This is a genomic window from Nonomuraea sp. NPDC059007, from assembly GCF_042740555.1.
Classification (GTDB): domain Bacteria; phylum Actinomycetota; class Actinomycetes; order Streptosporangiales; family Streptosporangiaceae; genus Nonomuraea.
Genome location: NZ_JBHYJD010000004.1, coordinates 1 through 55,954, shown reverse-complemented (window position 1 = coordinate 55,954; position 55,954 = coordinate 1). Strand labels below are relative to the sequence as shown.

Annotated in this window: 50 protein-coding genes and 1 tRNA gene (1 of these 51 cut by a window edge); 19 read left to right on the top strand and 32 right to left on the bottom strand. The window is 71.7% G+C overall.

Annotation, left to right across the window (positions count from 1 at the left end):
- On the top strand, window positions 1-113 hold the end of the coding sequence (locus ACFWY5_RS07625) for a poly-gamma-glutamate hydrolase family protein (protein WP_379630848.1). Its footprint begins 574 nt before the window's first position; only the last 113 of its 687 coding nucleotides appear in the window; its start codon lies beyond the left edge, outside the window; its stop codon occupies window positions 111-113.
- A gap of 60 nt (window positions 114-173) precedes the next feature.
- Here ACFWY5_RS07625 and ACFWY5_RS07620 read toward each other — a convergent pair whose 3' ends face one another.
- Window positions 174-1,529, bottom strand: a complete 1,356-nt coding sequence (locus ACFWY5_RS07620) for a dipeptidase (RefSeq protein WP_379621914.1) — start codon at window positions 1,527-1,529, stop codon at window positions 174-176.
- Between the two features lie 221 nt (window positions 1,530-1,750).
- Here ACFWY5_RS07620 and ACFWY5_RS07615 point away from each other — a divergent pair, with 221 nt between their 5' ends.
- Both ACFWY5_RS07615 and ald read left to right on the top strand, forming a co-directional pair.
- Window positions 1,751-3,133, top strand: coding sequence for an aspartate aminotransferase family protein (locus ACFWY5_RS07615; protein ID WP_379621912.1), 1,383 nt, complete (start codon window positions 1,751-1,753; stop codon window positions 3,131-3,133).
- Window positions 3,134-3,182: 49 nt separating this feature from the next.
- Window positions 3,183-4,298 carry an alanine dehydrogenase gene (ald, locus tag ACFWY5_RS07610; protein WP_379621910.1) on the top strand — a complete coding sequence of 372 codons (1,116 nt, stop codon included), beginning with the start codon at window positions 3,183-3,185 and terminating at the stop codon, window positions 4,296-4,298.
- A gap of 228 nt (window positions 4,299-4,526) precedes the next feature.
- Here the strand turns inward: ald and ACFWY5_RS07605 are convergent, their stop codons facing one another.
- Both ACFWY5_RS07605 and ACFWY5_RS07600 read right to left on the bottom strand, forming a co-directional pair.
- Window positions 4,527-4,985 carry a VOC family protein gene (locus tag ACFWY5_RS07605; protein ID WP_379621956.1) on the bottom strand — a complete coding sequence of 153 codons (459 nt, stop codon included), beginning with the start codon at window positions 4,983-4,985 and terminating at the stop codon, window positions 4,527-4,529.
- 5 nt (window positions 4,986-4,990) lie between these two features.
- Complete coding sequence (locus tag ACFWY5_RS07600; RefSeq protein ID WP_379621908.1) at window positions 4,991-5,308, bottom strand: PadR family transcriptional regulator; 318 nt, start codon at window positions 5,306-5,308, stop codon at window positions 4,991-4,993.
- A gap of 60 nt (window positions 5,309-5,368) precedes the next feature.
- On the opposite strand from ACFWY5_RS07600, the gene ACFWY5_RS07595 reads away from it, so the two are divergent.
- Window positions 5,369-5,740 carry a VOC family protein gene (locus tag ACFWY5_RS07595; protein ID WP_379630847.1) on the top strand — a complete coding sequence of 124 codons (372 nt, stop codon included), beginning with the start codon at window positions 5,369-5,371 and terminating at the stop codon, window positions 5,738-5,740.
- A 174-nt stretch (window positions 5,741-5,914) separates the two neighbouring features.
- On the opposite strand, the gene ACFWY5_RS07590 is transcribed toward ACFWY5_RS07595, so the two are convergent.
- From ACFWY5_RS07590 to ACFWY5_RS07575, 4 genes are all read right to left on the bottom strand, one after another.
- The gene (locus ACFWY5_RS07590; RefSeq protein ID WP_379630846.1) at window positions 5,915-6,811 is read right to left on the bottom strand and encodes a hypothetical protein; all 897 of its coding nucleotides are present in this window, start codon (window positions 6,809-6,811) and stop codon (window positions 5,915-5,917) included.
- Between the two features lie 134 nt (window positions 6,812-6,945).
- A complete protein-coding gene (locus tag ACFWY5_RS07585) occupies window positions 6,946-8,334 on the bottom strand; it encodes a sel1 repeat family protein (protein ID WP_379630845.1) in 1,389 nt (462 codons plus the stop codon).
- Between the two features lie 57 nt (window positions 8,335-8,391).
- Window positions 8,392-9,297, bottom strand: a complete 906-nt coding sequence (locus ACFWY5_RS07580) for a sulfite exporter TauE/SafE family protein (RefSeq protein WP_379630844.1) — start codon at window positions 9,295-9,297, stop codon at window positions 8,392-8,394.
- 99 nt (window positions 9,298-9,396) lie between these two features.
- Entirely contained in the window at window positions 9,397-9,621 is a 225-nt protein-coding gene (locus tag ACFWY5_RS07575) for an SHOCT domain-containing protein (protein ID WP_379621898.1), read from the bottom strand.
- Window positions 9,622-9,754: 133 nt separating this feature from the next.
- Between ACFWY5_RS07575 and ACFWY5_RS07570 the strand changes: the two genes are divergently transcribed.
- Entirely contained in the window at window positions 9,755-10,138 is a 384-nt protein-coding gene (locus ACFWY5_RS07570) for a helix-turn-helix domain-containing protein (RefSeq protein WP_379621896.1), read from the top strand.
- A 9-nt stretch (window positions 10,139-10,147) separates the two neighbouring features.
- On the opposite strand, the gene ACFWY5_RS07565 is transcribed toward ACFWY5_RS07570, so the two are convergent.
- Together ACFWY5_RS07565 and ACFWY5_RS07560 are read right to left on the bottom strand one after the other, a co-directional pair.
- A complete protein-coding gene (locus ACFWY5_RS07565) occupies window positions 10,148-10,795 on the bottom strand; it encodes a response regulator (RefSeq protein ID WP_379621894.1) in 648 nt (215 codons plus the stop codon).
- The gene (locus tag ACFWY5_RS07560; protein ID WP_379621892.1) at window positions 10,792-11,892 is read right to left on the bottom strand and encodes a sensor histidine kinase; all 1,101 of its coding nucleotides are present in this window, start codon (window positions 11,890-11,892) and stop codon (window positions 10,792-10,794) included. Before ACFWY5_RS07560 ends, ACFWY5_RS07565 begins: the two co-directional genes overlap by 4 nt.
- Window positions 11,893-11,986: 94 nt before the next feature.
- On the opposite strand from ACFWY5_RS07560, the gene ggt reads away from it, so the two are divergent.
- Together ggt and ACFWY5_RS07550 are read left to right on the top strand one after the other, a co-directional pair.
- Window positions 11,987-13,714, top strand: a complete 1,728-nt coding sequence (gene ggt / locus ACFWY5_RS07555; protein ID WP_379621890.1) for a gamma-glutamyltransferase — start codon at window positions 11,987-11,989, stop codon at window positions 13,712-13,714.
- Entirely contained in the window at window positions 13,711-15,294 is a 1,584-nt protein-coding gene (locus tag ACFWY5_RS07550; RefSeq protein WP_379630843.1) for an alkaline phosphatase family protein, read from the top strand. The genes ggt and ACFWY5_RS07550 overlap by 4 nt, the downstream gene beginning before the upstream one ends.
- Before the next feature lie 461 nt (window positions 15,295-15,755).
- On the opposite strand, the gene ACFWY5_RS07545 is transcribed toward ACFWY5_RS07550, so the two are convergent.
- From ACFWY5_RS07545 to ACFWY5_RS07525, 5 genes are all read right to left on the bottom strand, one after another.
- Window positions 15,756-18,515 carry a DUF6493 family protein gene (locus tag ACFWY5_RS07545; protein ID WP_379630842.1) on the bottom strand — a complete coding sequence of 920 codons (2,760 nt, stop codon included), beginning with the start codon at window positions 18,513-18,515 and terminating at the stop codon, window positions 15,756-15,758.
- A gap of 59 nt (window positions 18,516-18,574) precedes the next feature.
- Window positions 18,575-20,029, bottom strand: a complete 1,455-nt coding sequence (locus tag ACFWY5_RS07540; RefSeq protein ID WP_379630841.1) for a flavin-containing monooxygenase — start codon at window positions 20,027-20,029, stop codon at window positions 18,575-18,577.
- A complete protein-coding gene (locus tag ACFWY5_RS07535; RefSeq protein ID WP_379630840.1) occupies window positions 20,026-20,913 on the bottom strand; it encodes a metal-dependent hydrolase in 888 nt (295 codons plus the stop codon). The genes ACFWY5_RS07540 and ACFWY5_RS07535 overlap by 4 nt, the downstream gene beginning before the upstream one ends.
- Window positions 20,910-21,728 (bottom strand): M24 family metallopeptidase, encoded by an 819-nt coding sequence (locus ACFWY5_RS07530; RefSeq protein WP_379630839.1) that lies wholly within the window; start codon window positions 21,726-21,728, stop codon window positions 20,910-20,912. Before ACFWY5_RS07530 ends, ACFWY5_RS07535 begins: the two co-directional genes overlap by 4 nt.
- 316 nt (window positions 21,729-22,044) lie before the next feature.
- Entirely contained in the window at window positions 22,045-22,212 is a 168-nt protein-coding gene (locus ACFWY5_RS07525; RefSeq protein WP_379621878.1) for a hypothetical protein, read from the bottom strand.
- 105 nt (window positions 22,213-22,317) lie between these two features.
- Between ACFWY5_RS07525 and ACFWY5_RS07520 the strand changes: the two genes are divergently transcribed.
- Together ACFWY5_RS07520 and ACFWY5_RS07515 are read left to right on the top strand one after the other, a co-directional pair.
- Entirely contained in the window at window positions 22,318-23,100 is a 783-nt protein-coding gene (locus ACFWY5_RS07520; protein WP_379621876.1) for an SURF1 family protein, read from the top strand.
- 8 nt (window positions 23,101-23,108) lie between these two features.
- Window positions 23,109-23,417, top strand: a complete 309-nt coding sequence (locus ACFWY5_RS07515; RefSeq protein WP_379621874.1) for a DUF3817 domain-containing protein — start codon at window positions 23,109-23,111, stop codon at window positions 23,415-23,417.
- A gap of 45 nt (window positions 23,418-23,462) precedes the next feature.
- Here the strand turns inward: ACFWY5_RS07515 and ACFWY5_RS07510 are convergent, their stop codons facing one another.
- Together ACFWY5_RS07510 and ACFWY5_RS07505 are read right to left on the bottom strand one after the other, a co-directional pair.
- A complete protein-coding gene (locus ACFWY5_RS07510; protein ID WP_379621872.1) occupies window positions 23,463-23,654 on the bottom strand; it encodes a hypothetical protein in 192 nt (63 codons plus the stop codon).
- A gap of 91 nt (window positions 23,655-23,745) precedes the next feature.
- Window positions 23,746-25,836, bottom strand: a complete 2,091-nt coding sequence (locus tag ACFWY5_RS07505) for a hypothetical protein (protein WP_379630838.1) — start codon at window positions 25,834-25,836, stop codon at window positions 23,746-23,748.
- A gap of 108 nt (window positions 25,837-25,944) precedes the next feature.
- On the opposite strand from ACFWY5_RS07505, the gene ACFWY5_RS07500 reads away from it, so the two are divergent.
- Window positions 25,945-27,414: an alpha/beta hydrolase gene (locus ACFWY5_RS07500; protein WP_379630837.1), complete on the top strand. Its 1,470-nt coding sequence runs from the start codon at window positions 25,945-25,947 to the stop codon at window positions 27,412-27,414.
- On the opposite strand, the gene ACFWY5_RS07495 is transcribed toward ACFWY5_RS07500, so the two are convergent.
- Window positions 27,374-28,234 carry an arylamine N-acetyltransferase gene (locus tag ACFWY5_RS07495; RefSeq protein ID WP_379630836.1) on the bottom strand — a complete coding sequence of 287 codons (861 nt, stop codon included), beginning with the start codon at window positions 28,232-28,234 and terminating at the stop codon, window positions 27,374-27,376. The genes ACFWY5_RS07500 and ACFWY5_RS07495 overlap by 41 nt on opposite strands.
- A gap of 73 nt (window positions 28,235-28,307) precedes the next feature.
- Here ACFWY5_RS07495 and ACFWY5_RS07490 point away from each other — a divergent pair, with 73 nt between their 5' ends.
- Both ACFWY5_RS07490 and ACFWY5_RS07485 read left to right on the top strand, forming a co-directional pair.
- A complete protein-coding gene (locus tag ACFWY5_RS07490; protein WP_379621864.1) occupies window positions 28,308-28,982 on the top strand; it encodes a response regulator in 675 nt (224 codons plus the stop codon).
- On the top strand, window positions 28,979-32,455 hold the full coding sequence (locus ACFWY5_RS07485) for a DUF4153 domain-containing protein (protein ID WP_379630835.1): 3,477 nt from the start codon (window positions 28,979-28,981) through the stop codon (window positions 32,453-32,455). The genes ACFWY5_RS07490 and ACFWY5_RS07485 overlap by 4 nt, the downstream gene beginning before the upstream one ends.
- Here the strand turns inward: ACFWY5_RS07485 and ACFWY5_RS07480 are convergent.
- On the bottom strand, window positions 32,452-33,633 hold the full coding sequence (locus ACFWY5_RS07480) for a glycosyl hydrolase family 8 (protein WP_379630834.1): 1,182 nt from the start codon (window positions 33,631-33,633) through the stop codon (window positions 32,452-32,454). The two genes, ACFWY5_RS07485 and ACFWY5_RS07480, sit on opposite strands and share 4 nt — an antisense overlap.
- A 74-nt stretch (window positions 33,634-33,707) precedes the next feature.
- On the opposite strand from ACFWY5_RS07480, the gene ACFWY5_RS07475 reads away from it, so the two are divergent.
- The 4 genes from ACFWY5_RS07475 to ACFWY5_RS07460 are packed head-to-tail and all read left to right on the top strand — an operon-like array spanning window position 33,708 to window position 37,923.
- A complete protein-coding gene (locus tag ACFWY5_RS07475) occupies window positions 33,708-35,240 on the top strand; it encodes an amidohydrolase family protein (protein WP_379630833.1) in 1,533 nt (510 codons plus the stop codon).
- 29 nt (window positions 35,241-35,269) lie between these two features.
- On the top strand, window positions 35,270-36,328 hold the full coding sequence (locus ACFWY5_RS07470) for an alanine racemase (protein WP_379630832.1): 1,059 nt from the start codon (window positions 35,270-35,272) through the stop codon (window positions 36,326-36,328).
- Window positions 36,329-36,336: 8 nt separating this feature from the next.
- A complete protein-coding gene (locus ACFWY5_RS07465; RefSeq protein WP_379621854.1) occupies window positions 36,337-36,717 on the top strand; it encodes a RidA family protein in 381 nt (126 codons plus the stop codon).
- A gap of 9 nt (window positions 36,718-36,726) precedes the next feature.
- Window positions 36,727-37,923 carry a hypothetical protein gene (locus tag ACFWY5_RS07460; protein ID WP_379621852.1) on the top strand — a complete coding sequence of 399 codons (1,197 nt, stop codon included), beginning with the start codon at window positions 36,727-36,729 and terminating at the stop codon, window positions 37,921-37,923.
- Here ACFWY5_RS07460 and ACFWY5_RS07455 read toward each other — a convergent pair.
- Genes ACFWY5_RS07455 through ACFWY5_RS07415 form a run of 9 tightly spaced genes read right to left on the bottom strand, consistent with a single transcriptional unit; the run spans window position 37,916 to window position 46,355 of the window.
- A complete protein-coding gene (locus ACFWY5_RS07455) occupies window positions 37,916-38,458 on the bottom strand; it encodes a TetR/AcrR family transcriptional regulator (protein WP_379621850.1) in 543 nt (180 codons plus the stop codon). The two genes, ACFWY5_RS07460 and ACFWY5_RS07455, sit on opposite strands and share 8 nt — an antisense overlap.
- Before the next feature lie 5 nt (window positions 38,459-38,463).
- Window positions 38,464-39,081 (bottom strand): LysE family translocator, encoded by a 618-nt coding sequence (locus tag ACFWY5_RS07450; RefSeq protein ID WP_379621848.1) that lies wholly within the window; start codon window positions 39,079-39,081, stop codon window positions 38,464-38,466.
- Between the two features lie 55 nt (window positions 39,082-39,136).
- The gene (locus ACFWY5_RS07445; RefSeq protein WP_379621846.1) at window positions 39,137-39,934 is read right to left on the bottom strand and encodes a class I SAM-dependent methyltransferase; all 798 of its coding nucleotides are present in this window, start codon (window positions 39,932-39,934) and stop codon (window positions 39,137-39,139) included.
- 21 nt (window positions 39,935-39,955) lie between these two features.
- Window positions 39,956-41,518, bottom strand: a complete 1,563-nt coding sequence (locus tag ACFWY5_RS07440) for an amidohydrolase (protein ID WP_379630831.1) — start codon at window positions 41,516-41,518, stop codon at window positions 39,956-39,958.
- Entirely contained in the window at window positions 41,515-42,201 is a 687-nt protein-coding gene (locus ACFWY5_RS07435) for an ABC transporter ATP-binding protein (RefSeq protein WP_379621842.1), read from the bottom strand. Before ACFWY5_RS07435 ends, ACFWY5_RS07440 begins: the two co-directional genes overlap by 4 nt.
- Entirely contained in the window at window positions 42,198-43,898 is a 1,701-nt protein-coding gene (locus ACFWY5_RS07430) for an ATP-binding cassette domain-containing protein (RefSeq protein ID WP_379630830.1), read from the bottom strand. Before ACFWY5_RS07430 ends, ACFWY5_RS07435 begins: the two co-directional genes overlap by 4 nt.
- A complete protein-coding gene (locus ACFWY5_RS07425) occupies window positions 43,885-44,742 on the bottom strand; it encodes a branched-chain amino acid ABC transporter permease (RefSeq protein ID WP_379630829.1) in 858 nt (285 codons plus the stop codon). The genes ACFWY5_RS07430 and ACFWY5_RS07425 overlap by 14 nt, the downstream gene beginning before the upstream one ends.
- A complete protein-coding gene (locus ACFWY5_RS07420; RefSeq protein WP_379630828.1) occupies window positions 44,742-45,929 on the bottom strand; it encodes an ABC transporter substrate-binding protein in 1,188 nt (395 codons plus the stop codon). Before ACFWY5_RS07420 ends, ACFWY5_RS07425 begins: the two co-directional genes overlap by 1 nt.
- 30 nt (window positions 45,930-45,959) lie before the next feature.
- Window positions 45,960-46,355 (bottom strand): nuclear transport factor 2 family protein, encoded by a 396-nt coding sequence (locus ACFWY5_RS07415; protein ID WP_379621834.1) that lies wholly within the window; start codon window positions 46,353-46,355, stop codon window positions 45,960-45,962.
- 73 nt (window positions 46,356-46,428) lie between these two features.
- Here ACFWY5_RS07415 and ACFWY5_RS07410 point away from each other — a divergent pair, with 73 nt between their 5' ends.
- A complete protein-coding gene (locus ACFWY5_RS07410; RefSeq protein ID WP_379630827.1) occupies window positions 46,429-47,862 on the top strand; it encodes a GMC family oxidoreductase in 1,434 nt (477 codons plus the stop codon).
- Here the strand turns inward: ACFWY5_RS07410 and ACFWY5_RS07405 are convergent.
- The 3 genes from ACFWY5_RS07405 to ACFWY5_RS07395 are packed head-to-tail and all read right to left on the bottom strand — an operon-like array spanning window position 47,851 to window position 51,642.
- A complete protein-coding gene (locus tag ACFWY5_RS07405; RefSeq protein WP_379630826.1) occupies window positions 47,851-50,076 on the bottom strand; it encodes a xanthine dehydrogenase family protein molybdopterin-binding subunit in 2,226 nt (741 codons plus the stop codon). The two genes, ACFWY5_RS07410 and ACFWY5_RS07405, sit on opposite strands and share 12 nt — an antisense overlap.
- Window positions 50,077-50,113: 37 nt before the next feature.
- A complete protein-coding gene (locus ACFWY5_RS07400) occupies window positions 50,114-51,094 on the bottom strand; it encodes an FAD binding domain-containing protein (RefSeq protein ID WP_379630825.1) in 981 nt (326 codons plus the stop codon).
- 53 nt (window positions 51,095-51,147) lie between these two features.
- Window positions 51,148-51,642, bottom strand: coding sequence for a (2Fe-2S)-binding protein (locus tag ACFWY5_RS07395; RefSeq protein ID WP_379630824.1), 495 nt, complete (start codon window positions 51,640-51,642; stop codon window positions 51,148-51,150).
- A 538-nt stretch (window positions 51,643-52,180) separates the two neighbouring features.
- On the opposite strand from ACFWY5_RS07395, the gene ACFWY5_RS07390 reads away from it, so the two are divergent.
- The gene (locus tag ACFWY5_RS07390) at window positions 52,181-54,928 is read left to right on the top strand and encodes an AAA family ATPase (protein WP_379621824.1); all 2,748 of its coding nucleotides are present in this window, start codon (window positions 52,181-52,183) and stop codon (window positions 54,926-54,928) included.
- An 8-nt stretch (window positions 54,929-54,936) separates the two neighbouring features.
- Here the strand turns inward: ACFWY5_RS07390 and ACFWY5_RS07385 are convergent, their stop codons facing one another.
- Entirely contained in the window at window positions 54,937-55,323 is a 387-nt protein-coding gene (locus ACFWY5_RS07385; RefSeq protein WP_379621822.1) for a response regulator transcription factor, read from the bottom strand.
- A gap of 117 nt (window positions 55,324-55,440) precedes the next feature.
- Here ACFWY5_RS07385 and ACFWY5_RS07380 point away from each other — a divergent pair.
- A tRNA-Arg gene (locus ACFWY5_RS07380) sits at window positions 55,441-55,512 on the top strand.
- Window positions 55,513-55,646: 134 nt separating this feature from the next.
- Here ACFWY5_RS07380 and ACFWY5_RS07375 read toward each other — a convergent pair.
- Complete coding sequence (locus ACFWY5_RS07375; RefSeq protein ID WP_379630823.1) at window positions 55,647-55,835, bottom strand: hypothetical protein; 189 nt, start codon at window positions 55,833-55,835, stop codon at window positions 55,647-55,649.
- Window positions 55,836-55,954 lie beyond the last annotated feature (119 nt).

Here is a 55,954-nt window from a genome sequence, read left to right as displayed (position 1 = left end):
GGAAGCTGTTCTTCGCGGACGGGAAGCTGGCCAGGGCCTGGGTCGAGGACCCCGCGCACCGGACCAAGGCCTTCTACTCCTACGTCGCGGCGGTCAACCGCGCGCTGCGCTGAGCCGAAGCGCTGCGTTTGAGCCGAAGGGCCCGCCCCCGGCCGGGAGCGGGCCCCTGACGGCTAGACGCCGAGAGCGGAGGGCAGGCTCAGCTCGTGGAGGAACAGGGCCTCCGTCGTGGCGATGCGGCGCAGCTCCTCCAGGTCCACCCGCTCGTTCGGGGCGTGGATGGCCGCGTCCTCGTCCTCCGCGCCGAACAGCAGGATCTCCGCCGCCGGGAACTGCTTGAGCAGCGTGTTGACCAGCGGGATCGAGCCGCCGGCGCCCACGTCGCGGGGCGGGCGGCCGAAGGCGCGGTCCATGGCCCGGTTGAGCGCGGAGCGGGCTTTGCCGCCCGAGTCGGCCTGGAAGCCGGAGCCCACCGTGAAGTCGGTGAAGCCGACCTGCGCGCCCCACGGAGTCGCCTGGCGCAGGAAGTCGACGACCGCGTCCACGGTCGTCTTGGGGTCGGCGGCCGGCGGGATCCGGACCGTGACGCGCGCCCTGGCCGCAGGCTGGACGGCGTTGACCGCGCCCGACACCGACGGGACGTCCAGGCCGGTGACGGTGATCGCGTACGACGACCAGAGGCGGTCGGCCAGGCTGCCAGAGCCGACCAGGCTCACGTGGTCCAGGACGCCGGCGGTCTGGCGGAACTCGTCCTCCGACGGGCCCTGGCCCAGGAACGTGCCACGCGGCAGGCCCGGGACGCGGATGTCGCCGTTGTCGTCGTGCAGGGTGGTCAGCATGCGCATCAGCGCCGACAGCGCGTCGGGTGCCGCGCCGCCGAACGAGCCGCTGTGGACGGCCTCCTTCAGCGTGCGCACCTCGATGGTGAAGGCGGCCATGCCGCGCAGCGACGTGGTCACCGACGGGTCGCCGATCTTCGGGTTGCCGGTGTCGGCCACCACGATGGCATCGGCGCGCAGCAGGTCGGGGTTGCGCTCGACGAAGGCCTCCAGGCGCTCGCCGGCGTACTCCTCCTGGCCCTCGATGATGACCTTGATGCCCACGGGGAACTGGCCCTGGAAGGCACGCAGTGCCAGGACATGGCTGATGATGCCGGACTTGTCGTCCGCGGTGCCCCGGCCGAACAACTGGCCGTTGATGAGCGTCGGCTCGAACGGCGGGGTCCGCCACGCCGCCGGGTCACCAGCGGGCTGCACGTCGTAGTGCGCGTACAGCAGGACGGTGGGGGCGCCGGGAGGCGCGGGGGCCTCGCCGTACACCGCGGGGAAGCTTCCCTCGACCGCGATCTGCTGGACGTGCGGGAGGCCGGCGGAGCGCAGCAGTTCCTCGGTTACGGCAGCCGCGGCGTGAACCGGCTCTGCGGGGTGCCCGGGAAAGGCCACGGAGGGGATGGCGGCGAGGCGCTTGAGTTCCTCGACGGCCTGCGGCATCGCGGCGGCGACGGCGCTCTCGATCTGGTCAGGAGTCACGGGACGGTCCCCCGGGTCGGTCTAACAGTACAACTCATTGGATCACAGAAGGTTCCACAGGGTGGAAACCGACCAAGCTAATCTACCTGCGGATTTCGTTGCCGTTACATATAGGTTCTACGGATCTCGGTTTTCTTGCATATTGGTGCGACGCTTTCACTTGGCAATACCCCAGGTGAAAGGGCAGACTGTTGGGAGCTCAGACACGAGGGAAGATAACCATGACGCAGCCGGAATCCGACATCCTCAAGGCCGCGCAAGACAACCTGTGGCTGCACTTCACCAGGCACAGCGCCTACGAGAAGAACGAGATCCCCACCATCGTGCGCGGTGAGGGCTCGTACATCTACGACATCCACGGCAAGCGCTACCTCGACGGTCTCGCGGGGCTCTTCGTCGTCCAGGCCGGGCACGGGCGCAGCGAACTGGCGGAGGCGGCCGCCAAGCAGGCCCAGGAGCTGGCCTTCTTCCCGCTGTGGTCCTACGCGCACCCCAAGGCGATCGAGCTGGCCGCGCGCCTGGCCGAGCACACGCCGGGCGAGCTCAACCGCGTCTTCTTCACCACCGGCGGCGGCGAGGCGGTCGAGACCGCGTGGAAGCTGGCCAAGCAGTACTACAAGCTCGTCGGCAAGCCGCTCAAGCACAAGGTCATCAGCCGCCAGATCGCCTACCACGGCACCCCGCAGGGCGCCCTGTCGATCACCGGCATCCCCGCGTTCAAGCAGATGTTCGAGCCGCTGGTACCCGGCTCCGTCCGGGTGCCCAACACGAACCACTACCGCGCCGAGGAGATCTCCGGCGTCGCCGGGATGACGGCGGAGGAGTACGGCCGCTGGGCCGCCGACCGCGTCGCCCAGGCCATCGAGATGGAGGGCCCGGACACCGTGGCCGCCGTCTTCGCCGAACCGGTGCAGAACGCGGGCGGCTGTTTCCCGCCCCCTCCCGGCTACTTCCAGCGCCTGCGCGAGATCTGCGACGAGTACGACGTGCTCCTCGTCTCCGACGAGGTCATCTGCGCCTTCGGCCGGCTCGGCACGATGTTCGGCGGCCAGAAGTTCGACTACGTGCCCGACATCATCACCTGCGCCAAGGGCATGACCAGCGGCTACTCACCGATCGGCGCCATGATCGCGCACGAGCGGCTGTTCGAGCCGTTCAAGAGCGGCGACACGATGTTCGCCCACGGCTACACCTTCGGCGGCCACCCGGTCAGCGCCGCCGTTGCCCTCGCCAACCTCGACATCTTCGAGCGCGAGGACCTGCTCGGCCACGTGACCCGCAACGAGCCCGTCTTCCGCGGCAAGCTCGAAAGCCTGAAGGACCTGCCGATCGTCGGCGACGTCCGCGGCGCCGGGTACTTCTGGGGCATCGAGCTGGTCAAGGACAAGGACACCAAGGAGACCTTCGACGCGGACGAGTCCGAGCGGCTGATCCGCGGCTACCTGTCCCACGCGCTCTACGACGCCGGCCTCTACTGCCGCGCCGACGACCGCGGCGACCCCGTGATCCAGCTCGCGCCGCCGCTGATCGCGGGTGAGAAGGAGTTCGACGAGATCGAGTCGATCCTGCGCTCCGTCCTCACCGAGGCGTGGAAACGCCTCTGACACCCTCCGTCCGGCACAGCGTGGTGCCGGAGAACGAAAGGAACGACCCATGAAGATCGGCGTGCCTGCCGAGGTCAAGAACCACGAGTATCGCGTCGCCGCCACCCCCGCAGGAGTTCACGAACTCACCCGCGGTGGCCACGAGGTCTTCGTCCAGCGTGGTGCCGGACTCGGCTCGTCCATCACCGACGAGGAGTTCCTCGGCGCGGGCGCGAAGATCCTCGACACGGCCGACGCCGTGTGGGGCGAGGCGGACATGGTGCTCAAGGTCAAGGAGCCCATCGCCCAGGAGTACCACCGCATGCGCGAGGGCCAGGTGCTGTTCACCTACCTCCACCTCGCCGCGGGCAGGGAGTGCGCCCAGGCCCTTCTGGACAACAAGGTCACCGGCATCGCGTACGAGACCGTCCAGGTGGGCAACGCCCTTCCGCTGCTCGCCCCGATGTCGGAGGTGGCCGGTCGGCTGGCTCCGCAGGTCGGCGCGTACAACCTGATGCGGTTCAACGGCGGGCGCGGCGTGCTGCCGGGCGGCGTGCCCGGCGTCTCGCCCGCCAAGATCGTCGTGATCGGCGGCGGCGTGTCCGGCCTCAACGCGGCGCAGATCGCCGTCGGCATGGGCGCCGACGTCACCGTTCTCGACACCAACGTCGACCGCCTGCGCTTCATCGACGCCATCTACCAGGGCCGCCTCAAGACCCTGGTCTCCACCTCCTACGCCATCGAGCGCGAGGTCCTGCAGGCCGACCTGGTGATCGGCGCGGTCCTCATCCCCGGCGCCAAGGCCCCGACGCTCATCTCCAACGAGCTCGTGTCGCGCATGAAGCCGGGCTCGGTGCTCGTCGACATCGCCATCGACCAGGGCGGCTGCTTCGAGGACTCCCGCCCGACCACCCACGCCGAGCCGACGTACATGGTGCACAACTCGGTGTTCTACTGCGTGGCGAACATGCCGGGCTCGGTGGCCAACACCTCCACGTACGCGCTGACCAACGCGACGCTGCCGTATGCGGTCAAACTGGCCAACCGAGGGTGGAAGGCAGCCCTCCAGAGCGACCCGGCCCTCGCCCTCGGCCTCAACACCCACAACGGCGCCCTCACCAACGCGCCCGTGGGGGTCGCGCTCGCCATCCCGTCGGTCCCTCTCTCCGAGGTTCTCGCCGCGTAGTTCTACCCCCCTTTTTTCTGTTACGGCCGGCCCGGTTGCCCCCACCCCCGCACGGGGCTGGGGGCATTCCAGGGGAACGGCAGGCAGGCCGCGCGTGGCGGGCCGCCGTAACGTGCGCCCCGCCGGCCGGGCCCTTCGGCATCCACCCCCGGGGCTCATCCGTCACGAGCCGTCCGCGTGTTCCCCGCTGGGGTTTGCCGGTAACCGGCGGCGGCGTTTGGTCTGTTGTCAGCCGGGGTCGTCTGTTGGGTGGGTGGGTTCTTCGGGGGTTTGGCGGAGGATGTCGTCCGGGGTGAGTTGTTCCCGGGCCGTGGTCACCGCCCACCGGTGGCCGAACGGGTCCCGGATGACCCCGTACTTCTCCCCCCAGAACGCCTCCTGCACCGGCATCTCCGAGACGGCGCCCGCGTCGAGGGCCCGCCGTTCGACCTCGTCGGGGTCGTCGATCTCCAGCAGGATCAGCACCGGACTGCCGCCCACCGTCGGCGGCGCCAGCGCGCCCAGTTCGGGCGTCTCCTCGCTCACCAGCAGCCGCCCGTCGCCGACCTGCAACTCGACGAAGAGGATCGCCCCGTTCGGCAGCGTGTTCCTGAACACCTCGACCGCCCCGAACGCGGCCTTGTAGAACGTGATCGCGCTCTCGGCGCCGAGCACGAACAGATGCGGGCTCAGCCCCTGCGGCCTCATCGTCGTCACGTGACCAGTCCAGCCTCTCGTGCGGCCGTCACCATGCGGGCCATGAGCTCGGCCTCGGCGCGCGCGGCCGCCTCGCCCGCCCGGGTCAGCCGGTAGTAGCGGCGCCGGGCGTCGTGGGGGGCTGCCGGATCGCCTTCTTCCGTCTCTTCCACCAGTCCGTCGGCCAGCAGTCTGCTGATGGTCCGGTAGAGGGTGCCCGGACCCAGTTTGACCGCTCCGCCGCTGACGTGCTCGACGAACCGCATGATCGCGTAGCCGTGGGCGGGTTCGCCGGCCAATGCCAGGAGCACGTGGAACCCGGCGGTGGTGAGCATGCTTGACACCATAACACCACAATGGTTATATCCGATCTGGATATAACCAAGGAGAACATAATGACGATCAACGTCAACAAGGTCACGCTCTACGTCCAGGACCAGGCCGCCGCCCTCGACTTCTGGACCCGGAAAGTCGGCTTCGAGGTCACCACCGACCAGCCCTACGGCCCCGACGCCCGCTGGATCGAGGTCTCCCCGCCCGGCGGCGGCGTCGGCCTCGTCCTGTTCAAGGCCGGCCCCGACTGGCCGGCGCTCAGCCAGGACCAGCCGAACTACGTCCTGTTCGACACCGAGGACATCGTCAAGACCCACGAGAACCTGGCCGCCCGAGGCGTGACGTTCGATGCCCCGCCCAAGCAGGAGCCCTGGGGCTGGTCCGCCGTCTTCCTCGACAGCGAAGGCCACCGCTTTCACCTCAGCCAGCGATGACGCCTTGTGTCCATCCGGTTTCGGGCCGACTTTCCGTTACGGCTCCGCCCCACCCACCCGCCCCGCCGACGTGGGCGCGCGGCTGTCGAGCGATGGTCGTGAGGGCTCACGGGGTCCTCGCCGTAACAACTCCGCCCTGGGCCGGCTACGCCGCGAAAGGTGCGCAAGGGTTGGCTACAAGGGGCCGTAGAACAGGCGGAGGCCGGTTCTGGCGTCGAGGACGGGGCGGTCACCCAGCGGGGTGCGTAGTTTGACCGGGCGCTTCTCGATCGACGCCCATCCGGAGCACGCCGCCCCGTACGGCTGGACGCGTGGCTCGACCACGACCGCGTCCGGTTCCTCGCGGACGTTCATCCCCAGCAGGCGGCCGCACTTCAGGTGGATGAGGTGGATCGTCAGCGTGCCGTCCGGCGCCTCCTCGAAGCTGCCGTCGAACGGGGTCGTCGGCCCGAGACCGGGCGGCATCGGGTCGACCGCCGCGTCGGTCACCGCCACCTGCCGGATCGGTCCCGGCAGCCCGTCCACGTCGAAACGCCAGGCCGGCGCCTCGGCCGGACCCCGGTGCGTGCGCACGGTGACCGTCTCCATGGTCACTCTTGTCACCTTCGCCTGCCGGCAGTTCGCCGGGTCCTTGCCGCTCTCCTCGCTGCGCCGTTCCCGCTCCTCCTCGGTGATCCCGCCCTGGCACACCGGGTTCACCGACGGCCTGCCGGGGATCTCACGGGGGTTGGCCACCTGGTAGGCGGCGAGGTCGGCCGGGATGAGGGGAACCTCCAGCGTGCGGCCGTCGGGCCAGCGGACCGTCCCCGTGGGCGGGTTCGTCACGGTGGGCTTGTCGTAGACGAGGCCGAGGTCCGGGTTGCCGAACCTGGCCGCCGCGACCTCGGGCGACATGATCGTCAGGTTCTGCCGGGGGTTGAAGCCGGACTGCCATATCGCTCCCGGGCCCGCTCGCCAGGTCATCAGTGCCCGTTCGGCCCGTCCCTCGAAGGACGCCGACGGCCCCGCCTCGTTCCGTGCGCCCGGCACCACCGCGGCCACGAGCACCAGGATCACGAGATATCTGATCATCAACCCCACCTAAGATCACACGCTCACCCTCCCTAAGACGCGCCACACCCGTCTCCGGGCTCACGGCTGGGGGTGATCGCCTGATGATCTGTGCGCCCGCCCAAGCGAGCTGTGCGCGCGCCCAGGCGGCGGGGTCAGCGCAGGCCGAGGCGGGTGCGGAGGTCGCGGGCCGTGGCCAGGACATGCGTGACCTCGCCGGGGCTCGGCCACGGGGCGGAGCCGGGGCGGATCAGGGTGGTGCGGATCGAGGCCAGGTGATCGATGGCGCCCGCGTGCAGGCCGCTGCGTTCGACCAGCCACACCACCACGTCGGCGTGGTCACGCAGCGGACGGGTGACGAGGTCCCAGGTGCCGAGGATCTCCGTCAGCTCGGGCACGCTCAGCGGGACGCCGCTGCGCCGGCCGGTGGCGGCGGCGGCGAGTTCGGCGCGGGCGTGGAGTTCGGGTTCGGCCAGGCGGTCCCAGGTGGGCTGGGGCGGGTCGGCGAGCCACTGCTCGGCCTCGTGGTTGTGGCCCGCCGCCGACAGCAGGCCGCCGAGCTCCATCGCCGCCCTGTGGTGGCCGGACAGCGCGGCCTGACGGAACCAGTGCTGGCCCCCGGCCAGGTCGCCGAACTCGGCGATCAGCAGCAGGCCGAAGTTGAAGGCCGACTCGGCGTCGCCGCTGGCCGCCGCGCGGCCGAACCAGTGGCTGGCGGCCGGCGAGTCGCTGAGCTCGACGCAGACGAACCCGGCCATCCGCTGGTCCTCCAGCCGCCCGGCGTTGGCGGCGCGCTCGAACCAGGCGCGGGCCGTGCGCAGGTCGCGCCGGGACAGGGCGATGCCGCCGAGCTGGGAGGCGGCGCCGGGGTGCTCGCTCTTGGCGGCCAGCCGGTAGTAGGCCTCGGCGCCCTCGGGGTCGCGGCTGGCCTGCAGGAACAGGCCGAGGTGGTAGGCGGCCTCGGCGTGGCCGCCGCGCGCGGAGAACTCCCACCACTGGACGGTCTCCTCGTCCTCGCCCGCCGAGTACGCGAGGAAGCCGAGGTCGTGGCCGGAGGCGACGTCGCCGTCCACGGCGGCTCTGCGGTGCCAGTCGCGGGCCGCGGCCTGCTCGCCGGCGTCCTCGCAGAGCAGCGCGAGCCGGCGGGCGGCGGTGCGGGAGCCGGCGCGGGCGGCCTTGTCGAACCAGGCCTTGGCGCCGGCCAGGTCACCGCGCTGCTCCAGCAGGAGCGTGGCGAGGTTGAGCGCGGCCTCGGCGTCGCCGGTGCCGGCGGCCAGCTCGTACCAGGACACGGCCTCCTCCAGGCTGCCGTGCTTCTCGTGCCAGACGCCCAGGTTGTAGGCGCTGTCGATGTTGCCGGCCGCCGCGGCGCGCTCCCACCAGTGCCGCGCCGCGGAGCGGTCGCCGCGCTGGGCGTAGAGCTTGCCCAGGCGATGGGCCGCCTGCGGGTCGCCTGACTGGGCTTCCGCGATCAGCTCGGGTTCGTCTCCGGTACGGGGCGCCGGAACGGCCGCCTCCGCCACCTCTCCTTGCCACCACGCCATCCACTCAGCGTGACATGTAATCAAGCGACTGCGGAATGTAATCGCGGAGCTGGTGCACTAGGAGAAGCGAATGAAACCGGTGTACATGCCCATGGAGCAGACGTATCGCAGGGTGCCGGGGGGCTGGGGCGGGAGCCGTACCGTGGCGGGGAGGGTGTGGTCGCGGCCGGCGAGCGTCACCGTGCGGGTGCATCCTTGGTCGGCCAGGTGGAAGGTGACCTCCACGGGTACGCCCGCGCGGGCCTCGACCATCGCGGGACGGTAGCCGTCGCGCATGGCCCAGATGTCCACCTTCTGCTCGCCGCGCGCGGTCATGGCCAGGGCGGGTGCGGGGGAGGTGGGCAGCCAGCCGCCCAGGCTGACGCCGGAGCCGATCGTCCAGAGGCCGACGGCGATCGCGGCGAACCCGGCGAAGGCGGCCAGGCGGGTCCGGGACAGCCGTCGCAGGATGTAGCCGAGCAGGGCGAACGCCGGTGAGGTGCCCACGACGAACCCGGCCATCACCGCCGCCCCCGACAGCGCCGAGCCGGTGGAGACGGCAACCATCTCGGTGCCGAGCGTGACGCCGCACGGCAGCAGGATCGTCGCGGCGCCCATGACCGGCGCGGCGGCCCGGCGCGGGGTGCGGTGCGCCGCGCAGGCCGCGCGCCGCCGGATCAGCCGGACGGCGAAGGCGATCACGACGATCCCGGCCGCGACGAGCAGTCCCGCGCGTGCCTGCGGCGGCAGTTGAACGGCGGAGCCGATCCAGCCGAGCAGCGCCCCGGCCAGCACGTACGCCGCCAGCCGTCCGGTGAGGAACTGGGCCACCAGCCAGGGCCGTGCCCTGCCGTGGCCGCACTTCTCGCAGCATCCGCCGCCGGTGAGGCCGACGAGCAGGCCGCCTTGCACCGCCGTACAGGAAGCGGTCCCCGCCACCAGTCCGGCGGCGAGGCCACTGACGAACAGTGCGCCCGGCCCCATGCTCAGGGTGAGGGGGCCGGGGTGTCGGGCCGCATAGACGCAGCGTAACCCGCGCCTGTCAAATGCGGCCAGTGACACTTCTTTCACTCTGTGGAGCGCTTAGGAGCGGAGCACCGACATGCGCTCCATGTACTCGTCGTCGCTCATCTCGCCGCGCGCGTACCGCTCGGCGAGGATCTGCTCGGCCGACGCCGTGGGACTGGCCGCCGCGGTACGGCGCGGCCCCCACCGGCCGGTGCGCTTGGCCCAGATGACCAGCCCGACCACGGCCACCCAGAACAGTCCCCAGAAAACCGGGAAGATCGGAAAAAAGTGTCCATACATGCCGTTCTCCTCCTTCGGTGTCGTACCTCCAGAGTCGACGGGAAACCGGGCGGGCGAATCAGACACCGGTCGCGCTCCCCTGTACATCGCTGGCCGTATCCCTATACTCCCGCCTTGAGGGGAGTGATAGGGAGTGGATTTCACCGTGAGCCAGGTCGCCGACCTGCTGGATCTGCACGTCAAGACCGTGCGCGGTTACGTCCGCGACGGCCGGCTGAAGGCCGTGAAGGTGGGCAAGCAGTACCGGATCTCCAGGGCGGACCTGGAGTCCTTCACCGGCGCGCCCCTCGCCTCCCGCCCCAGCCAGGACCGCTACGTCGAGGTCTCCACGATCGTCCAGGTGGACGCGGTCGCCCGGCACGACCTGGACCGCCTGAACACCGCCGTCATGGCGACCGCCACCGGGCTGCGAGTGGAGATGATCTACAACGAGGAGCGCGCCACGCTCAAGGTGATCATCCTGGGCGATCCCGGCCGCACCGCCGACGTCCTGCGGCTGATCGAGGCGCTGACCTGAGCGTTCTCCTCAGAGCCAGCCCGGCTTGACCAGCCCCGACTCGTAGGCGATCACCACGAGCTGCGCCCGGTCCCTGGCGTGCAGCTTCATCATCGCCCGGCTCACGTGCGTCTTCGCCGTGGCCGGAGACATGAACAGCTTGCTCGCGATCTCGTCGTTGGTCATCCCGGTGCCCACCAGCGCCAGCACCTCGCGTTCCCGGTCGGTGAGCTGGTCCAGGCCCTCGGTCGAGACCGGCGCCTTGGCCCGCGTGGCGTACTCGGCGATCAGCCGCCTGGTCACGCTCGGCGACAGCAGCGCCTCGCCGTCGGCCACCACCCGGACCGCCTGGATCAGCTCGGCCGGTTCCGTGTCCTTCACCAGGAAACCGCTGGCGCCGCCGCGCAGCGCCTCGAAGACGTACTCGTCCAGCTCGAACGTGGTCAAGATGATGATCTTCGGCCCCGGCGGCATCTGGCGGGTGGCGGTCAAGCCGTCGGTGCCGGGCATCCGGATGTCCATCAGCACCACGTCGGGGGTGTGCTGGGCGGCCAGCCGTACCGCCTCGGCGCCGTCGGCGGCCTCGGCCACCACGCTCATGTCGGGCTGGGCGTCCAGCAACGCCTTGAAGCCCGCGCGCACCAGCGCCTGGTCGTCGGCGAGCAGCAGCTTGATCATGCGTTCTCCTCAGGTAGGGGCAGCCGGGCCTCGACCTGGAAGCCGTTGCCGACCGGGCCGGCGACCAGCGAACCGCCCAGGGCCGCGGCCCGCTCGCGCATGCCGGGGATGCCGTTGCCGCTGCCGTCCTCCGACAGCGGGGCGGGCGAGGTGGCGCCCGTGTCGGTGACCAGGACGGTCAGCTCGGCCGTGCCGTACTCCAGCCTGACCGTGACCTTCGCGCCGGGGGCGTGGCGCGTGACGTTGGTGAGCGACTCCTGCACGATCCGGTACGCCGCCCGCTCGACCTGCGCGGGAAGGGGCCGCGAGCCCACGCGCTTCAGCGTGACGTCGAGGCCGGAACGCTCGATGAGGTTGTCCAGATGGTCCAGGCCCGAGGTGGGGGAGCGCGGGGCGCCCTCGCGCAGCACGTTCAGGACCGAGCGCATCTCGCCGAGCACCTCCTTGGACGCGGTCTTGATCGTGGCCAGCGCCGTCCTGGCCTGGTCGGGCTGGTCGTCGATGAGGTGGAGCGCGGTCGAGGCCTGGACGTGGATGAGCGAGATGTTGTGCGCGAGCACGTCGTGCAACTCCTGCGCCATGGTCAGGCGCTCCTCGCTGGCCTGCCGCCTGGCCTCCTCCTCTTCCGCCCTGGCCCGCTCGGCCCGCCGTTCGCGCAGGATCCTGACCAGCTCGGCCACGACCATGAGCAGCATCATCGCCGTGGAGATCCACACGGCGTGGAAGAGGCTGCGGTTGCCGATCACCCAGGCATAGGCCTCGAAGAAGCTGAACGTGCCCGCCGCCAGCAGCCACGCGACCAGCCGCCGGCCGTCGATCACCAGCCAGAACAGCATCACGCCCGGCGTGAAGAAGATCGGCCCGTAGGGATAGCCGCCGGCCAGGTACGCGGCGGTCACGAGCAGCGTGATCACGGTCGTGGCGACGGGATAGCGGCGGCGCACCAGGATCAGCGCCGGACCGATCAGGAGCAAGGAGTAGGCGTACCAGTCGAGCGCCGCCCGATCGAAGCGCTGCCCCCACTCGGCGCCCTGGCCGATCACCACCTGGGCGACGGCCAGTATGAGCGCCAGATAAGGGTCGAGTCGGGACTTCACGGTCCTACGCTATTTCAGCTCCCTGACCAGCGCATCACCTGGATGTGGCAGGGGGCCCTACCACCGGAGGCGTACCTGGGCCATCGTGGAGACCATGCGCCGAGTGATCGTTCCCGCAGCAGCAGTCCTCGTCACGCTCACCACCGCGCCGCCCGCCACGGCTGAGCCCCAGCAGAAGGTCCCGGTCGCCGAGGGGTACGGCGGCGCCGTGTCCACCGTCGACCTCGACGCCAGCAAGGCCGCGGTGGCCGTGCTGAAGAAGGGCGGCAACGCCATGGACGCGGCCGTCGCCGCGGGCGCGGTCCTGGGCGTCACCGAGCCCTACTCCTCCGGGCTGGCCGGAGGCGGCTTCATGGTCTACTACGACGCCTCCCGCCGTAAGGTCTACACGATCGACGGCCGCGAGACCGCGCCGCGCGCCATGACCTCGACCTCGCTCGAAGGCATCCCCTTCGACGAGGGCGTCACCAGCGGCCTGTCGGCGGGCGTGCCGGGCACGGTCGCCCAGTGGGAGACGGCGCTGCGCCGCTTCGGCACCATCAGCCTGAGACAGGCGCTCAAACCCGCCATCGACGTGGCCTCCAAGGGCTTCGTCGTGGACCAGACCTTCCACGACCAGACCGCCGCCAACGCCGCCCGCTTCAAGGACATCGCCTCCACCGCCAAGCTCTACCTCCCGAACGGCGCCCCACCGCCCGTGGGCTCGGTCTTCCGCAACCCCGAACTCGCCGACACCTACCGCGAACTGGGCAGACGCGGCACCGGCTGGCTCTACAACGGCCGCCTCGGCCAGGAGATCGTGGCCACGGTCAAGAAGCCGCCACTCACCCCCGGCACCACGCGCAACGTGCGGCCCGGCCTCATGGAGATGTCCGACCTGCGCGCCTACCGCGCGCTGATGCGCGAACCCACCCACATCGAGTACAAGGGCCTTCAGGTGTACGGCATGGCGCCCCCGTCCTCCGGCGGCTCCACGGTCAGCGAGGCGCTCAACATCCTGGAGGCGCTGCCCAGCGTCGGCCTGCACGAGTACCTGGAGGCCTCCAGGCTGGCCTTCGCCGACCGGGGCAAGTACGTCGGCGACATCCCCGGTGTCCCCATGCGCGAACTCCTGTCCGACGGCTTCGCCAAGGAACGTTCGTGCCTGATCGGCGAACGCGCCATGGCCCACCCGGCGGCCCCCGGCTCGCCCGACGGCTCCTACTCCGACTGCGAGCGGCCCACCGGCACCGCCCCCGACGTCGCCGACGAGGGCCCGGAGACCACGCACCTCACCGTCGCCGACAGGTGGGGCAACGTCGTCGCCTACAACCTCACGATCGAGTCCACCGGCGGCAACGGCATCGTCGTACCCGGCCGCGGCGTGCTGCTCAACAACGAGCTGACCGACTTCACCTTCGGCCCCGCGCCCGGCGACCCGAACCTGCCCGCCCCCGGCAAGCGCCCCCGCTCCTCGATGGCGCCCACGCTGGTGTTCAAGCACGGCAAGCCGGTGCTGGCCGTCGGCTCGCCCGGCGGGTCCACGATCATCACGACCGTGCTGCAGATCCTCGTCAACCGCTATGACCTGGGCATGAACCTGCCCGACGCGCTGGCCGCACCTCGCGCCACCCAGCGCAACACCGCCGCCACCCAGGCAGAGCCCGCCTTCCTCGCCCAGCACGGGGCCGCCCTTGAATCGCGTGGGCACGTGTTCGCGCCGAACCCGGAGATCGGGGCGGCGACCGGGCTGGAGTTCCTCGGCCGGGGACGGATACAGGCGGTCGCCGAGCCCGCGCGGCGCGGCGGCGGCAGCGCGCTGGTGGTGCATCCGTCACGATGACCGAAGCCGGGAGGGATGCGCCTGGGCCTGAGGCTGGGTCCGGGGCTCGGGGGTCGGTGCGGCATGTCGTTGTGCTGATGCTGGAGAACCGGTCGTTCGACCACATGCTCGGCTACCTCGTCCATCCCGATCCCGGGTATGACGGGTTGCGGGGCGGCGGGCCGTACACCAGCCCAGGCTGGGATGGCGGCCCGCCCGTGGCGGCCTCAGCGGACGCGGGGCCGCTCGCCACGATGGACTTCGACCACTCGCACGACGCGGCGATGGAGCAACTGGGCGGCGGCTGGGTCAGCGCGCACGAACGCAAGGCGCGCGGGCTGGCCGAGCCGCGGTTCGGCGGGTTGCTGGGGCCGCTGATCGGGTGGCTGTATCCGAAGTTCGCGAAGAAGGAGCCGATCTTCGGGGTCGGGCCGGAGGTGATGCGCTGCCAGGACCCCGCCGGGGTGCCGGTCCTGGCGACGCTGGCGCTGGAGTTCGCGGTGTGCACGCGGTGGTACTGCTCGGTGCCGGGGGAGACCTGGCCCAACCGCAACTACCTGCACGCGGCCACCTCCGACGGCATGACCAACATCCAGCCGCGCTTCTACACCGACCCGACCATCTTCGAGACGCTCGAGGCGGCGGGACACGGCTGGCACGTCTACCACGACGACGTGCCGCAGGTGTGGGCGTTCTCCAACCTGTGGAACGGCGCCGACCGGATCGCCCGCTGGTTCGACATCTCGGAGTTCACCGCCCACGCGGCGGCCGGAGAGCTGCCCGCGTACTCCTTCATCGAGCCCAACCACCGCCCCCCGGTCCGCCTGAACGACCGTCCGTCCAACAGCCAGCATCCCGGCAACAACCAGATCAAGGACCAGGTCGGCGCCTCGACCGACTTCGCCCGTGCCGAGTCGCTGATCGCGGCCGTGTACGAGGCGCTGAAGTCCAACCCCGAGGCGTTCGGCCAGACCGTGCTCGTCATCACCTACGACGAGCACGGCGGCCTCTACGACCACGCCCCGCCGCTGACCGGCCTGCCCGACCCCGGATCTTCCCCCGGGCTGCTGGCCCGCATCCTGCGCCTGCTGGCACACAAGAAGAGCGCCGCCTTCGACTTCTCCTCCTCGGGCGCACGGGTCCCCGCCGTGATCGTCTCCCCCCTGATCCCGAGGGGCACGGTGAGCACCACCCCCATGGAACACGCCAGCGTCCCCGCTACGCTACGCGCGCTGTTCGCCCCCGACCGCCCGCCCCTGACCACCAGGGACGCCGCGGCCGGCCGCTTCGACCCGCTCCTGACGCTGCCCACTCCCCGCACCGATCTCCCCGACCTGACCCGCTACGTCCTTCCCCTGGGCGGCGCGTCGCCCTCCGGCAGCGACCCCGCCCACGACACGACCGCCGCCGCCCAGCCCCCTCGGGACGACCTGCCCGACCACTGCCGCGACCTGGCCGTACTGGCCCGCCGCGTCCGCGCCCGCCTCCGTGGCCGTCCTACGGTGTTCGCGGGGGTGAGCTGGCGCGCCCGCGACCACCGAGCCCTGGCCCAGGCCCTCCCCGCCTTCCGCACCGCCGCCACCAAAGCCCGCCAACCCTGACCCAACCCCCCACACCCCAACCCCCACACCCCCACACCCCCACACCCCCACACCCACCCACACCCACGCCCACCCACACGCCCGCCCGGCACGGCACCGCCGCGCGTCCCGGGCACGCCGCACCCCCAGGACACACCTCGCCCACGGCACGCCAAGCCCTCGCTCCTTAGACGCGCCAGGTACCGGGTGCTGCGTCCCGGGACCGCCGCATCCCAGGGCGCGCTGTTGTCCCAAGAGCGCGCCCCACAGACAGGGCTCCGAGCGCCGCCTCCCACGAGGCCGCGCTGTCTGCCGCACCGGGTTCCGGGCCGGGTGCAGGGCCGCGGCCCCGGGGCACGCCCCAGGGCCGGGTCGCAGGGCGGGTCCCGGGTGGGGGGTCGGGGCGCAGGGCGAGCCCGGGGTCGGGTCCGGTTGCAGGGCGGGGGCCGGGGTGGGGTGTGGGGGTGGGGGGTGGGGTTCCTTTAGGGGTTGGGGGCTGGGGTGGTCAGGTAGGTGTGGAGGCGGCGGGCCTGGCGGACCAGGTCGCTGGTTCGGGTTCGGGTGGCCAGGTCGGTGATGGCCGGGAGGTCGCCGCGTGCTCCCGCCCAGGCGGCCGCGTCGGCGGCGAAGGAGACCAGGCGGGTGTGGGTGGTGGTGGCGCGTTCGGCTCGGAGGTAGGCGGGGAGTAGACCGGTCATCACCTGCCATACCTCCTGATGGGCCCCGAGCTCCGCCAGTTCCCGCAGGGTGCGCAGCGCGTCCGGGAGGTCGCGTCTCAGGTGGGGGAGCAGGGCGGCGAGTTGCCTGCCGACCTCCTCGCCCGGCAGGTCGCCCGAGGCCGCCAGCCACAGGAACGGCCTCTTGGCCACCGCGCCGCCGTCCCCGCGCAACAGCGCCCAGGCCAGCAGCAGCGCCATGCCCGGTCCGGCCGGCCCGTCGGCGAGTGCCAACCGGCGCAGGTCGTCCGTGTCCGGACGGGCGATCGGCCAGGCGGACAGCAGCCCGTACACCGACCGCGCCGCCGCCACCTCCCGGTATCCGGCCAGCACGGCCAGCATCCGTCCGCACGACTCACCGTGTGTCCGCAACGTCAGCAGGTCGCGGAAAAGGTCGCGATCCTCCGGTGCCGGGATGATGTCGGCGACGACGCGCGGGTCGTCGCCGTGCATCGTCCACCGCAGCGTCACCTGCGGCTCCGCGGGCCGGGCGGTCAGCCGCGCGGCCACCATCCGCCCCGCCTCGCCGGGCAGTCGCCGGGCCCGTGCCACCACCTCCTCGCTCGCCGTCCTTCGCAGCCGCAGTAGTGCCTGCCGCAGGTCGGTGGGGAGCGGGAGCATGCCGTCCGGATATGTCGCCAAGCGCTCCACCAGCACCGCCGCGTCCAGCCCGCCGTCCTCGCGGCTCGGGGTGGCCAGCAGGTACGGCGGAAGCCGTTCGTCCAGCAGAGCTTGATAGACCTCCGCATACCGGGCCAGCGGCAGGTACTTCGAGGCGTCGCACTCCGTGGGGCCGGGGACGCGCTCGGCGATCGTCCGGGTGGGAACGCCGGCCAGGTTGGACAGGATCTGCTCGTCCACCGGGCTCCCCGCGGTCGCGGCCAGGCCGGCCCGGGAGGGTGCGGTGCGTTCCGCGCCCGGCTCGGTCAGCTCCCTGGCCATGGCGGCGGCCCAGTCGGCGGTTTCCCACCACGGCGACGACCAGTACTCCAGGTCCTTGCAGCGGGCGGCCAGTCCCGCCAGCCCGGCGGCCGGCGCGGCGCGGTCGCCCGCGGCCAGCCGGACGAACGCGTCGAGCCACGTCTCCTGGCTCGGCCAGTCGAACTCCGTGGGCAGGAACGCCGCCAGCTCCTCCGGTGTGGACGGCGAGGCGGCGAACGGTCCCGGCTCCGGGGCCAGAGGCAGCGGCCGGGGCGGCAGCGGCGCGGGAGCCTGGTCCGGGGTGTTGGCCTCGCCGCCGAAGGCGCTCGCGAGAGCGGCGCCCTGGTCGGCGGGCAGGAGATCGACGACCTGCCTGATCGTCTCGGCGCCGAGCGGGCTGAACCGGGCCGCGTGTTTGACCGCCAGCTTCACCGCGCGATCGCGCACGGCGGCGGACTCACCGGCCAACGCCGTGGCCAGCGCGGAGGCGTAGTCGTCAAGGTCGTGGGCGGGGTCGCGCAGCAGCCGCTCCAGCCAGCTCAGCCCGGCGGCGACCAGCTTGCTCTCCTGCCGGAACAGCAGCCCGAGCACCGCCTCGCTCGCCTCGTGGGCGGGCAGCTCGCCCAGCCTGCGCACCCGCTTGAGCGCCGGCTCCGCCACGTTGCCCGGCGCGGTGGGCAGCAGCCGCAGGTAGTCGCGCCCGTGCTCGGCCACCTCGCCGTCGGTGGGGTCGAGCAGGTCGTGCAACCGTACGAAGAAGCGCAGGTCGGCTGCCTGCCCACCGCGCAGGAACCGGCGCACGCAGCCCGACAGCAGCGCCTTCCTGGACACCCGCGCCGCGCCGGTCAACGATCTCGCGGTCAGCTTGTGCAGCGCCTTCGGCCAGTCCGTCGAGTCGCGCAGCGCCCTGCCCACGCCCTCCGCCTCGAACAACCGCGGCACCATCGCGTCGAGCAGCCCGTCCTTGGCCAGCGTCGCGGACGACGACGGGGTGGCGGCGGCCAGCCACGCCAGCGTCAGCGGGTCGTGCTCGGGTGGTACAGCTCCGGTACGGCGCAGCATCTCCAGCACGAGGCGCACCTGGTTGTCCGCCTCCGGCCGGGCGCCGCGCAGCCGGAGCGCGAGCCGTACCGCGAGATCGGACTGCCAGGCGGCGGGACGGGCCGACAGGACCGCGACCAGCTGCGGGACGTCGTCGATCGACCCCCGCCAGCCGCCAATCGGGCGGCGCAGCTCGCGGCGGTTGAGCCAGGCGGCCACCGCGGCCGCGCCCGGGAGGGTGGCGGCGCCGGCGACGCGCATCGGCTCGATCCAGCGCTCGGAGATCCAGGGCAGCATGAGGTGCTGGGCTTCGGGGAGGCTGTGGGCAGGCACGTTCAGCTCGTCGGCGCGGGCGTGGAGCGCCTCCCACTTCTCGTGGCGGCGGTCGAGGCGGCGCTCGTCGTCCTCCTCGCCGTTCCTGCGCGCCACCGGCAGGTACGCCGTCAGCTCCGCTGCCACCTCGCGGCGCTCGTCGTCGCCGAAACCGGCGGCCAGCAGGGCCACCGCGTGCATGTCATAGGCGTCGACGGCCTTGCGGACCGCCTCCCATGCCCCAGTCGTCATGCGGAAGACTGTAAAGATCGTCACCGACAGTTTTCGGAGATGCGTTCGTATGCCTGGAGTCAGTAGATGAGGTCGTAGGCGGCGGGGTCGACGCGGAGGGTGCGGGCCCAGTACTCGAAGGTGAAGCCGGGCCAGACCGTGCGGTTGACGCCGTGCTCGTCGAGGTACCAGGACTTGCAGCCGCCGGAGTTCCAGACCAGGGGGTCGAGGCGCCGGTGCAGGCGGTCCTGGAAGGTGCGCTGGTGGCCGGGTTTGACGTCGATGGCTTTGGCCTGGGTTCTGGAGAGCAGGCGCAGGCAGTTCATGACATAGCGGACCTGCGACTCGATCATGAAGACGACCGAGTTGTGCCCGAGGCCGGTGTTGGGGCCGAGCAGGAAGAACAGGTTCGGGAAGCCGGCGGTGGTGATGCCGTAGTAGGTCTCGATGCCGTCCTGCCAGGCGTCCTGGATCTTGCGGCCGCCCCTGCCGACGATGCGTTGTTCCTGCAGCGAGTCGGTGACCTTGAAGCCGGTGCCGTAGACGATGACGTCGACCTCGTGCTCGGTGCCGGTCGCGTCGACGATCGAGCGCTCCCGGATCTCGGTGATGCCGTCGGTGATCAGGGAGACGTTCGGCCTGGTCAGGGTGGGATAGTAGTCGCTGGACAGCAGGATGCGCTTGCAGCCGATGGTGTAGTCGGGGGTGAGCTTGGCGCGCAGTTCCGGGTCGGGGACCTGGCGTTCGAGGTGCCTGCGGGCCATGGTCTCGTGGATCTTCATCAGCCGCGGGTCCACGGCGAAGCCCAGGGCGCGGGTCTCCAGGCCCCAGTAGACGGTGTTGCGCAGCAGGCGGGCGGCGCCGGGCAGAGCGAGGGCTCTGCGCATGGCGCCGGGGATGGCGAAGTCGGGCTTGGCCTGGATCCAGGGCGGGGTGCGCTGGAAGAGGAGGAGTTCCCTGGCCACGGGGGCGATCTGGGGGACGAACTGGATGGCAGAGGCGCCCGTGCCGATGACCGCGACGCGCTTGCCGGCCAGGTCGGCGGAGTGGTCCCAGGCGCTGGAGTGGAAGGACGGCCCGGCGAAGGCCTCACGTCCCTTGATTTCAGGAAATTTCGGGATATGGAGGGCGCCGATGCCCGAAATGACGGCGTTGGCCCGCATCGTGGCGCCGTCCTCGGTGGTGATCTGCCATTCCCTGGCCTCGTCGTCGTATTCGAGGCCGGCGACCTGCTTGCCGTACCGGATATGCGGCCCGATGCGGTACTTGTCGACGCACGCCCGCATGTACTCCCAGATCTCATCCTGCGGGGAGAACATCCGCGACCAGCCGGGATTCAGCTCGAACGAGTAGGAGTACATGTGCGACGGCACGTCGCACGCGCAACCGGGGTAGACGTTGTCGCGCCAGGTACCGCCCAGGTCGGCGGCCTTTTCGAGGATGACGAAGTCGTCGAAGCCGGCCTCCTTGAGCTTGATCGCCATCCCGATGCCGGCGAACCCCGAGCCGATGATCACGATTCCGGGCTTAGTCACTGCGACCTCCTGTAGGTCTCGGACGTCAGGGAAAGGAACTCGGCATGCGCCGGGGAGATCGCGATGTAGTCGAGCGCCTGCCGTAGATCACCCTCCTGGCTGGGGTGGAAGCCAGGCCGCAGATAGCGCGGTACGGCCAGCGCCAGGCTGCGCAACGTCGGCACGCGCCCCTGGTGCGCCCGGTAGAAGTAGTGCGTCCATTTCGCCCGCAGCCGCCCGCGCAGGATCGGGTCGTTGGCCATGAGGAACCCGGCGCCCCGCTTCAGCAGCAGGACGATCATCGGCCCGGTGACCATCATCGTCCGCGTGCGCCGCGCGTACGAGCCGTCGAGGTGCATGAACAGGTCGAACGCCACGCTCCTGTGCTCGACCTCCTCGGCGCCGTGCCAGCGCAGCAGGTCCATCATGACCGCGTCGGCGCCCGCGTCGTCCAGGGGCCGGGCGTCCAGGATCCACTGCCCGAGCACCGCGGTGTAGTGCTCGATGGCCGCGATCAGCGCCACGCGCTCCTTCAGCCAGTACGTCCGCGCGATCGGCGGCATCGTGTCGTCGCCGAGCATCCGCTCGAAGATCCACTCGATGTTCTCGACGTACGGCCCGGGGTCGAGCCCCTGCTCCCTCATGTGCTCCAGCACCCGCTGGTGCGCGACCGCGTGCGTGCCCTCCTGCCCCATGAACCCCTTGACCTCGGCTTTCAGCCGCGGATCCTGGATGTACGGCAGGGCCTGCTTGAACACGTGCACGAACCAGCGCTCACCGGCGGGCAGCAGCATGTGCAGCACGTTGATCAGGTGCGTGGTGAACGGGTCGCCGGGCACCCAGTGCAGCGGCGTCTCCTCCCACGAGAACCTGACCCGGCGCGGCTTGATCGAGGTGTCGGTCATCGGGACTCCCAGCGGCGGACGTGGGGAAGGTCGTCATCCAGCCAGTAGGCGTCGTCCTCGGTGACGACCAGCAGTTCCTCGAACTTGGCGCCGACCGTGTCACCCGCGGTGCCCAGATGCGGCTCGACGGCCCACAGCCCGGGGGTCGGCGGATGCTCACTGGCCTTGCCGCCCGCCCAGAGCGGGGAGCGGCCTTCGAGGCGTTCCTTGACGAGTTCGCGCCCGATCGTACGCAGGGTCCTGACCCCGAAGGACTGGAAAACCACGAAACGCGGCCCGCCCAGGCGAATACGGGCGACCTGATGCCCGATCACCCGCCCGGGATAAACCTTGTGCCGGTTTCGATGCCCTTGTTCGGCGATGAGCCGGTCGACTTCCGCGTAGATATCGCGAAAGGTACGGCGGGCCCGTACCAGCTCCAGGATCTTCCCCCGGAACCCGGCCAGATCCCGGTCCAGCCCGTCCCAGTCGGCGTTGTCCCCCAGGCGCCCCGAATACCCGATGTCGGCGACGAACCCATCCCTGACCGGCGCACAGTCCAGGACGAAGGGCATGCCCTCTTCGAGCCGTCGCGAAGTAGGCAGGAACTGGGTCGGAACCCGAAATTTCCGGAATGCCGTCCGCTCGCCGAACCACGCGAACGGCACGTGGAACCAGTCGTCCGCTCCGTGCCGCTCCAGCCACTTTCGCAGGGCGGTGGCGGCCATGCGCTCGGTCACCCCGGGTTCGAGCCGCGCGGCGACATGCTCGGCGCCCTGGTAGGCGAGCTGCTGCAACTCGCGGAACCTGTCGAGGTCCGCAGTCTTATTGGACACATTGTCCAATGTAGTCAGCCGAAGTTGCCCGGTCCAGAGTGAGCCGGGTCACATCGCATGCTTGTGGCCACCTGTGCGGGTGGTGGGGCGACGGCGTCAAGGCGCGCTCGTTCGCGGGGACGGCCGGTCGGGCCGGGCGCGGGCCGCTGCGGGCCGCGCTGGGAGGGCGTGCGTCGGGGCCGCCGGGCATACCTGCGGGGGACCGCCGGGCTTACACGCGGGCGGGGCCGCCGGGCTTACCTGCGGGCGGGAATGTCCGGGCACACGAAAAGCGCCGAGAGCGTGGCCGTCGGCGCTTGGCTTTGTCGGAGTCGGGTTACTTCAGGATGAGATAGACCGCCACCGCGATGATCGCGAGGACGACCACACCGGCGATGATGGGAAGGGCCGCCGAGCGCTTGCGCGCGCCGTCCTGCTCGCTCTGCTGTGCGAACGCGCGGAACTGCTGCGTGTTGCCGGCCGGGTCGGGATGCTGGTCAGACATGCGCAGCACTCTAGCCGGAACAGGTGAGCCGTTTGCACCTTTTGCCAGGACTGGTGTGGGTGCCCCTGATGACGGACCACGCCGTCCGGCGGATAGTTTTGAAGCATGCTCAGGACCCTGTTCTCCCCACGACTGATCGGGCTGCATCTGCTCACGATCGGGGTCCTGACCGCGTTCATCCTGCTCGGCCGCTGGCAGCTCGGGGTCTTCCAGGACTCCGGCAAGCCGCACGCGGCCACCGATCCCGCCCCGGTCGCCGTGGACGGCCTGGCCAAGGTGGGCGCCGGGTTCGAGAACGCGGCCGTGGGGCGGAAGGTCACCGCGCAGGGCGTCTACGACGGGGAACGGCAGCTTCTCGTCGCCGACCGCAGGCCCAGCGTGGACACGCCGGGCGGCAACGTCGCGCGGGACAAGGGCTTCTGGGTGCTCACGCCGCTCCGGCTCGCCGACGGGACGCTCATGCCCGTGGTGCGCGGGTGGGTGGCCTCGGCCGGTGACGCGGGCGCCGCCGTACCGGCTGGGAACGTGAACGTGTCGGGGCGGCTACGGCCCCCGCAGGGGACCGACAGCGTGCAGCGGCGCGCGGAGGGACTGCCCGCTGGGCAGGTGCAGACCGTTTCCACGGGCGAGCTGATCAACCTGTGGAAGGGCGAGAAGGTGCGCAACGGGTTCGTCGTCGCGCAGCCCGCCTCCGGCGCGCTCGCCCCGGTCTCGGTGGCGCCGCCGGTCGTCGGCGGTACGTTCACGTGGCGCAACGCGGCCTATGCGGCCAACTGGTGGATCTTCGCGGGGTTCGCCGTCTTCATGTGGTTCCACTTCGTACGCGACGCCGTACGGGGTGATCGGGGCCGTGCTCGACAGTCCCCTGAGATGGTTCTGGAAGGTTAGGAAAACTAGTGGAGTCCGCCCTCAAGCCCTTCCGGGTGCTCGCCTACATGGTCGGCGTGATGCTGCTCGTGCTCTGCGTGGGCATGTTCCTCAACTACGTCGTCCGGGTCACGTGGTGGCCTGGGCTGATCATCGCGCAGGTGCACGGGTTCCTGTACATGGTCTACCTGGTCACGGTCATGAACCTGGGCATGAAGGCGCGGTGGAGCTGGCCGTACATGCTGGGCATCATGCTCGGCGGGACGGTGCCGTTCCTGTCGTTCTACGTCGAGCGCCGGGTGACCCAGCGCGTGCAGACCGCCCTGGCGCAGGCCTGAGTACGGCGAGGGCCGCTCTCCGGGCCCTCGCCGTTTTTAGCTGGCTCAGTTGCCGATGCCGCGCCTGCGCACGCGCTTGAGGCGCTCGCGCTGGGACGGGTCGAGCATGAAATAGCCGACCACCGGAGCGGCGACCACGCCGAGGACGACCAGCAGGGTGAGCCAACCCGGCAGGAAGATCAGCGAGAGCAGTACGGCGGCGCCGGCGCCTACCGCGTACTTCTGGATTGGCGACATCCTCAACTTCCTCCGAACGCGGAGCGCGCGCCCCGCCTCTCTCACATTGTGCGTCTTCGGTCCAACGAGTGGGGGACCGGTGGGGTTCCATTCACGATATGTCGCGTGGGTCGAGGCTTTGGGAGATGGTCAGGAACTCCTGGCGTAGGGGCGCCGGGGCCGGTCTGGCCGCCGGATCGCCGGCCAGCAACGCGTACAGTACCGCCGCCAGCGCGCCCGCCCTCGTCAGCGGCGCGCCCGGAGCCGGCGGCAGCCCCTCGACCGCGGCGAACAGCGTCGCACCCAGCGACCACATGTCCGCGGCCGGTCCCGTCGCGCCCTCGGGGGCGGTGTAGGCGGAGATCCCGTTCGGCATCAGCGGCGGGCTGAGAATGGCCTGGCCCGACGGGGACAGCAGGATGTTGCCGGGGCGGATGTCGCCGTGGTGCTCGCCGCGAGCGTGCAGACCCACAAGCTGATCCAGTACGGCCAGCCCGATCGCGGCCACCTGGACCGGAGGAAGCGGGCCGGTGGTGCCGATCACCTGATCCAGCGCCCGATCCACCGGGGTGGCGCCGGGGGCGGCATGGCGTGGTCTGTGCGGGGGCGCGGGGTCGTAGGCGACCGGCCAGGAGGGCGACGGGTACAGCACGTCACTGAGCGGCGCGGGCTCTACAGGTGGCGTCGGGAAGTTCTGGGCGGGTGGCGTGGGGAAGCCGTCGGCCGGCCCCGGGAAGCTGCCGGCGGGCGGTGTGGGGAACGCGGCTACCGGTGGCGTCGGGTAGGAGTCGTCGGCCGGAGGCGCCGGGGAGGGCTCGGGAGGCGGGAAGGGGGCGTCCGGCGGTGTGGGGAAGGCGTCCGGGGACTGCGGTGCGAAGGGACTGTCCACGGGGTGCCCGAAAGGGGCTTCCACGGGGTGGGGGGTGGGCGGGTTCTGCGGTGGCGCGTTCGGGGGCTGCGGGAAGGGGACGTCCTGGGGTGGGGCGTCATACGGGAAGGGGGCGTGCGGGTGCTGCGGGAAGGGGGTGTCGTCCTGGGGTGGGGCGTCGTGCGGGAAGGGGGCGTGCGGGTGCTGGATGGGTGTTTCGGGGGTGATGACGGGCGGTGCGGTGAGCGGTGGCTCGGTGGGTGGCGGGTTCTCGGGGGCGGGCGGGGACTGGCGGCGTCGGCCGAACACCTTGCGCAGGCCCAGCAGGCGGGACTTGGCGGGCGGGCTGGGCGCCTCGTCCTGCGGGGCGGGTGCCAGGGCGCTCTGGTCGCCGGGGTGTGCCGGGGCCTCGCCACCGAGGTGCGGGGCGATGGGGGTGCCCAAGGGCGGGGTCTCAGCCAGATGACCAAGCACGGGCGGCGCAGGGTCACCGGGATGGCCGAGTTCCGGGCCCGTGGGTTGGCCGAAGTCCAGGCCCGCCGTGTGGCTGAAGGCCGGATCTGCCGTGTGGCCGAAGTCCGGGCCCGCTGCGTGGCCGAGGGCTGGGTCCGCTGGTTGGTCGAAGGGGGGCGGCGACGGGTGGCCGGGAGGTGTGGCCGGGGTCGGGGGGAAGCTGCCTGTGGTGGGGACCGACAGGGGGTGGGTGGTGGCGATGGGGTGGTTGAGTGCCAGGCGGGTCAAGGTGGAGGTGATGTCGTCCAGGGACGGCGGTCCGGCGGGGTCGAGCATGGCGCGGATCAGGGCGCGCAACGGCTCGGGGTCGGTGGCCGGTGCGGTGCCCGGCGGGCGGCCCTCCACCGCGAAGTGCAGGGTGGCGGCGAGCGACCACAGGTCAGCGGGCGGGCGCAGGCCGGGGTGCGGCAGGCCGAAGCCGGTCAGTACGGCGCGGCCGGTCGCCGTGAGCATGACCTTGCCGGGATTGAGGTTGCCGTGCACGATCCCGGCCCCGTGCGCGGTCGTCAGGGCCTCCAGGAGGCACAGCCCGGCGCGGGCGGCCTGGAGCTCCGGCAGGGGCCGCTTGGCGTCGACGGTACGCGCCAGCGACGCCCCGGACACGAACTCCGTGACCAGCCACGGCCCGCCCTCCTCCTCCACGAGGTCGAGGAGTGGGACGATCGATGGATGCCGCAGTCCGAGCGCCCGCCGGGCCTCCTCGGCCGGCTGCGCCCGCATGTCCCTGACGGCGACGTCACGGTGCGCCACCTCGTCGAAGGCCAGCCGTACCGTGCCTTCGCCCAAGGGGTTCAGCAGCCGATAGCGCCCGCCCAGCTTCATGCTTTCTCCCATTTCGAAACGCACGATAGCGGGATATCTCCGGGCATAGCCATGCGCGGGGGGTACACCGATGTGTTTACCCGGAATCGTGCCTGGTGAGGTGGGCTGGTGCCCAGCCTTCCCGGCACCCTCGACAGCATGCGGAAACTCCTTCCCATCGCCCTCGTCCTCGCCGCCGGTTGCCAGGCCGCGCCGCCGGCCGTACCTCGGACTCCTGAAACCAGGACGGACACCAGCATCGCGTGGACGGCGTGCGGTCCGCGTGAGTGCGGCAAGCTGGACGTCCCACTCGACCATGCCAGGCCCCGAGGCGAACGCGTCACGCTGGCCCTCACCCGTGTCCCGGCCCGCGACCCCGCCAGGCGGCTCGGCAGCCTCGTGTTCAACCCGGGCGGGCCCGGCGCGACCGGCCTCGACTTCCCGCGGGTCCTGACAAAGGCGCACGACACCCTCGGCGAGCGCTACGACCTGATCGGGTACGACCCGCGCGGCGTCGGCGAGAGCAGCCCCGTCCAGTGCCTCACCAAGGAGGACCTGGCCACCGCGTTCACCGCCGACCCCACCCCGGACACCGACCGGGAGAAGGACGCCGCCTTCGCCGCCGCCAGGAAGGTGACGGCCGCCTGTGAGAAGGCCGCCGGGCCGCTTCTGCCGTACCTCGGCACCAGGAACCACGCGCGCGACCTCGACCGGATCAGACAGGCGCTCGGCGAGGACAAGCTCACCGCTTTCGGGCTGTCGTGGGGCGGATCGCTCATGGCCACGTACGCGGACCTGTTTCCCGGGAACGTCGGGCGGCTCGTGCTCGACTCGCCGGGCAATCCGACGCTCGGCCAGTTCGAGGTGATCAGGCTCCAGATGGCCGGCACCGAGAAGGGTCTGCGCCGCTTCGCCGACGCCTGCGGGGCACGGGCGGACTGCCCGATCGGCGCGACCGGCGAGGAGGTGCTCGACCGCTTCGACCGCTTCCTGGCCGGGGGCCTGCCGGTCGGCGAACTCACCGAGCCCGCCGCGCGGCTGGCCGTCCTCTACGGGCTCTACCGCCCCGACGGCTGGCCCAAGCTGGAGAACGCGCTGGCCAAGGCCTACAAGGGCGACGGAAGGCCGATGCTGGAGATGTCCGCGTGGCTGGCGGGCGGCAGCCAGGAGAGCGGGTTCAGCAACTTCCAGGACGCCAACATGGCCATCAACTGCGCGGACTACACCGAGAGGTACGGCAGGCGCGACCTCGACCGCCTGGCCGCGAAGATCGCCGCGGACGCGCCCAGGTTCGGCCCGTCCGCGGTCTGGCAGACGCTGCTCAACTGCGCCTATTGGCCCAAGTCCGCCGACCCGCACGCCGGCCGCCTGAGCGGCGCGGGCGCCCCGCCCATCCTGATCGTCGGCAACACCGGCGACCCCGACGGCGTCTACGAGTACGCCGCCGACGTCGCCGGGCAACTCTCCTCCGCCCGGCTCCTCACCTGGGACGGCGACCGCCACGGCGCCTACGGCGGCAAGAACGCCTGCGTCGACGCCGCCGTGGACGCCTACCTGCTCAAGGGCTCTCTGCCTGAACCCGGGAGCCGTTGCCGCTGACCCAGCGCTCCTGGGCCTCCTGGAGCCTGCGCCACAACTTCTCCCGCTCCCGCGCGCTCACGTCGGCCATGGGGAGCCCGAACACGTCGGCCAGCGCGGCGAAGTAGTCCGCCTGGGTGGTGATCGTCGTGCGCAGCGAGCGGTCGCCGATCCTGGTCAGCACGAGGCCGCGCATGGTGTCCACGCCGCCGGCGTCGCGGCGCTGCACGACGGCGACCCGGACGAAGCCCGAATCCGGCGAGGTGGTCAGCTCGCGGTGCTTGCCGGCGAAGTCGGACATCTGCGCGGGGGCCGGGCCGAAGTCCATGCCGACGAACGATCCGCGCGGGTCGTGGTCGAAGCGCCAGCCGCCGGGCGCGATCTCCGAGGGGCGCAGGCCGTACTCGAAGGGTCCTTGGCGGTAGGTGCCCGCGACCAGGGGGAGCGGCTCGCGGATGGCGTCGCCGAGCCCGAGGTCGACCAGCCATTCGCCGTCGGGCAGCCGGACCGTGAGCACGAGGTGGTTGCCGGCGAGGTGCGGTCCGGTGGCGGACTCCTGCTGGGCGCCGGCGAGGTGCTTGGTGACCTCGTAGCCGAGCGCCGTGGCCAGGAGGGAGAAGGCGCCGTTGAGGTGGTAGCAGTAGCCGCCCCGGCCGCCGATGATGCGGGCAGCGGACTCCTGCGGGTCGACCGTGGTGGGCCGGCCGAGCCAGATCTGCAACGCCTCGTAGGAGACCCGTTCGATATGGGCGATGTGGAGTTCACGCAGGTTGTCCGCACTGGGCGGGGCGTTGAGGAGGTCGGGGCGGCCGATGCGGGAGAGGTACGCGGCGACGTTCACGAGCACAAGTCTGCACGGGATGTCCACAAATTGCCGAGTGTCGTCTGCACAGTCCCCTTCTAGGCTTCGAGTCGTGAAAAGGGTCCTGGTCGTCGAAGACGACGAGACGATCGCACGCGCGGTACGCGACCGGCTGGCCGCCGAAGGCTTCGACGTCCAGGTTGCCGGCGACGGCGAGAGCGCGATGGCCGCCTACGGCAGAGCCGAGCCCGACCTGGTGATCCTCGATCGCCTGCTGCCCGGTCTCGACGGTCTCGAGGTGTGCCGCCGGATGCAGGCGGCCCGCCCGGTGCCGGTCCTGATGCTGACGGCGCTCGGGGATGAGACCGACGTGCTGGTCGGGCTGGGGGTGGGCGCGGACGACTACATCGCCAAGCCGTTCAGCATGCGCGAACTGGTCGCCAGGATCCACGCGCTGCTGCGCCGGGTCGAACGGGCCGCCCAACTGGCCGCCGAGGACACGGTGATCCGCGTGGGCGAGGTGGAGATCGACACCGCCGCCCGCCGCGTGTTCGTCGGGGGACAGGAGGCCCAGCTCACCCGGACCGAGTTCGACCTGCTGCGCCGCCTGGCCGAGCGGCCCGGCCAGGTCTTCGAGCGCGACCGGCTGCTGTCGGACGTGTGGGGCTTCTCCGAGGCCGCCGCCACCAGGACCGTCGACAGCCACGTACGGGCGCTGCGCCGCAAGCTCGGCCCGGACGTCGTGCGCACCGTGCACGGCGTGGGCTACGCCCTGGTGCGGCGATGAGGCCACTCGACTTCCTCGGCCGCATCAAGGTCAAGCTGGGCCTCGTCATCGTCCTGGCCGTGGGCGTGGCGTTCGTGGTCAACGAGGTCGGCATCAACTCCGGCTACTCGCGCGAGGTACGCATCGCCGTCGCCGCCCTCCTCGCGCTGATCATGGTCCAGTGGCTGGCCAGGGGCATGACCAAGCCGCTGCGCGAGATGGCCTCGGCCGCGCAGACCATCGCCAAGGGCAGCCACGCACTCCGGGTCCGCGCCACCTCGCGTGACGAGGTGGGGGAGCTGGCCAGGGCGTTCAACGCGATGGCCGCCGACCTGGCCGAGGTCGACAGGCAGCGCCGCGAGCTGATCGCCAACGTCAGCCACGAGCTGCGCACGCCGATCACGGGGCTGCGGGCCGTACTCGAGAACGTCGTCGACGGCGTCTCCACGCCCGACCCCGTCACGATGAGCACCGCGCTCGCCCAGACCGAACGGCTCGGCCGCCTGGTCACCCAGTTGCTCGACCTGTCGCGGCTCGACTCCGGCGCCCGCCTGATCGAGCCCGAGGCGATCGAACTCGGCCCGCTGCTCGAACAGGCACTGCGCGAGGCGGGGCTGGCGCGCGAGGACGTGCGGCTGGAAGGGCGGATCCCGCCCGGCCTCGTGGTGCGCGCCGACCCCGACCTGCTGGCCCAGGTGCTGGCCAACGTCCTCGACAACGCGGTACGGCACAGCCCGCCCGGCGCCCTGGTCACCATCACGGGGGCGGGCCAGGGCGCGGGGATCCGCATCACCGTCGCCGACGAGGGGCCGGGCATTCCCGCCGAGGCCAGGGCGCGCGTGTTCGAACGCTTCTCCCGGCTGGACTCCGGCCGGGCGGCCGACTCGGGCGGCTCGGGGCTCGGGCTGGCCATCGTCAAGGAGATCGTCGAGCTGCACGGTGGCTCCATTCACATCGGCGACGGCACCGGATGCCGGATGGTCGTCGACTTACCGGGGAGGACCACGATGGCGGAAACATCGGTCGGGACCGGGGAGGAACGCCGGGCGGAACGGGCGCTCCCCGAGGCGGGCAACCCACGGCAGGAGGCGGTCGCGGCCAAACCGGCCGTCGTGGCGGCAGAGGCGACGGCGGATGCTACGGCGGGAGTGACTGCGGGAGTGACCGCGGGAGTGACGGCAGGTGTCACGGCGGGAGTGACGGCCAAGATGCCGGTAGAGGCAACAGCAGAGGCAGCAGCCGGGGCGACGCAGGAAGACGCGCCCGCAGTACAGGACCAGCGGGCCGTCGCCGCCGGAGGCGCGGAGGCGGTCTCACAGGGCGGCGCGGCAGCGGTCTCACCGGACGGTGTGGCGGCGGTCCTACAGGATGGCGTGGCGGCGGCGCAGGATGGCACGGCGGCGGTCCCACAGGACGGCGTGGCGGCCCAGGCGACGGCCGGGGCTTCGGATGTGACGGCCGAGGCGCAGCCCGGAGGCGTGCCCGCGACGGTGAAGGACGGCGTGGCGGTGGCCGCGAGGGCCGAGGGGGCGGTGGCGGCCGAGGCGGCGGCTACCCGCACCGGCCCGATCACCGTGCCGGTCGAGACCGCGGCCACACGACCGACGCCGGTCGGGCCGGGCTCGCCTCCCCGGACGGTGCCGGTCGGGGCGGGCGCGGCGGTGCGGCCCCCTGCGGGTGCGGCGGTGCGGACCGCTCCGGGTGCGGCGGTGCGAACCGCTCCGGGTGAGGGTGGGGCTCCGGGTGCGGGTGGTGGGCAGCGGCAGTCGGGGAGCTGGTTCGGGCGGTTGTTCTGGGGGATCTTCCTGGGGTTGCTGGCCGGGTTCCTTGTCGGGCTGTTCGCCGCCGTCGTCATGGGTGTCGCGTTCGGGGGCGTGGCCGCGCTGGTCACGCTGATCCTGGCCACGGCCGCGGGTGGCGCCGTCGGCTCGGTTGTGGCCGCCGATACGGCGGCGCGGCAGCCGTACAGGCAGCAGAGACCTCCGCAGCCCCTCGCGCCGGGCGCCTACGGACCTCCGCCGCCCCCCTACCAGCCGCCCCCGCTGCTGCCGAAGCCGGAGCTGCCCGAGACGCCGCGCTGGCTGCTTCCGGCGGCGGCGGGTGCGGGGGTGTTCGCCGCCGTGGCGCTGCCGGACGCGCAGAGCGGGCTCGGCCTGGTGCTGGTCGCGCTGGTGCTCGGGGCCGGCGCGCTCCCGGCGGTGCTGCGCAGGGCGACGCCGTGGACGCTGGCGTTCGGGCTGACCGGCTACTGGCTGATCTCGACGGCCGTGATCAGGGACGCCGACTGGCTGGTCCTGATCATGGTGACGGCCGGGGCCGGGCTGATCGCGCTGGCGGTCTCCGGCGCGGGCACCGGCTGGCTGGGCGTGATCAGGGGCGGCATGTCGGTGGTGCTGGCGCTCGGCCCGGTGCCCTGGCTGCTGTCGGGGCCGGTCAAGCGCCTGGTCGCCCGGCGGCGGATCATGCCGACGCTGGCGGGTGTGGGCATCGCGGTGGTGCTGGTCGGGGTGTTCGGGCTGTTGTTCGCCTCGGCCGACCGCGTGTTCGCCAGGTACCTGGAGCGGCTGACGGCCACGCCCGACTGGATGGAGTCGCTCCCGTCGCGCGTCGTGCTGTTCGCGGTGTTCGGGGCGCTGCTGTCGGCGCTGGTCCTGGTCGCGCTGCGGCCGGTCAAGGACCCCATCGGACCCGGCGTCAAGGTCACGATCGCGCGGACGGTCTGGCTGGTGCCGCTGACCGCGCTGAACCTGCTGTTCGGCGCGTTCGTGGCGGTGCAGATCAGGTTCCTGTTCGGCGGCGCGGCGACGGTGCGCAACACCGAGGGCCTGACCTATGCCGAGTACGCCAGGGAGGGCTTCTTCCAGCTCGTCCTGGTCAGCATGATCGTGCTCGGCATCGTGGCCGTGGCCGGGGGCGTGCTGCGCACCGGCCGCCGCGAGCGCTGGGTGCTGGCCGGTCAGCTGGGCGTGCTGTGCGCGCTGACGCTGGTCATCCTGGCCTCCGCGCTGCACCGCATGGACCTCTACACCGAGGTGTACGGGCTGTCGCGGCTGCGGATCTCGGTCCAGGCCACGGTCTGGTGGCTCGGCGTGGTGTTCGCGCTGGTCCTGCTGGCCGGGGCGGCCCGGCTGGCGGGCCGCGGCTCGGGCTGGCTGCCGCGCACGATCGTCCTGGTGACGGCGCTCGGCCTGGGTACCTTCGCCATGGTCAACCCGGACCTGCGCGTGGCCGAGACCCAGGTGGCGGTGCGCGGCGTGGCGCAGATGGACTCCGACTACCTGGGCGACCTGGGCGCGGAGGCCGTGCCCGCGCTCGTCCGGCTGCCGGAGCCCCAGCGAAGCTGCGTGCTGTTCAACGTGGTCAAGGCCAACGGCCTGGACGCGCCGGACCCGTGGAACGGCTGGAACCTGGCCCGTTCACAGGCCAGGGAGCTGCTCGCCAGGCAACCGGTCAACGTCCGGGCCAACTGCGTGTCCGGCACCAGGGGCAGCTAGGGCACCCAGTGGTTGCCGGAGGCGACGATCATCGACTGGAGCTGCACGGTGGCCGCGAAGTAGTCCTTCTTCCCGATCTCCCGCGAGGTCAGGTACGCCCACAGCTTGTCCAGCCAGGCCTGCCCGTCCGGCTGGACGAGCGCGGCCACCGCGAACGGCGCCACGAACGCCGGCTCGGGCCCCTCCTCCAGCGGCTTGCCGTCCAGGGTGTAGCCGCCGGCGATCTTCTCGGGGTCGCCGACCTTGGAGATCCAGATGCTCATCTTGCGGGCGGCGGCAGTGGAGGCGGCGTCGCCGCTGGTCACCGCGTCGGCGCCGATGCGCCACGGGTCGCGCAGGGCGTTCCAGTTGTAGTCGCCGTCGTGCGCGTCCTCCAGCACCTGGCCCTTGACCGGCTTGCCGTTCTTCACGAAGTCGGGCAGCAGGCCGGTCTCGTTCGGGATCTCGGCGATGAGCTTCTGGTGCGCCTGCCGGATCTCCGCCCAGGCCGGGTCGATCTTCTCGAAGGCCCGGAAGTGGTCGATCATCCAGTCGGAGGTGCGTGAGACCTTCGCCAGCGGGTCGTCCTGGGTGGCCCAGTCGCCCAGCTTGACCAGCTTGGTGTCCGGGTTCACCTCCGACTCCTTGATCGCGGCGATCCGCTTGACCGCCTTGTCCCGGTAGCCGCCACCCCACTGCCGCTGGGCCATGAGCAGGCCGTAGGCCACGTCGAGGTCGCCGTCGGTGGCCGAGTCGGAGCCGTTGACGCTCTTGCAGTTCTTGTCCTGCTCGGCGGCGAGCAGGTCGGGGTTGTTGACCGACGGGTGCGCCTCGACGTAGCCGAGGATGCCGTCGAAGAGGTCCCTGTCGCCCATCGTGGCCGCGATGACCAGGCCGTAGCCCTGCGCCTCCGCGACGTACGGGTGGTCGGCGTCCGGCGAGATCACCTGCAGCGAGCCGCACTTCGCGGTGACGAAGGCCGCCTTCCACCTGCCGTAGTAGTCGCGCACCTGCCCGTCCGCGTCGCCCTTCGGGCGCAGCACACCCTGCGCGTACGGCACGCGGTGACTGCCGAACGGCACCGGCTGCTCCAGGGAGGCGGGGCCGGTGGCGGCGGGCTTCGCGTCGGGCCGCGCACCCGCGCATCCGGTGGCGCCGGCTATCAGGACTGCTAGGGAAAGGATGGTCAGGCGGCGCACGGGTGTCCCTTCTGATGAGTCGCCAGACGGTATGAGAACGGCAGCCCGGGTGCCAAATCAGGTTTAATCCTTGAGTGGCTTTCGATGTGATCATCAGCGGTGCCCGGGTGCTCGACGGGACGGGCGCGCCGCCGTACCGGGCCGACGTGGCGCTCAGCGGCGATCGCGTGGCGGCGGTCGGCCGGCTGGACGGCGCGCGGGCGGCGCGGGTCGTGGAGGCGGCCGGGCGGTTCGTCGCGCCCGGGTTCGTCGACTGCCACGCGCACGGCGAGGCCGCCGTCTTCGACCCGGCGGTGCAGCTCGCGGCGCTGCGGCAGGGGGTGACCACGTTCGTGCTGGGGCAGGACGGGCTGTCGTTCGCGCCGGGCTCGGCCGCGACCGTGGCCTATGCCACCAGGTACTTCACCGCCGTCAACGGGCGGCTGCCGCACGAGGGGCCGCTGTCGGTCGGCGAACTGCTGGACGGCTACGACCGGACGGTCGCGCTGAACACCGCCTACCTGCTGCCGCACGGCACGATCCGCTACGACGTGATGGGCCCCTCACCGAGCGCGGCCGGGCCCGCCGAGATCGCGGCGATGCTGGCCAGGGTGGAGCGCGGGCTGAGTGAGGGGGCCGTCGGGCTGTCGAGCGGGCTGGAGTACCTGCCGGGCCGTTACGCCTCGGCCGAGGAACTGGCCGCGCTCTGTGCTCCGCTGGGCGGCCTGCCGTACGTCACCCATATGCGCGCCTATGGCGCGAAGGCCGCGATCGGCATGGACGAAGTCGGCGAGATCGCGCGGTTGTCGGGGGCGGCGGTGCACGTCTCGCACCTGCACGGGCCGGCGGGTGTGCTGCTGCCGCTGGTGGAACGGGCGCTGGCCCAGGATGTCGACCTGACCTTCGACACCTACCCCTACCTGCGGGGGAGCACGATCCTGGCGATGGTCGTGCTGCCGCCGTCGGTGCCGGGGGCCGAGGTGGACCGGGCGGTCGAGATGCTCGGCTCTCCCGACCTGGACTCCTGGTGGGACTCGCTGAAGGACACCTGGCCGAGGCTGACGATCTCGCACGCGCCGGGCTCCGCATGGGCCGAGGGGCTGACGATGGTGGAGGCGGCGGCCCGCGCCGAGCTGCCGCCCGCGGAGTTCTGCAAGAAGCTGCTCGTCGACACGCGGCTCGAAGCCGGGTGCGTGACGGCGCGGCCCGACGAGGGACCGGAGGGGGAGGAGTCGGTCCGCCGGATCCTGCGCCACCCCGTGCACACCGGCGGCTCCGACGGCATCTACGTCGGCGGCCACCCGCATCCGCGCGGCTGGGGCGCCTTCGCCCGCTTCCTGGGCCGGCACGTGCGCGAGCTCGGTGACTGGACCTGGCAGGAGGCGGCCGTGCATCTGGCCTCCCATCCGGCCCGCCGTTTCGGGCTGGACGGGCGCGGGCTGGTGCGCGCCGGGTCGGCCGCCGACCTGATCGTCCTGGACCCGGCCAAGGTCGGTGACGAGGCCACCTACGCCGCGCCGCGCACGCCGGCCACGGGAGTGGACGACGTGTTCGTCTCCGGTGTCCAGGTGCTGGCCGGAGGCGAGCTGACCGGGGCCACCCCAGGCCGGGCGCTGCGCTCGCGTTGATAGGGTCAACGCGGATGAATGGGGGCATCGTGCAGGGAATTCTCGCGGAGTCCGAGCTGCCGCTGATGGTCGTGCACCGCGCCGCGCTGGAGCACAACGTGGCCACGATGGCCGCCTTCGCGCGAGGCCACGGGCTGGAGCTCGCGCCGCACGCCAAGACCCACCTGTCGCCCGAGATCTCCGCGATGCAGCTCGACGCCGGGGCCTGGGGCCTGACCGTGGCCAACACGAGGCAGGCGAGGATCGTCCGCGGCTTCGGCGCGAGCCGGATCATGGTGGCCAACCAGCTCGTGGACCCGGTCGGGCTCGACTGGCTGGCGGCCGAGCTGGAGCGCGACCCCGGGTTCGACTTCCTGTGCTTCGCCGACTCGCCTGAGGGCGTGGACATCCTGCGCGCGCACGCGCCGGCGCGGGGGTTCCGCGTGCTGGTCGAGCTGGGGCACGCGGGCGGCCGCGCGGGCTGCCGGTCGGTGGAGGAGGTCGTGGATCTGGCCGGATATATCCAGACCGCGGATGGTGTGTCGCTGGCCGGCGTGGCCGGGTACGAGGGCGCGCTCACCTCGGCCGGAGAAGTCCGGAAATATCTGGGCCTGCTCCAGGACGCCGTCGAGTACCTGCGGGTCAAGAACCCCATCCTGACCGTCGGCGGCAGCCAGTGGTTCGACGTCATCGGGCGCGAACTGGTCGCCGCCCAGGCCACGGTGGTGCTGCGCAGCGGCGCGTACGTCACCCACGACGACGGCTACTACCGCGAGCGCACCCCCTTCAACCGGATCGACGGCGAGCTGCGCCCGGCCTTCGAGATCTTCGCGCACGTGCTGTCCACCCCCGAGCCCGGCCTGGCGATCGTCGGCATGGGCAAGCGCGACGCGCCCTACGACGAGGGGCTGCCGGTGCCCAGGCGCGAGGGGCTGACCGTCGTCAAGATGCAGGACCAGCACACGGTCGTGCATGGCGACGGCCTGCGCCCCGGTGACGTGCTCTCCTTCGGCATCTCGCACCCGTGCACCGCCTTCGACAAGTGGCGCGCGCTGCCCCTCGTCGACCCTGACTATCGCCAGGTCGGCACCATAACCACGCATTTCTAGGAGATCTCGTGAAGAAGGAAATCAGGACCAACGACGGCGCCGCTCCCGTCGGGGCCTACTCCCAGGGCCTCGTGGTCGGCGACTTCGTCTACACCTCGGGCGCCGGGCCGCTCGACCCGGTGACCGGCGAGGTCGTCGGCGACGACGTGGCCGCCCAGACGCACCAGACGATGAAGAACCTCGGGGCCGTCCTGGCCGCCCACGGGCTCGGCTTCGACGACGTGGTCAAGGCGACCGTGCACCTGCAGCACCTCAAGCGCGACTTCGCGGCCTACAACGAGGTGTACAAGTCGTACTTCAACCAGCCTTTCCCGGTCCGCACCACGGTGGGATCCGACCTGATGGACATCCTGGTGGAGATCGACTTCGTCGCGCACAAGAGCGCGTAAGGTCAACCCGTGGACAGTTCGGTATACGTCTTCGTCGAGGACCTCCGGGGTGAGGGCGTCGACAAGGTGCTCGACCGTGTCGCCGGATACGGCACGGCCGGCATCACCGTGGGCGCCGTGCACCACGGCTCCCGCGACGTCACCCCGCACGGGCTGTCCAGGCTGACCCTGCGCCACGACGGCGCCCACTTCGTCCCGCCGCACGAGCTGTTCTCCGGGCTGCGTCTCACGCCGGTCCCCGGCTACACCGACGCCCTCGACGGCGTCCGCGAGGCCTGCTCGAAGCGGGGCCTGAAGCTCCACGGCTGGACGGTGTTCCTGCGCAACCTCACGCTCGGCACCCGCCATCCCGACGTGACCGTGCGCGACTGCTTCGGCGACCGCGGCTCGCTCACCGACCTGTGTCCAGCCCACCCCGACGTGCGCGAGTACGCCGTGGCGCTGGCCAGGTCGGTGGCGAGGCTCGGCGTCGACAGCGTGGTGGCCGAATCGCTGCACTTCCGGCCGCTGCGCCCCGAGCGCTCGTTCGTCCCGCTCGGCCCCATGGACAACTACCTGTTCGGCCTGTGCTTCTGCGACTACTGCATGCGCCGCGCCACCGACCTGGGCGTCAACGCCGAGGTGGCGCGGGACGAGTGCGCCAGGATCGTCGGCGGCGTCTTCGACGGCGACCCCGCCGCGCAGGGCGAGGTGACCAGGGCCGCGCTGACCGCCTACGCCGGTCCCGACGTCGTGGCCTACGCCCGCGCCCGCTCGGAGACCGTGACCACGCTGGTGTCCGAGGTGGCGTCCGCGGTGGCGGAGGAGGGCTCCAAGCTGGTGTTCATCGACTACACCGGCTCGGTCAAGGGTTACCGCGACGGCCTGCCGTCGCCCGGCCTGGCCGCCCACGACGCCTGGCAGCTCGGCGTCGACCTGGTCGCCCTGGGTGACCTGGTGCCCGCCTTCGGCGTGCTCGCCTACGCCCGCGACGCCGCCCGGGTGGCCGACGACGTCGGCGCCTACCTGCGCTCGGTCGGCAAGGACCGGGAGGTACGGGCGGTGCTGCGCCCCGGCTACCCCGACAGCGACTCCACCGACCGGCTCGTGGCCAAGGCGCTCGGGGCCAAGGCGGCGGGCGCGGCGGCGGTCGACTTCTACGCCTATGGGCTGGTGCCGTATCCGGTGCTCGAGCGCGTTCCGGCGGCGCTGAACGAGGCTAGCTGACCCCGTCGAGCACGGCCGCGACCGCCTCGGTGGCGAAATCCGGGCCCAGCGGCAGGCCCCTGAACACCGCCCTGGTCCACATCGCGCCTGCCAGCAGGTCCATGACGAGCATCGGGTCGGCCGACTGGGGGAGTTCGCCGCGCCGTACCGCGCGCTCGAAGATCACGCGCTCGCGGGCGAGGCGGTCGGCGAAGAAGCGCCGCGCGTCGATCTCGGGATGGTGTACGGCGGCGCCGAGCGCGGCCACCGCCACGTCCCGCCCCGGCGGTTCGGTGAGCAGCACCCCCAGCGCCTCCACCAGCGCCACCAGGTCGCCGCGCAGCGATCCGGTGTCGGGTACCTCGAACTCCAGCATGTCCGCCTCGACCAGCGCCGCCGCCAGCAGGGCGGCCTTCGAGGGCCACCAGCGGTAGATCGTCGTCTTGTTGACGCCCGACGTCTCGGCCACGCCCTCGACGGTCAGCCCGTCGTAGCCCTTGCCGGCCAGTAGCCGCAGCGTCGCCGCGAAGATCTCCCGCTGCTTCCTCGGTGCCATGCGGCCTATTTTCTCCCGGTGAGCGCGGTGACCACGCCGAGTCCCAGGTAGACCACGCCGGAGAAGTAGCGCAGCGCCCGCGCCTTGGCGGCCAGCCGGTGGCCCAGGGCGCCGGCGGTGAACGCGTAGATCATGTCAGAGAGCAGGCCGAGCACCAGCAGGATGGCGCCGAACACCACGATCTGGAGCGCGGGGGAGCCCGCGGCCGGGTCCACGAACTGCGGCAGGAGCGCCAGGAAGAACAGCGTGACCTTGGGGTTGAGGATGTTGATGACCACGCCTTCGAGGAACACCTTGCGCAACGGCTGCGGCTCGGGCGCCTGGGCGTGCTGTTCGTCCTTGCCGGTGAGCGCGCGGATGCCCAGGTAGACGAGGTACGCGACGCCGGCCCACTTGACGATCGAGAACAACGCGGCCGACTGGGTGATCACGTAGGAGAGACCCGCGGCGGCGGCGAGTATGTGCACGAGCGTGCCGGCCTCCACCCCGAACGCGCTGGCCAGCGCGGCCGAGCGCCCCTGGGCCAGGCCGCGGGCGGCGATGTAGAGGTGATTCGGCCCCGGGATGACGACCAGGGCCAGCGCGGTGGCGGCGAACAGGGCCAGGGTGGGAAGGGCGATCATGTCTCCGACAGTAGAGGAGCCTTGGTCCACGAATGGAGTCCAATGTGGTGGTGCTTCAGTGGACCAATACCTCGCCGCGTACCGCCCAGGCGCGGGTCCGCAGGGTGATCGAGCCGTCCGCCGCCACCGGCATCCGCTCCCTGATCCGCTCCCGCAGCGCCGCCCGGCGCGCCTGCGGCAGCGCGGCCGCGTACGCCGGGGCCGGACCCTGACCGGCGAGGAAGGGCCGCCAGTAGTCGTCGAAGTCCCGGAACACCGCGTCCATGTCGATCGGCGCGACCTCCACCCGGGCCAGCCCGGCGCCGTCCCACAGCGCCCGCAACGGATCAGGACGGCACAGCGGGAACCTGGCGCCCTCGTCCAGCGCCCCGGCGTCGGGATCGAGTTCCACGGCCGCCGACCAGAAGGCCCTGATCACGTCCATCCGGCGGGCGTAGTCCCAGACGTAGGCCGCGACCGTGCCGCCCGGGGCGGTCACCCTGGCCAGCTCCGCGACGGCCGCCGCCGGATCGGGCACGAAGTTCAGCACCAGCCCGCTCACCGCCGCGCCGAACCGCCCGTCCCCGAACGGCAGAGCCCGCGCGTCCGCGACGGCGAACCCGGCCCGCGCGTCGGCGACCAGGTCCCGGGCGTGCCGGACGAACCCGGCCGACGGATCGGCCCCGGCGACCCGGTCCGGCGCGGCGGCGGCCAGTACCGCGGCGGTCAGCGCGCCCGTCCCGCAGCCGGCGTCCAGCCAGCTCCGCCCGGCCGGGACGCCCAGCCAGGTCACGAACGCCGCCGCGACCGGCCTGCTCCACCGGCCCATGTAGCCCTCGTAGGCATCCCCGGCCGCCCAGATGTCCGCACCCATGCCCGAACGGTATCCACGCGCTCAGCCCGGATGCACGATCCTGCCGCCGAAGACCGTGAGATCGACCGGCGCGTCGACGAGTTCGTCCGGCGCCGTCGCCGCGCTCACGCAGAGGTCGGCGACCTTGCCGGCGCTGACCGTGCCCTTCCAGCCCTCCGCGTGGTCCTGCCAGGCGGCGCCGCGCGTGTAGGTGCCCAGCGCCTCCTCAAGCGTCAGCCCCTGGCCCCGCCTGGCGACCAGCGCGGCCACTCCGGCCCGCCAGTCGGGGCCGGTCACCGGCGCGTCGGAACTGCACGCGGTGTTCACCCCGGCCGCGAGCGCCGAGCGCGCCGGCCACTCCCGCTCCGCCCAGTCCGCGCCGAACAGGGCATGGGTGGTGTCCGACTCCATGGCCTGGAGCACCGGCTGCAGGTTGATGCCGTAGCCGAGCCCGGCGAGCGTGGCCAGCGCCGCCTCGCTCGCGAACTGCCCATGGATCAGATAGTGCCGCGCCCCGCCCGGCAGCGCCGCCAGCGCCGCCGTCACCGCGTCGACGCCCCGGCTGCCCACCACGTGCACGCCCAGCTGGTGACCGGCGGCGTGCACCAGCCGCATGATCTCCTCCAGCTCGGCCACCCGCTCGGCGTCGCTGTCGCCGCGCGTGCACAGCGAGCCGTGCCCGCCCGACGGGTACGGCTCCCGCATCCACGCCGTCTCCGAAGGCGGGATCCCGTCGGCGAACACCTTGACCCCCAGCAGCCGCAGCACCCGGGGATCGACCCCGTCCAACCGGGGCGGATCGGCCAGCCACGCCCGGGTGTCGGCCACCGACGCGCCCGACATCGGGCTCGGCAGCCCCAGCACGCTCACCCGAGCGGTCAGCTCGCCCGAGCGCGCCAGCGCGGTGTAGGCGTCGAGCGCGGCGGCGCTCATGCCGCCCGCGAACGCCTCCTCGCCGCCGGGCCCGAGACCGGGTTCGGTGAAGCTGGTGATGCCGAGCCGGTTGAGCTCGGCGACCACGTCGCGCACCACCGTGGCCAGCCCGCCCTCAGGATGCGGTACCGCCCGCATGACCAGGCTCTGCTCGCCGTGGTGCAGGACGCCCCCGGACGATTCGACTCCGGCCAGGCGTAACGCCGCGCTGTTGGCCCAGACCGCGTGGCCGGAGAAGTCCTGCAAGACCACGGGATTGCCGGGGGCCGCGGCGTCCAGGTCGGCCGCGGTCATCGTCCGGCCCGCCGCCACCTCCGCCAGCCGCCCGGGGTGCCAGCCGATGCCCCTGATCCAGGCGCCCGGCTTGGCGTGCCGTACCGCGTGGGCGACCTCGGCCTGGACGGCGGCGACGGAGCCGAGCGCGACGTCCAGGCAGAACGGCGGCCGGTGCAGCCCGTACCCGACGGCGTGCAGGTGGGAGTCGTTGACGCCGGGCAGCAGCAGCCGCCCGCGCAGGTCGATCACCTCGGTGCGGGGTCCCGCCCACCGCGCGGCCCGCTCGCCGACGTGGACGATCTCGCCGCCGCGCACCGCCACCGAGCTCGCGTACGGCAGCGCCGGATCCATGGTCAGGACCCGCCCGTTGACCAGCACCAGATCCGCGGTCGTCATGCCCGGTCCTCTCCCAGGTAGGCGCGCCGCAGCGCGGAGTCGTCGGCGCGCAGCGGCCCGGGGTCGCCGCTGTAGGTCAGGGCGCCGCGCGACAGCACGTACGCGGCGTCGGCCAGCGCCAGCGCGGCGTGCGCGAACTGCTCCACCAGCAGCACCGCGCACCCGGCGTCGGCCAGCGCGCGGATGACCGGCAGCAGCCTGCGCACCACCGCCGGGGCCAGGCCCATGGACATCTCATCCAGCAGCAGCGCGGCCGGTTCGCGCAGGATCGCGCGGGCCAGCACCAGCATCTGCTGCTCGCCGCCGGACAGCAGCCCGGCCCGCACCTCCAGGCGGGGCGCGAGCTCTGGGAAGAGCGTCAGCGCCCGGTCCGGGTCGCCTGCCAGCAGGAGGTTTTCGCGGGCGGTGAGCGTGGCGAAGACGGCCCGGCTCTGCTCGACGTGGGCCAGGCCGAGCCGGGCCCTGCGGGTGCGCGGCCGTCCGGTCAGGTCGTGTCCGTCGAGCGTGATCCGGCCGGAACGGCTGGGCAGGATGCCGGAGACCGCCTCAAGCAAGGTGGTCTTGCCCGCGCCGTTCGGCCCGAGCAGCACGCTCACCTGCCCGCGCCCGGCGTGCAGCGTGACCTCGCGCACGACCGGCTGCCCGCCGCGCGCCACGGTCAGCGCGTCCAGGGAGAGCGTCACGCCGTCACCTCCTCGCCCAGGTACGCGCGGAGCACCCGAGGGTCGGCGAAGACCTCGGCCGGCGGGCCCTCGGCGATGACGCGGCCGAAGTCCATCACGCTGACCCGCGCGCAGACCGCCCGCACGAGGTCGAGGTCGTGCTCGATGAGCAGGACGGCGCAGCCGAACCGCTCCGGCGCGGCGCGCAGCCACCGGCCGAGCCGCTCGGTCTCGGCCTGACCGAGCCCGGCGGCCGGCTCGTCCAGCACGGCCAGTTCGGGCCGGGCCAGCAGCGCTCCGGCCACCTCCAGCAGGCGCCGGGTGCCCACGTCCAGGTCGGCGATCGTCCGCCCGGGATCCACGGCGACCAGGTCGCCGAGCGCCTCGGCCAGGTCGCGGGCGGTCAGGGGACGGCGGGCGGCGAAACGCAGGTACTCCCCGGCGGTCAGGCCCGTGGGCACCCGGTCCTGCTGGAACGTCCTGCGCAGGCCCGCCCGCGCCCGCAGGTGGGCGGGCCGGCCGTTCAGGTCGTGCCCGGCCAGCTCCACCGAGCCCGTGCACGGGGTGAAGCCGGTGATGGCGTCGACCAGCGAGGACTTGCCCGCGCCGTTCGGCCCGACCAGGCCGTGCACGCTGTCCGCGAGCACCTCCAGGGAGACGTCCTGGACGGCGGCCACCTGCCCGTAGCGCACGCTCAGCCCGGTGATCCGCGACGCCGTCCTGGTGGCGGCCTGGGAAACGGCCTTCTCCACGAGCGGAACGGGCGCCACCGGCCGGTGCCCGTCGCGCCGCCGTAAGGCCGCGCGCAGCGCGTCGCTGATGCCCGCGCCCTGGGTGAAGGCCTGGATGGCGCCGACCGCGAAGACCACGTTCGCCCACTGCTGCGGGATGCCGAACCGTCTCAGCAGCTCCGCGACCAGCACGCCGAGCGCGCCGCCGATGAGCGCGCCCTCCGCGTGGTGCGCCCCCGCCATGACCGCCACCGCGTACGCCGTCAGCGACTGGCCGGGGTCGAAGTTGCGGGCCAGCAGCATGCCCAGTTGCCCCGCCAGCAGCGCCCCGGACAGCCCCGCGATGAACGAACTGACCGCGAAGGCGCTCAGCTTGGCCCCCGGCACGCTCGTACCGGCCGCCGCGGTGGCCCGCTCCGACTCGCGCAACGCCCGCCACGTGGCGCCGAACCTGGTCCGCCGCACCACCGCCAGCGCCACCGCGACCAGCGCGAAGACCCCCACGCAGAACAGGAAGTACTGCCGCTCGGAACTCAGCCCCGCCGGGCGGCCCACGCTCAGCCCCAGGTCAACGCCGGGAAAGGAGGCGGCGGCCAGCACGATGTCCACGGTCGCCGCGAAGCCGAGCGTGACGATCGCCAGGTGCACCCCGCGCAGGCGCAGCGCGGGCAGCCCGATGAGCAGCCCGAACGGCACCGCCGCCAGCCCCGCCAGCGGCAGCCACACGTACAGCCCGCCCGGCACCCCCCACAGGTTGAGCTGCGCGGTGCTCCAGGCGCCGATCGCGGCGAAGGCCGCCTGGCACAACGAGACCATCCCGGCCTGCCCGGCGATCACCCCGAGGCTCTGCAGGAGCACGCCGGAGATGACCGCGGACATGGCCAGGAAGACCCAGTAGGCGGGCAGGGCGGCGGCCAGGCCGTACGCGAGGATGGCGAGGGCGAGCGCGGCCAGTCCCCAGCGGACGGCTCGGTCAGCGCGCGGCATCCCACACCTCCCCGCGCCGGCTCCACAGCAGCAACAGCAGGATGGCCGCGAACGGCACCGCGTCGCGGTACTCGCGCACCGCCGCGGAACCGGCCAGCAGACCCTCCAGCAGGCCCAGCGCCAGCCCGCCCAGCAGCGCACCCGGCAGCCGCGTCAGCCCGCCCGCCAGCGCCGCGGCGCAGGCGGGCACGATGAGCATGCTGAGCGAGAGGATGTCGCTCGAGCGCACCGGCGCGACCAGCAGCAGCACCAGCGCGGCCAGAGCGCCGGCGGCTCCCCAGAGCGCGACCGCCGGACCGCGGGTGCCGATGCCGAGGAGCTCGGTGGTGACCGGCCGCTCGGCCATGGCGCGCAGCCGCAGCCCGAGCGAGGTCCGCGCCAGCAGCAGATGAGTGCCGCCGCCGATGAGCACCGCCAGCGCGATCAGCGCGGGCGTGCCCCAGGTGACCACCACCCCGGCCAGCGTGGCCACCGGCGCGCCGGCCGGGTTCTGCAGCACCCGCGGCGTGTCGCCGAACAGGATGTAGGCCAGCGCGATGATCCCGATGAGCTGCGCGATGGAGACCGCCGTGCGCAGCTGGGCGCCGCTGCCGGCGAACCACCGCACCATGACCGCGCCGCACCCCGCCGACGTCACAGCGCCCGCCGCCACCCCGGCGACCGCGGCCATCCCGTACGGCAGGCCCGTCTCGGCCAGCGCGGCCATCACGTAGACCCCGGCCATGCCGGTGGCCGCGACGGCCAGGTTGACCGTGGCGGTCAGCCGGTACATGGCGGTGAGCAGCAGGCCGAGTGCGGCGTAGGTGCCGCCCGCCGCCAGCCCGGAGACGAGGCCCTGGAGCATCAGCCGAGCGTCCCCGGATAGCGCACCCACTCGGGCGTCACGACCTGCCAGGCCCCGCCGCGCAGCTGGACGATCTTCCCGGCCCGGTTGGACCGGTGCTTGGCCGCCGCGCCGAACTCGTACGCCGTGCCCACCAGCGGATTCTCGATGGGCTTGAGCGCCTTGAACGCCTGGGCGACCGACTCGCGGGTGATCGCGCCCTTGATGCTCTTGAGCGTGTCCACGACATAGGTGGCGGCCAGATACCCGCCCTGGCCGAACGAGGTCAGCGGGACCTTCTTGGCCGCCATCAGCTCGCGCCAGTCCTTCAGCACCGCCGAACTCGCGTCGGTGAAGGGCTCGAACTCGGCGTTGGCGTAGGTGCCCTCGCCGTCGGGGCCGAGCGCCTTGGCGACCGCCTCGGTGTAGGGGGCGGTGGTGAGCAGCCAGTCGATGCCGGTGACGTTCTGCTGCTTGACCACCTTCATCCAGGCGATCGCCATCGGCTCGGTGCCGTTGTAGAGGACCGCCTGGCAGCCGGCCGAGCGGGCGCGCAGGACGAACGGGGTCGGGTCGGAGTCGGGCTTCACCGTGCGGTCGTCGAGCGTGAGCTTCTTGCCGGTCAGCTTCGACCAGCTCTGTACGGCGCCGCCGTAGGCGTCGTTGGTGTTGCCGAGGATCGCCAGGAACATGCAGACCTTGTCCCGCTTGAGCACCTCGGAGGCGTAGTACATGTTGATCGCCATGTTGAGGTACGGCCCCGTGTTGACCGGCGAGATGGCCGGCGACTCGAAGCAGGTCGGGTCGACGCCGGTGCCCTGGACCGCGACGATCGCCGACTGGACGTAGAAGGGCGCGTTGACCGCGCAGTCCAGCAGGCTGGCCGAACCGGCCAGCAGCACCACGCCCTGGTTGGTGACCAGGTCGCGGGCGGCCTGCGCGGCGGCCGCGGGGTCGCCCTTGTCGTCGGCGACCAGGTACTCGATCTTCTGGCCGTTGATGCCGCCCTGCTCGTTGACCCGGTCGAAGACGGCCTTCGCGGCGGCGGAGGAGTCGGGGAAGGTGACGGGACCGCTGAGCGAGCTGACCGCGCCCACCCGGATGACGCCCGTGCCCGGAGTGTCCCGGCCGGTCGTGGGGGTGTCGGCGAGCCCGCAGCCCGCCAGGGCGGCCAGCAGTAAGACGGACAGCGTCCTGGAAGCGATCATGACGATGGGACCTCTCGTGCGTGAAGTGCCCTACGCGCTCAGGGCCTCGGCCACCAGCGCGGTGTCGGTGAACTGCTCGAAGCTGACGGCCACCCCGTCCCGCAGCTTCCAGACGTGGGTGAAGCGGACCCGCATCGCCTTGCCGGTGGCCCGGTAGACGCCGCTGTAGAAGCCGATCACCACGATGGTGTCGCCGCCGTCCACGTACTCCTCGGGGTCGGCCCGGTAGTCCGCCCATTCGCCGCCCAGGCGGGAGAAGACGCCTTTCAGCACCTCCTCGCGGCCCACGTACGTGCCCGCGTACGGGAATCCGGCCATCTCGGTCCAGCGGGCGTCCGGCGCGAGGAGGGCCAGGATGCCTTCGATGTCGCCGCGGGCCGAGGCGGCGTAGGACTCACGGACGGCGTCCAGGTTCTTGCCGGTCATGGCAATCCTTCCTCCATGAAGTCGTCTATGAAATCATATAGCTTTCCTCATTGTCCGAAAAGGAGCTGTCCCGATGGAGAGCGCTGACGTGGTCGTCATCGGAGCCGGGTCGGCCGGGGCGGCGGTCGCCGGGCGGCTGGCCGAGGTGGAAGGGCTGTCCGTGCTGCTGCTTGAGGCGGGCGGTCCAGACGGCAATCCCGATATCCACGACCCGGGCGGGGTCTTCCGGCTGTGGGGCGGCGCCGAGGACTACGACTACCTCACCACGCCACAGGCCGGGCTCGGCGGGCGGCGGCTGCACTGGCCGCGCGGGCGGGTGCTGGGCGGCTCCTCCTCGCTCAACGGCATGATCTTCGTTCGCGGCAACCCGGCCGACTACGACTGGGGGCCGGGGTGGACCTGGCCGGAGGTGCTGCCGGTCTTCAAGCGGCTGGAGGACTTCGACCGGGGCGCCTGTGAGCATCACGGCGTGGGCGGACCGGTCCGGGTGATGTCCGACTACCGTCCGCATCCGGTCAACGCCTCCGTGGTCGAGGCGGCTGTGGGGCTCGGCCTGCCGTACAACGAGGACTGCAACGGCGCGGCGCAGGACGGCGCGGGCTTCTGCCAGCTCACCGTCAAGGACGGGCGGCGGCACAGCACGGCGGCGGCCTATCTGCGCGGCGGCCGGGTGCGGATCAGGACGGGAGCGGTCGCGACCAGGCTGCTGTTCGAGGGGTCGCGGTGCGTCGGGGTCGAGGTCGGGCGGGGCGAGCGCGTGTACGCCGGGCAGGTCGTGCTGAGCGCGGGCGCCCTGGAGTCGCCCCGGCTCCTCATGCTCAGCGGCATCGGACCGGCCGACGAGCTACGCCGGATCGGCGTGCCGGTGCGGGCGGACCTGCCGGTCGGCGCGAACCTGCACGACCACGCGCTGGTCCCGGTGATCGTGGCGGCCCGCGGGCCGGTGCCGCCGCCGGTGCCGGGGCTGCCCGTGATGCACAGCCAGCTTTTCTGGCGCAGCCGCGGCGGCCTGCCCGCGCCGGACGTGCAGCCGCTCTTCTTCCACGTGCCGTTGTACGACGAGACGATGAGCGGGCCGCCGGACGCGTTCACGCTGATGGCCGGGATCATCCGGCCGGTGAGCCGGGGCACGCTCCGCCTCACCTCCGCCGACCCGGGCGCGCCGCTGCTGGCCGACCCCGCCTACCTGCGCGAGGAGGCCGACCGGCGGTGCATGCGGGCGGCGGTGGAGCTGTGCAGGGAGATCGGGGCCGAGCTGGGCCGCGAGCTCTACCCCGGCGATGCCGATATTTCGGCCTATATCGAGCGCACGCTCGTCACCTACCACCACCAGGCGGGCACCTGCCGGATGGGCACGGTCGTGGACCACCGCCTACGCGTGCTCGGCGTCGACGGACTGCGCGTCGCCGACGCCTCGGTGATGCCCGCGGTCACCTCGGGAAACACCAACGCTCCCGCGATCATGATCGGGGAGCGTTGTGCCGACCTCGTGCTGTCAGAGCAGTGACTCGATGGTGATCGGGAACGAACGCACCCGCCTGCCCGTGGCGTTGTGCACGGCATTGGCGATCGCGCCCGCCATCCCGACCATGCCGATCTCCCCGATGCCCTTGACCCCCAGTGGGTTGACGAACGGATCGTCCACCTCCACCGTCTCCACCATCACCTCGGGCACGTCGGCGTTGACCGGCACCAGGTAGTCGCCCAGGCTCGGGTTGGCCCAGCGGCCGAAGCGCGGATCCATGTGCGTGGCCTCAAGCAACGCCTGGGACAGACCCCAGATCATGCCGCCCATGAGCTGGCTGCGCGCCGTCTTCCGGTTCAGCACGCGGCCGGGCGCGAACACCCCGGCCATCCTGCGCACCCGCACCACCCCCAGAGCGGCGTCCACGGCCACCTCGGCGAACTGGGCGCCGAAGTTCAGCAGCGCGTGCTCCTCGTCGACGTGGTGCTGGTAGGTGCCCAGGTACTCGGTCTCCGGGACGAAGTTGCGGCTGAGCATCTCGCCGTAACTCTCCGACCCGGACGGCCCGACCATGACGCCGTCCACGACGTCGACCAGCTCCGGGTCCGCGCCGTGCAGGGGCGAGCCCTCGTCCTGGACCGCCTGGGCGACGAGCTGCTCCCGCAGGCCCGTCGCGGCCAGATGAACGGCGTTGCCGCCCGCCGTCGACCCCGTCGAGCCGACCGACGCCGCCAGGAACGGCAGCGAGGTGTCGCCGTACTCCACCCTGACCATCTCCAGCGGCAGCCCGAGCCCCTCGGCGGCGATCTGGGTGAGCACCGTGGCCGCGCCGGTGCCGATGTCGGAAGCGGCGGTCTGGATGACCGCGGTGCCGTCCGCATACAGCCGGGCCCGCGCACGCTGCGGATTCATCAGCGGATAGACGGGATAGATCGCCGTGGCCATCCCCATGCCGAGCAGCCAGTCGCCTTCGCGCCGCATGCCGGGACGCGGGTCGCGATCGGCCCACCCGATCAGCTCGGCGCCCCGCGCGTAACACTCCTTGAGCCCCTTGCTCGACCACGGCCGCCCGCTCACCGGATCGACGTCGGCGTGGTTGCGCAGCCGCAGCTCGATCGGATCCAGCCCGGCCCGCTCCGCCAGCTCGTCCATCGCGCATTCCAGTACGGCCAGCCCCGCCGTCTCACCCGGTCCGCGCATGAACGTGGGCGTCATCGTGTTGCCCTTGATGAGGTGGTAGACGGCCGCGAAGTTGTCGCAGGCGTAGAGCTCGCCGGAACCGCTCAGCGCGGGCTCGGCCCAGTCGTCGTAGGCCGAGGTGATCGACAGCTTCTCGTGGCGGATCGCGGTCAGCCGTCCGTCGGCGCCGGCGCCGAGCGTGATCGTCTGCTCGTTGTCCTCCCGCAGCCCGCACCCCGTGAACATCTGCTCCCTGGTCAGCGCCAGCTTGATCGGCCTGCGCATGATCTGAGCGGTCATGGCGGCCAGCGTCGGATGCGCCCAGATCATGGCCTTGGCGCCGAAACTGCCGCCGACGAACCTGGTGATCACCCGGATGCGCGAGGCCGGGATGCCCAGCAGGTTCGCGACCGTCATCTGGGTGGCGGTCGGACCGTGGGTCGCGTCCCACAGCGTGAGCTGCCCGTCGTCCCAGGAGGCCACCGTGGCCGACATCTCCAGCGGGTTCTGGTGGTTGGCCGTGAACGTGAACGTGGCCTCCACCGTCAGTTCGGCCGCCGCCAGTCCGGCGTCCACATCGCCCCGGCCCATCTGGCCCGGCGCCAGGCCGGCCAGGATTCGCTCGGGCACGTAGGACTGGTCGCGGCCCTCGTCGATCACGGTGATCGACTCCGTGCGCTCGTACGTCACGTCCAGCAGCTCGGCGCCCCGGGTGGCGGCGTCCAGCGTCTCGCCCACGACGATGGCCACGGGCTGGCCCGCGTAGTGGATGACCGGGTCCTGCATGGGGAAGAAGCTCTGGCCGTGGGCGACCGTACCGGCCAGCGAGAGCGTGAGGACCGGCTGCGCGGCCACCTTCGGAAGATCCTCATACGTGAGTACGGCCAGCACGCCCGGCTCGGCCATGGCCCTGGACCTGTCGACGCCGGTGACGCGTCCGGCGGGAATCTCGGAACCGGCGATGACCGCGTGGCGCATGCCCGGCAGGGAGACTTCGGCGGTGTACTTGGCGGCGCCGGTGACCTTGGCGCGGCCGTCCACCCGGGTGACGGGCTGACCGATGAGTGTGGTGGTCATGCCGCCGTCACCCTTTCCAGTGCTTTCGCGGTCCCGTTCATGCCGCCGTCACCCTTTCCAGGACCCGCACGATCGTGCGTTTGGCCAGCTCGATCTTGAAGGCGTTCTGCGGGTGGCCCACGGCCGGGGCCAGTTCGGCCGCGGCCGCCGCCTCGAAGGCGTCGCCGATGGCCGGACCGCCGGTCAGCATCTGTTCCGCCGCTCTGGCCCGCCACGGGCGGGTGGCCACGCCGCCGAGCGCCAGGCGTACCTCGCGGATGACACCGTCGGTGACCGTGGCCGCCACGGCCGCCGAGACCAGCGCGAACTCGTACGACTCGCGGTCACGCACCTTCCAGTACAACGACGTGCGGGCCACCGGGGCGGCGGGCACCTCGATCGCGGTGATCAGCTCGCCGTGCTCGATCGGGTGCTCGCGTTCCGGCGTGTCTCCGGGCTGCAGGAAGAAGTCCTCCAGCGGCATCGACCGCTCGCCGTACCGGCTGCGCAGGTGGATCACCGCGTCCAGCGCCACCAACGGCACCGCGACGTCGGACGGATGCGTCGCGAAACAATGCTCGCTGGTCCCGAGTACGGCATGCCCCCGATGGAACCCACCCTCGGCCGCGCAGCCGGAACCCGGCTCCCGCTTGTTGCACGGCATGCCGGCCTCGCGGAAGTAGCCGCAGCGGACCCGCTGCATCATGTTGCCGCCCATCGAGGCCATGTTCCGCAACTGCGCCGACGCGCCCAGCTCCAACGCCTGCGCGATCATCGGGAACCGTTCCCGGACGCCCGGTGTGGCGGCGACGTCGCTCATCCTGGCCAGCGCCCCCAGCCGCAGGCCGCCGCCGGGCAGGTCCTCGATGGTGTTGAGCGGCAGATCATTGATGTCGACCAGCCGCCGCTCCTGGGCCACACCGATGCGGAGCATGTCCACCTCGGTGGTCCCACCGGCCAGAAACCTGCTCCCCGGATCGGCCCCTTCGGCCAGCGCTGAGGCTACGTCGCCGACTCTGGCGTAACTAATGGCGTGCACGGGTTACCTGCCTTGATGTGTGAGCATGTGCGCTTGGCTGGTGTGCACCGTTTCTATTGGTGCCCGCCATCGCGCACCTCCCGGATCGCCTGGCGGATGTGCGGGTAGGCGGCGCAACGGCACAGGTTGCCGCTCATCCACTCCGCGATCTCGGCGTCGTCGCCGGCGTGGCCCTCCTCCAGCAGCTTGACCGCCGACATGATCTGTCCCGGCGTGCAGTAACCGCACTGCAGCGCGTCACAGGCCAGAAAGGCGTCCTGCATCGGGTGCTCGACCAGACCCTCGATCGTGGTGACTTCCCTGCCCTCACACGCGACCGCCAACGTCAGGCAGGAGACGACCCGGCGGCCGTCCACCCAGACGGTGCACGCGCCACAGGCGCCCTGGTTGCAGCCCTTCTTGGTGCCGGTGAGATCCAGGCTTTCACGCAGGGTGTCCAGCAGGCTGGCCCGCGGCTCCACCTCGGCCACCAGGGTGGCTCCGTTGACGGACAGGGACAGCTTCGCGGGTTCGGGGCCGCGCTCGGTCTTCTCCAGGGGACCATCCATCGGGGCTCCTCAGCGTTTTCCTGGCCCTTCCTCCAGCAGTGTCCAAGTCGTCGGGTTTGCCACGGGCAAAGCGCGCCCCACTCTGCGGGTATTTGTCCCCCAATCCCACCCTTCCTCCTCGCCCCTCCTCCTCACTCTTCCGCCCGCCTTCCGCCCGCCCTCCGGCCCGTCCCCCGCTTTGCCCTCCGCCTCGCCCCTCTTCGCCCCTTCTCCGCCGCGCCCTTCCAACCGCCCCTCCGCCCCTCCGCTTCGCCTCCCCACCTGCTCCCTCGCCTCCGCCTCCGCTCAGTCAGCGGCTTTCGGACCCCGCCTCCGGCCCACCTGCCTCCGGCCCCGGTACGCCTCCGGCCCCCGCCTGCCTTGCCGGTCGGGGGTAAAGAGGGGACCACTTAGGGGGTGGACACAGGCCGTGACGGTGACCAGCCCCGTCCGACGTGAGAAGCGATCCCCCCGATCGGCGCCGGCGCACGGCGGCGGGTGGCGGGGGTGGGGCTGTGCCGTAAAGAATCATGATTCTGTTACATATAGAGTTACCGAGATGAACAGTCTTCTTATCGGACGCTCAGCTGAGCTGAGGAGACTAGTTCGCGTGCTCGAAACCGCCGGCGACGGCACCGCCGGCGTGGCGCTCGTAGGCGGCGACGCGGGCATCGGCAAGACCCGCCTGACCTGCGAACTCGTGGCCCAGGCCCGCCAGCGCGGCTTCAACGTCATGATCGGCCAGTGCGCCGAACTGGGCGACGCCCTCCCATACCTCCCGCTAGCCGACGCCCTGCGCGGCGCCGACCCCACGCTGCGTGCCGCCATCGCCGAGCGCCCCGTCCTGGAGCAACTGCTGCCGGGCGGCGAGACCGCGCCGTCGTCGGGCCTCACCCAGCAGCGGCTGTTCGGCTCGCTGCTGGGTCTGCTGGCCGCGGTGCAACCGGTCCTGTTCGTGATCGAGGACCTGCATTGGGCCGACCGTTCGACCCGCGACCTGCTTGTGTTCCTGAGCCGCATGCTCCAGAGCGAGCGCGTCTGCCTCGTCGGCACTTACCGCACCGACGACCTGCACCGCCGCCACCCCCTGCGCACCGTCCTGGCCGAGCTCAAGCGCCTGCCCTCGGTGACCGCGGTGGACGTGGGCCCCATGGCCTCAGCCGAAATCTCCGACTATGTCGCCACATTCGGTGACATGGACAGTCGCGAACTCGGCGAGATCGTCAGCCGTGCAGACGGCAACCCCTTCTACGCCGAAGAGCTCTACGCCGCCCTCTCCGAAGGCGAGACCCTCCCCGACGGCCTGGCCAGCCTGCTGATGTCCCGCGTCGAGGTCCTCTCCGAGCCCGGCCAGCGCGTCCTGCGCGCCGCCGCCGTCGCGGGCCGCCGCGTCGAGGACGTGCTCCTGCGCGAGGTCTCCGGCCTCCCTCTCGCCGACTTCGAGGAGGCCGTGCGCGAGATCGTCTCGCGCGGACTGCTCAGAGTCGACGGGTACGGCTACGCCTTCCGCCACGCCCTCCTCCAGGAAGCCGTCTACACCGACCTCCTGCCGGGCGAGCGCACCAGGCTGCACGCCACGTTCGCCACCCTGCTCACCGCACCCGCCGAGCTGGCCCACCACCACCTGGCGGGCCACGACCTGTCCGGCGCCCTGACCGCCTCCGCCGAAGCCGGTCGCCAGGCCGAACGCCTCGGCGCGCCCGCCGAAGCCCACCGCCACTACGACCAGGCGCTCAGCCTCTGGGACCGCGTTGCCGACGCCGAGTCCCTGGCCGGCGAGGGCCGCGCCGACCTGGCCCTGCGCAGCGCCATCATGGCCGCCGACAGCGGTGACAACCACCGCGCCGTCACCCAGCTCCGCGCCCTCCCGCAGACCTCGCAGGTCAACGAACGCCTCGCCTACTACCTGGCCGAACTGGGCCAGGACGAAGCCGCGGTCCAAGCCGGCGAGACCGCAGTGGAAACCGCCCGAACCCCGGCAGAACTCGCCCGCGCCCTGGCCACCAGCGCCCGCGCCCTGGCCTGGACCGACCGCCACGCCGAAGTCGCCCCACGCGCCCGCCGCGCCCTGGAGGTCGCCCGCTCCGCCGGCGTCCCCGACGCGGAAAAAGGCGCCCTGATCAGCCTCGCCCTGCTGTCGGAGCTGGACGGCGACTTCTCCACCGCCGCCGCCCGCTACGAACAGGCCACCTCCCGCACCTCCGGCATCCTCGCCATGGACCTGCGCGCCGAGTTCGCCCGCGCCCGCCTCCTGTACGAGCAGGGCCACCTCGTCGAGGCCGCCTCCGCCACCGACAGCGGCATCCGGCTGGCGGAGGAGAATGGGCTGAACTGGAGTACGTACGGCACCGACCTGCGCTTTCTTCGTTTCCTCATCCATTACGTGGCCGGCGAATGGGACGACGCCGAACGTGTGGCCGCAACCTTCGGCGCCCGCGTCGGAACGGTGCCCGAGGCGATCCTGTCGTCGTTCGCCCTGTTCGTGGAGGTAGGCCGCGGACTACCCGCCGTGGGCCCCCGCATCGACTGGCTGCGCCCCTTCTGGTCCAACGACCTCGTCACCTACATGGCGCGCGGCCTCGCCGCCGAGGACGCCCTGTGGAAGGGCGACCCGACCGCCGCGTGGGAACACGTACGGGCCTGCCTGTCGCAGCTCATCCCCGCCGACCCGGCCAACCTGCGGATCTGCGCCACGGGGTTGTGGGCGTTGGCGGAGCTGGGCCGTACCGACGAAGCCGACGACCTGCGCGAACGCGCCCGCACCGCGGTCGCGGGCCCGGACGGCAAACGCGGACCCATGGGCCTGGAGGGCCGCGCGTGGGCACTGCGCGTAGAAGCCGAGTGGGTACGCGTGCAGGGCCGCCACGACGTAGCCCTATGGAAAAGGGTCGTGGAAGCATTCGACTACGGCTTCGTATACGAAACCGCCCGAGTCCGCTGGCGCCTGGCCGAAGCCCAGCTCGCCACCGGCGACCGTGAATCCGCGCAATCCACCTGGCTGCTCGCCCGGGACGCCGCCGACAACCTGAAGGCCGTCCCGCTGGCATCGGCACTGGAGGAGTTCGCCCGCCGGGCCCGATTCACCACCGCCTCGACCGACGGCTCCCTGACCGCCCGCGAACTCGAAGTCCTCCGCCTGGTCGCCGACGGCCTCACCAACCGCGAGATAGCCGAGCGCCTCTACATCGCCCAGAAGACGGTGAGCGTCCACGTCTCCAACATCCTGGGCAAACTAGACGCCTCCACCCGCACCCAGGCCGCCGCCACCGCCCGCTCCCGAGGCCTGCTCTCCGACCAACCCGCCTAGCCCGATCCTCAGCTACGAGCCCGAGCAGCCAGATCGCGAACCACCTGAATGAGCTCAGCCGGATCGAACGGCTTGGTCAGATAGGCGTCCACCCCGATCCCCAGCCCCCGGCGCCGATCATCATCCTGCGCCCGAGCCGTGATCAGCACCACCTTGATATGACTCGTAGCCTCATCAGTGCGCAACCGATGCGCCGTAACCCACCCGTCCAGACACGGCATCATCACATCCAGAGTGACCACGTCGGGCATGACATCAAGCACACGATCCAGACAGTCCGCACCATCGGTGGCGGTCTCCACCTCGAACCCCTCCAGGGTCAGGTTGACCGCGATGAGCTGCCTGATGACCTCGTCATCATCGACAACCAGAACTCTGCCCAGTACCTCGCCCACGGCCACGAAGCTAACCCGTGACGGGGTGGTCACGTGCGGTTTTCGATGGATGTGTGCCCGGAGCTTTATCGTGTGCGGAGTGGTGGCAGGATGCTGATAGCCTTAGGGCTCGTTGGAGCCCCCTTAGCTCAGGGGATAGAGCACCGGCCTCCGGAGCCGGGTGCGAAGGTTCGAATCCTTCAGGGGGCACCCATTACCAGCCAGGCCAGACATCGTCTGGCCTGGCTTTTTGTTTGTTTTCATGATCAAGTAGTCTTGCCATTTGGAGACGCCAGAAGACATGCTGAGACGGGTTTCGCGATCCATTCGCGATCCAATGATCATCAGAGTTCCTTCCTTGCTCGGTCCATCTTCTTGATCCACACGTCGTCGTAACCCGACATGCACAGGTGGTAGACCCGCTGCAGGACCTCGACGCTGTTCCCGGCCCAGTCGGCTACCTGACCCACGGGCACACCCGCTGCGAGTCGCCACGTGATGCCCGCGTGCCGCAGGTCGTACGGCTGGCCCATGAGCGGAGAAGCATGCTGGGCGGCTGAACGGCTCTGGCCCGTAATCGGTGGTGGCGCCGAGTGATCTTCACTTCAGCAGGATGCGGTGGCGAAGAAGGTCGAACCCGGCACGGCCGTGC

What these genes read in the sequence shown, in the direction of transcription:
- ACFWY5_RS07445 (WP_379621846.1), bottom strand. Translation starts at nt 39,934, where the DNA reads ATGGGTGCGGACATCTGGGCGGCCGGGGATGCCTACGAGGGCTACATG.
- ACFWY5_RS07420 (WP_379630828.1), bottom strand. Translation starts at nt 45,929, where the DNA reads ATGATCGCTTCCAGGACGCTGTCCGTCTTACTGCTGGCCGCCCTGGCG.
- ACFWY5_RS07410 (WP_379630827.1), top strand. Translation starts at nt 46,429, where the DNA reads ATGGAGAGCGCTGACGTGGTCGTCATCGGAGCCGGGTCGGCCGGGGCG.
- ACFWY5_RS07605 (WP_379621956.1), bottom strand. Translation starts at nt 4,985, where the DNA reads ATGAGGCCGCAGGGGCTGAGCCCGCATCTGTTCGTGCTCGGCGCCGAG.
- ACFWY5_RS07510 (WP_379621872.1), bottom strand. Translation starts at nt 23,654, where the DNA reads ATGTCGCCAATCCAGAAGTACGCGGTAGGCGCCGGCGCCGCCGTACTG.
- ACFWY5_RS07505 (WP_379630838.1), bottom strand. Translation starts at nt 25,836, where the DNA reads ATGAAGCTGGGCGGGCGCTATCGGCTGCTGAACCCCTTGGGCGAAGGC.
- ACFWY5_RS07415 (WP_379621834.1), bottom strand. Translation starts at nt 46,355, where the DNA reads ATGACCGGCAAGAACCTGGACGCCGTCCGTGAGTCCTACGCCGCCTCG.
- ACFWY5_RS07550 (WP_379630843.1), top strand. Translation starts at nt 13,711, where the DNA reads ATGACCGAAGCCGGGAGGGATGCGCCTGGGCCTGAGGCTGGGTCCGGG.
- ald (WP_379621910.1), top strand. Translation starts at nt 3,183, where the DNA reads ATGAAGATCGGCGTGCCTGCCGAGGTCAAGAACCACGAGTATCGCGTC.
- ggt (WP_379621890.1), top strand. Translation starts at nt 11,987, where the DNA reads ATGCGCCGAGTGATCGTTCCCGCAGCAGCAGTCCTCGTCACGCTCACC.
- ACFWY5_RS07600 (WP_379621908.1), bottom strand. Translation starts at nt 5,308, where the DNA reads ATGCTCACCACCGCCGGGTTCCACGTGCTCCTGGCATTGGCCGGCGAA.
- ACFWY5_RS07580 (WP_379630844.1), bottom strand. Translation starts at nt 9,297, where the DNA reads ATGGGGCCGGGCGCACTGTTCGTCAGTGGCCTCGCCGCCGGACTGGTG.
- ACFWY5_RS07405 (WP_379630826.1), bottom strand. Translation starts at nt 50,076, where the DNA reads ATGACCACCACACTCATCGGTCAGCCCGTCACCCGGGTGGACGGCCGC.
- ACFWY5_RS07395 (WP_379630824.1), bottom strand. Translation starts at nt 51,642, where the DNA reads ATGGATGGTCCCCTGGAGAAGACCGAGCGCGGCCCCGAACCCGCGAAG.
- ACFWY5_RS07375 (WP_379630823.1), bottom strand. Translation starts at nt 55,835, where the DNA reads ATGGGCCAGCCGTACGACCTGCGGCACGCGGGCATCACGTGGCGACTC.
- ACFWY5_RS07525 (WP_379621878.1), bottom strand. Translation starts at nt 22,212, where the DNA reads ATGTCTGACCAGCATCCCGACCCGGCCGGCAACACGCAGCAGTTCCGC.
- ACFWY5_RS07440 (WP_379630831.1), bottom strand. Translation starts at nt 41,518, where the DNA reads ATGACGACCGCGGATCTGGTGCTGGTCAACGGGCGGGTCCTGACCATG.
- ACFWY5_RS07520 (WP_379621876.1), top strand. Translation starts at nt 22,318, where the DNA reads ATGCTCAGGACCCTGTTCTCCCCACGACTGATCGGGCTGCATCTGCTC.
- ACFWY5_RS07455 (WP_379621850.1), bottom strand. Translation starts at nt 38,458, where the DNA reads ATGGCACCGAGGAAGCAGCGGGAGATCTTCGCGGCGACGCTGCGGCTA.
- ACFWY5_RS07575 (WP_379621898.1), bottom strand. Translation starts at nt 9,621, where the DNA reads ATGTATGGACACTTTTTTCCGATCTTCCCGGTTTTCTGGGGACTGTTC.
- ACFWY5_RS07585 (WP_379630845.1), bottom strand. Translation starts at nt 8,334, where the DNA reads ATGGCGTGGTGGCAAGGAGAGGTGGCGGAGGCGGCCGTTCCGGCGCCC.
- ACFWY5_RS07430 (WP_379630830.1), bottom strand. Translation starts at nt 43,898, where the DNA reads ATGCCGCGCGCTGACCGAGCCGTCCGCTGGGGACTGGCCGCGCTCGCC.
- ACFWY5_RS07390 (WP_379621824.1), top strand. Translation starts at nt 52,181, where the DNA reads ATGAACAGTCTTCTTATCGGACGCTCAGCTGAGCTGAGGAGACTAGTT.
- ACFWY5_RS07485 (WP_379630835.1), top strand. Translation starts at nt 28,979, where the DNA reads ATGAGGCCACTCGACTTCCTCGGCCGCATCAAGGTCAAGCTGGGCCTC.
- ACFWY5_RS07590 (WP_379630846.1), bottom strand. Translation starts at nt 6,811, where the DNA reads ATGATCAGATATCTCGTGATCCTGGTGCTCGTGGCCGCGGTGGTGCCG.
- ACFWY5_RS07615 (WP_379621912.1), top strand. Translation starts at nt 1,751, where the DNA reads ATGACGCAGCCGGAATCCGACATCCTCAAGGCCGCGCAAGACAACCTG.
- ACFWY5_RS07595 (WP_379630847.1), top strand. Translation starts at nt 5,369, where the DNA reads ATGACGATCAACGTCAACAAGGTCACGCTCTACGTCCAGGACCAGGCC.
- ACFWY5_RS07425 (WP_379630829.1), bottom strand. Translation starts at nt 44,742, where the DNA reads ATGCTCCAGGGCCTCGTCTCCGGGCTGGCGGCGGGCGGCACCTACGCC.
- ACFWY5_RS07545 (WP_379630842.1), bottom strand. Translation starts at nt 18,515, where the DNA reads ATGACGACTGGGGCATGGGAGGCGGTCCGCAAGGCCGTCGACGCCTAT.
- ACFWY5_RS07565 (WP_379621894.1), bottom strand. Translation starts at nt 10,795, where the DNA reads ATGATCAAGCTGCTGCTCGCCGACGACCAGGCGCTGGTGCGCGCGGGC.
- ACFWY5_RS07535 (WP_379630840.1), bottom strand. Translation starts at nt 20,913, where the DNA reads ATGACCGACACCTCGATCAAGCCGCGCCGGGTCAGGTTCTCGTGGGAG.
- ACFWY5_RS07450 (WP_379621848.1), bottom strand. Translation starts at nt 39,081, where the DNA reads ATGATCGCCCTTCCCACCCTGGCCCTGTTCGCCGCCACCGCGCTGGCC.